At 57.8% G+C, this 57,671-nt stretch carries 56 protein-coding genes (1 of these 56 running past the window's edge); 14 read left to right on the top strand and 42 right to left on the bottom strand.

All coding sequences use genetic code 11. The features are described 5' to 3' along the window. The 3 genes from ACYVG7_RS21400 to bioH form a co-directional block, all read right to left on the bottom strand. On the bottom strand, positions 1–596 hold the 5' portion of the coding sequence (locus ACYVG7_RS21400) for a putative metalloprotease CJM1_0395 family protein (RefSeq protein WP_460885133.1). It extends 283 nt beyond the left edge of the window; the window shows 596 of its 879 coding nt (coding positions 1–596); it begins with the start codon at positions 594–596; the stop codon falls past the left edge of the window. Positions 597–662: 66 nt separating this feature from the next. Further along, on the bottom strand, positions 663–893 hold the full coding sequence (locus ACYVG7_RS21395) for a flagellar basal body rod C-terminal domain-containing protein (RefSeq protein WP_460885132.1): 231 nt from the start codon (positions 891–893) through the stop codon (positions 663–665). A gap of 28 nt (positions 894–921) precedes the next feature. Further along, a complete protein-coding gene (gene bioH / locus ACYVG7_RS21390; RefSeq protein WP_460885131.1) occupies positions 922–1,734 on the bottom strand; it encodes a pimeloyl-ACP methyl ester esterase BioH in 813 nt (270 codons plus the stop codon). A 305-nt stretch (positions 1,735–2,039) separates the two neighbouring features. Here bioH and ACYVG7_RS21385 point away from each other — a divergent pair, with 305 nt between their 5' ends. The 3 genes from ACYVG7_RS21385 (at position 2,040) to nfuA (ending at position 4,964) form a co-directional block, all read left to right on the top strand. Beyond that, a complete protein-coding gene (locus ACYVG7_RS21385; protein ID WP_460885130.1) occupies positions 2,040–3,500 on the top strand; it encodes an ammonium transporter in 1,461 nt (486 codons plus the stop codon). Between the two features lie 304 nt (positions 3,501–3,804). Next, entirely contained in the window at positions 3,805–4,317 is a 513-nt protein-coding gene (locus ACYVG7_RS21380) for a ComF family protein (RefSeq protein WP_460885129.1), read from the top strand. A 68-nt stretch (positions 4,318–4,385) separates the two neighbouring features. After that, a complete protein-coding gene (gene nfuA / locus ACYVG7_RS21375) occupies positions 4,386–4,964 on the top strand; it encodes a Fe-S biogenesis protein NfuA (protein WP_460885128.1) in 579 nt (192 codons plus the stop codon). Positions 4,965–5,013: 49 nt separating this feature from the next. On the opposite strand, the gene gpsA is transcribed toward nfuA, so the two are convergent. The 3 genes from gpsA to ACYVG7_RS21360 are packed head-to-tail and all read right to left on the bottom strand — an operon-like array spanning position 5,014 to position 6,978. After that, a complete protein-coding gene (gene gpsA, locus ACYVG7_RS21370) occupies positions 5,014–6,018 on the bottom strand; it encodes an NAD(P)H-dependent glycerol-3-phosphate dehydrogenase (protein ID WP_460885127.1) in 1,005 nt (334 codons plus the stop codon). Positions 6,019–6,022: 4 nt separating this feature from the next. After that, entirely contained in the window at positions 6,023–6,496 is a 474-nt protein-coding gene (gene secB / locus ACYVG7_RS21365) for a protein-export chaperone SecB (protein ID WP_460885126.1), read from the bottom strand. Between the two features lie 50 nt (positions 6,497–6,546). Next, positions 6,547–6,978: a rhodanese-like domain-containing protein gene (locus ACYVG7_RS21360; protein WP_460885125.1), complete on the bottom strand. Its 432-nt coding sequence runs from the start codon at positions 6,976–6,978 to the stop codon at positions 6,547–6,549. A gap of 222 nt (positions 6,979–7,200) precedes the next feature. Here ACYVG7_RS21360 and gpmM point away from each other — a divergent pair, with 222 nt between their 5' ends. Further along, positions 7,201–8,739, top strand: a complete 1,539-nt coding sequence (gpmM, locus tag ACYVG7_RS21355; RefSeq protein ID WP_460885124.1) for a 2,3-bisphosphoglycerate-independent phosphoglycerate mutase — start codon at positions 7,201–7,203, stop codon at positions 8,737–8,739. Positions 8,740–8,756: 17 nt separating this feature from the next. Continuing rightward, on the top strand, positions 8,757–9,995 hold the full coding sequence (gene envC / locus ACYVG7_RS21350; protein ID WP_460885123.1) for a murein hydrolase activator EnvC: 1,239 nt from the start codon (positions 8,757–8,759) through the stop codon (positions 9,993–9,995). A 1-nt stretch (position 9,996) separates the two neighbouring features. Here envC and ACYVG7_RS21345 read toward each other — a convergent pair whose 3' ends face one another. After that, on the bottom strand, positions 9,997–10,248 hold the full coding sequence (locus tag ACYVG7_RS21345; protein ID WP_460885122.1) for a YkgJ family cysteine cluster protein: 252 nt from the start codon (positions 10,246–10,248) through the stop codon (positions 9,997–9,999). Between the two features lie 201 nt (positions 10,249–10,449). Here ACYVG7_RS21345 and ACYVG7_RS21340 point away from each other — a divergent pair, with 201 nt between their 5' ends. Together ACYVG7_RS21340 and ACYVG7_RS21335 are read left to right on the top strand one after the other, a co-directional pair. Then, positions 10,450–10,842, top strand: coding sequence for an acetyl-CoA sensor PanZ family protein (locus ACYVG7_RS21340; RefSeq protein WP_460885121.1), 393 nt, complete (start codon positions 10,450–10,452; stop codon positions 10,840–10,842). A gap of 234 nt (positions 10,843–11,076) precedes the next feature. After that, positions 11,077–12,075, top strand: a complete 999-nt coding sequence (locus ACYVG7_RS21335) for a LacI family DNA-binding transcriptional regulator (protein WP_460885120.1) — start codon at positions 11,077–11,079, stop codon at positions 12,073–12,075. Between the two features lie 18 nt (positions 12,076–12,093). Here ACYVG7_RS21335 and ACYVG7_RS21330 read toward each other — a convergent pair whose 3' ends face one another. From ACYVG7_RS21330 to ACYVG7_RS21300, 7 genes are all read right to left on the bottom strand, one after another. After that, entirely contained in the window at positions 12,094–12,702 is a 609-nt protein-coding gene (locus tag ACYVG7_RS21330) for a dual specificity protein phosphatase family protein (protein WP_460885119.1), read from the bottom strand. After that, positions 12,699–13,532 (bottom strand): inositol monophosphatase family protein, encoded by an 834-nt coding sequence (locus tag ACYVG7_RS21325; protein ID WP_460885118.1) that lies wholly within the window; start codon positions 13,530–13,532, stop codon positions 12,699–12,701. Before ACYVG7_RS21325 ends, ACYVG7_RS21330 begins: the two co-directional genes overlap by 4 nt. Positions 13,533–13,578: 46 nt before the next feature. Beyond that, positions 13,579–14,682: an ABC transporter substrate-binding protein gene (locus ACYVG7_RS21320; RefSeq protein WP_460885117.1), complete on the bottom strand. Its 1,104-nt coding sequence runs from the start codon at positions 14,680–14,682 to the stop codon at positions 13,579–13,581. Between the two features lie 7 nt (positions 14,683–14,689). Further along, positions 14,690–15,841 carry an ABC transporter ATP-binding protein gene (locus ACYVG7_RS21315; protein ID WP_460885116.1) on the bottom strand — a complete coding sequence of 384 codons (1,152 nt, stop codon included), beginning with the start codon at positions 15,839–15,841 and terminating at the stop codon, positions 14,690–14,692. Continuing rightward, positions 15,841–17,667, bottom strand: a complete 1,827-nt coding sequence (locus tag ACYVG7_RS21310) for an ABC transporter permease (RefSeq protein ID WP_460885115.1) — start codon at positions 17,665–17,667, stop codon at positions 15,841–15,843. The genes ACYVG7_RS21315 and ACYVG7_RS21310 overlap by 1 nt, the downstream gene beginning before the upstream one ends. A gap of 445 nt (positions 17,668–18,112) precedes the next feature. Continuing rightward, positions 18,113–19,120 carry a class II fructose-bisphosphatase gene (gene glpX / locus ACYVG7_RS21305; protein WP_460885114.1) on the bottom strand — a complete coding sequence of 336 codons (1,008 nt, stop codon included), beginning with the start codon at positions 19,118–19,120 and terminating at the stop codon, positions 18,113–18,115. Next, on the bottom strand, positions 19,110–19,295 hold the full coding sequence (locus tag ACYVG7_RS21300) for a hypothetical protein (RefSeq protein WP_460885113.1): 186 nt from the start codon (positions 19,293–19,295) through the stop codon (positions 19,110–19,112). The genes glpX and ACYVG7_RS21300 overlap by 11 nt, the downstream gene beginning before the upstream one ends. A gap of 71 nt (positions 19,296–19,366) precedes the next feature. On the opposite strand from ACYVG7_RS21300, the gene ACYVG7_RS21295 reads away from it, so the two are divergent. Beyond that, positions 19,367–20,461, top strand: a complete 1,095-nt coding sequence (locus tag ACYVG7_RS21295; RefSeq protein ID WP_460885112.1) for a porin — start codon at positions 19,367–19,369, stop codon at positions 20,459–20,461. An 84-nt stretch (positions 20,462–20,545) separates the two neighbouring features. Here ACYVG7_RS21295 and can read toward each other — a convergent pair whose 3' ends face one another. Together can and pmbA are read right to left on the bottom strand one after the other, a co-directional pair. Continuing rightward, entirely contained in the window at positions 20,546–21,220 is a 675-nt protein-coding gene (can, locus tag ACYVG7_RS21290; RefSeq protein ID WP_460885111.1) for a carbonate dehydratase, read from the bottom strand. Between the two features lie 32 nt (positions 21,221–21,252). Beyond that, positions 21,253–22,596 (bottom strand): metalloprotease PmbA, encoded by a 1,344-nt coding sequence (gene pmbA, locus ACYVG7_RS21285; RefSeq protein WP_460885199.1) that lies wholly within the window; start codon positions 22,594–22,596, stop codon positions 21,253–21,255. Between the two features lie 105 nt (positions 22,597–22,701). Here pmbA and yjgA point away from each other — a divergent pair, with 105 nt between their 5' ends. Next, positions 22,702–23,232, top strand: a complete 531-nt coding sequence (gene yjgA / locus ACYVG7_RS21280) for a ribosome biogenesis factor YjgA (RefSeq protein WP_460885110.1) — start codon at positions 22,702–22,704, stop codon at positions 23,230–23,232. 87 nt (positions 23,233–23,319) lie between these two features. Here the strand turns inward: yjgA and tldD are convergent, their stop codons facing one another. The 26 genes from tldD to ACYVG7_RS21150 form a co-directional block, all read right to left on the bottom strand. Continuing rightward, positions 23,320–24,768: a metalloprotease TldD gene (gene tldD, locus ACYVG7_RS21275; RefSeq protein WP_460885109.1), complete on the bottom strand. Its 1,449-nt coding sequence runs from the start codon at positions 24,766–24,768 to the stop codon at positions 23,320–23,322. Then, complete coding sequence (locus ACYVG7_RS21270; protein ID WP_460885108.1) at positions 24,765–25,592, bottom strand: carbon-nitrogen hydrolase family protein; 828 nt, start codon at positions 25,590–25,592, stop codon at positions 24,765–24,767. Before ACYVG7_RS21270 ends, tldD begins: the two co-directional genes overlap by 4 nt. Next, entirely contained in the window at positions 25,589–29,461 is a 3,873-nt protein-coding gene (locus ACYVG7_RS21265) for a YhdP family protein (protein WP_460885107.1), read from the bottom strand. The genes ACYVG7_RS21270 and ACYVG7_RS21265 overlap by 4 nt, the downstream gene beginning before the upstream one ends. Then, entirely contained in the window at positions 29,462–30,931 is a 1,470-nt protein-coding gene (gene rng / locus ACYVG7_RS21260) for a ribonuclease G (protein ID WP_460885106.1), read from the bottom strand. Positions 30,932–30,950: 19 nt separating this feature from the next. Then, complete coding sequence (locus ACYVG7_RS21255) at positions 30,951–31,526, bottom strand: Maf family protein (protein ID WP_460885105.1); 576 nt, start codon at positions 31,524–31,526, stop codon at positions 30,951–30,953. Further along, positions 31,526–32,011: a rod shape-determining protein MreD gene (mreD, locus tag ACYVG7_RS21250; protein ID WP_460885104.1), complete on the bottom strand. Its 486-nt coding sequence runs from the start codon at positions 32,009–32,011 to the stop codon at positions 31,526–31,528. Before mreD ends, ACYVG7_RS21255 begins: the two co-directional genes overlap by 1 nt. Continuing rightward, positions 32,008–33,012: a rod shape-determining protein MreC gene (gene mreC, locus ACYVG7_RS21245; RefSeq protein ID WP_460885103.1), complete on the bottom strand. Its 1,005-nt coding sequence runs from the start codon at positions 33,010–33,012 to the stop codon at positions 32,008–32,010. Before mreC ends, mreD begins: the two co-directional genes overlap by 4 nt. A 45-nt stretch (positions 33,013–33,057) precedes the next feature. After that, positions 33,058–34,101 carry a rod shape-determining protein gene (locus ACYVG7_RS21240; RefSeq protein ID WP_460885102.1) on the bottom strand — a complete coding sequence of 348 codons (1,044 nt, stop codon included), beginning with the start codon at positions 34,099–34,101 and terminating at the stop codon, positions 33,058–33,060. 215 nt (positions 34,102–34,316) lie between these two features. After that, on the bottom strand, positions 34,317–36,419 hold the full coding sequence (locus ACYVG7_RS21235) for a DUF6701 domain-containing protein (protein ID WP_460885101.1): 2,103 nt from the start codon (positions 36,417–36,419) through the stop codon (positions 34,317–34,319). A gap of 1,571 nt (positions 36,420–37,990) precedes the next feature. Continuing rightward, on the bottom strand, positions 37,991–38,488 hold the full coding sequence (locus ACYVG7_RS21230) for an MSHA biogenesis protein MshP (protein ID WP_460885100.1): 498 nt from the start codon (positions 38,486–38,488) through the stop codon (positions 37,991–37,993). Then, the gene (locus ACYVG7_RS21225) at positions 38,478–39,257 is read right to left on the bottom strand and encodes a prepilin-type N-terminal cleavage/methylation domain-containing protein (RefSeq protein WP_460885198.1); all 780 of its coding nucleotides are present in this window, start codon (positions 39,255–39,257) and stop codon (positions 38,478–38,480) included. Before ACYVG7_RS21225 ends, ACYVG7_RS21230 begins: the two co-directional genes overlap by 11 nt. 38 nt (positions 39,258–39,295) lie before the next feature. Beyond that, complete coding sequence (locus ACYVG7_RS21220; RefSeq protein ID WP_460885099.1) at positions 39,296–39,892, bottom strand: prepilin-type N-terminal cleavage/methylation domain-containing protein; 597 nt, start codon at positions 39,890–39,892, stop codon at positions 39,296–39,298. Beyond that, on the bottom strand, positions 39,879–40,358 hold the full coding sequence (locus ACYVG7_RS21215; protein WP_460885098.1) for a prepilin-type N-terminal cleavage/methylation domain-containing protein: 480 nt from the start codon (positions 40,356–40,358) through the stop codon (positions 39,879–39,881). Before ACYVG7_RS21215 ends, ACYVG7_RS21220 begins: the two co-directional genes overlap by 14 nt. A gap of 100 nt (positions 40,359–40,458) precedes the next feature. Further along, positions 40,459–40,911 carry a type II secretion system protein gene (locus ACYVG7_RS21210; RefSeq protein WP_460885097.1) on the bottom strand — a complete coding sequence of 151 codons (453 nt, stop codon included), beginning with the start codon at positions 40,909–40,911 and terminating at the stop codon, positions 40,459–40,461. Positions 40,912–40,981: 70 nt separating this feature from the next. Then, positions 40,982–41,611: a prepilin-type N-terminal cleavage/methylation domain-containing protein gene (locus ACYVG7_RS21205; protein WP_460885096.1), complete on the bottom strand. Its 630-nt coding sequence runs from the start codon at positions 41,609–41,611 to the stop codon at positions 40,982–40,984. A 68-nt stretch (positions 41,612–41,679) separates the two neighbouring features. After that, positions 41,680–42,204 carry a hypothetical protein gene (locus ACYVG7_RS21200; protein ID WP_460885095.1) on the bottom strand — a complete coding sequence of 175 codons (525 nt, stop codon included), beginning with the start codon at positions 42,202–42,204 and terminating at the stop codon, positions 41,680–41,682. Continuing rightward, positions 42,204–43,424, bottom strand: a complete 1,221-nt coding sequence (locus ACYVG7_RS21195) for a type II secretion system F family protein (protein ID WP_460885094.1) — start codon at positions 43,422–43,424, stop codon at positions 42,204–42,206. Before ACYVG7_RS21195 ends, ACYVG7_RS21200 begins: the two co-directional genes overlap by 1 nt. Beyond that, positions 43,424–45,130 (bottom strand): GspE/PulE family protein, encoded by a 1,707-nt coding sequence (locus ACYVG7_RS21190; protein ID WP_460885093.1) that lies wholly within the window; start codon positions 45,128–45,130, stop codon positions 43,424–43,426. The genes ACYVG7_RS21195 and ACYVG7_RS21190 overlap by 1 nt, the downstream gene beginning before the upstream one ends. Positions 45,131–45,134: 4 nt before the next feature. Continuing rightward, positions 45,135–46,352: a tetratricopeptide repeat protein gene (locus ACYVG7_RS21185; RefSeq protein WP_460885092.1), complete on the bottom strand. Its 1,218-nt coding sequence runs from the start codon at positions 46,350–46,352 to the stop codon at positions 45,135–45,137. Next, complete coding sequence (locus ACYVG7_RS21180; protein ID WP_460885091.1) at positions 46,349–47,233, bottom strand: ExeA family protein; 885 nt, start codon at positions 47,231–47,233, stop codon at positions 46,349–46,351. Before ACYVG7_RS21180 ends, ACYVG7_RS21185 begins: the two co-directional genes overlap by 4 nt. Positions 47,234–47,237: 4 nt before the next feature. Next, positions 47,238–48,905: a pilus (MSHA type) biogenesis protein MshL gene (gene mshL / locus ACYVG7_RS21175; RefSeq protein WP_460885090.1), complete on the bottom strand. Its 1,668-nt coding sequence runs from the start codon at positions 48,903–48,905 to the stop codon at positions 47,238–47,240. Between the two features lie 5 nt (positions 48,906–48,910). Next, entirely contained in the window at positions 48,911–49,231 is a 321-nt protein-coding gene (locus ACYVG7_RS21170; RefSeq protein ID WP_460885089.1) for a SctD/MshK family protein, read from the bottom strand. After that, positions 49,224–49,865: an MSHA biogenesis protein MshJ gene (locus ACYVG7_RS21165; RefSeq protein WP_350235107.1), complete on the bottom strand. Its 642-nt coding sequence runs from the start codon at positions 49,863–49,865 to the stop codon at positions 49,224–49,226. Before ACYVG7_RS21165 ends, ACYVG7_RS21170 begins: the two co-directional genes overlap by 8 nt. Further along, positions 49,862–50,494 carry a PilN domain-containing protein gene (locus ACYVG7_RS21160; RefSeq protein WP_460885088.1) on the bottom strand — a complete coding sequence of 211 codons (633 nt, stop codon included), beginning with the start codon at positions 50,492–50,494 and terminating at the stop codon, positions 49,862–49,864. The genes ACYVG7_RS21165 and ACYVG7_RS21160 overlap by 4 nt, the downstream gene beginning before the upstream one ends. Then, positions 50,491–51,375 carry an MSHA biogenesis protein MshI gene (locus ACYVG7_RS21155; protein ID WP_460885087.1) on the bottom strand — a complete coding sequence of 295 codons (885 nt, stop codon included), beginning with the start codon at positions 51,373–51,375 and terminating at the stop codon, positions 50,491–50,493. The genes ACYVG7_RS21160 and ACYVG7_RS21155 overlap by 4 nt, the downstream gene beginning before the upstream one ends. A gap of 127 nt (positions 51,376–51,502) precedes the next feature. Continuing rightward, the gene (locus ACYVG7_RS21150; protein WP_460885086.1) at positions 51,503–53,404 is read right to left on the bottom strand and encodes an EAL domain-containing protein; all 1,902 of its coding nucleotides are present in this window, start codon (positions 53,402–53,404) and stop codon (positions 51,503–51,505) included. A 257-nt stretch (positions 53,405–53,661) separates the two neighbouring features. Here ACYVG7_RS21150 and ACYVG7_RS21145 point away from each other — a divergent pair, with 257 nt between their 5' ends. The 5 genes from ACYVG7_RS21145 to ACYVG7_RS21125 all read left to right on the top strand — a co-directional run bounded on the left by ACYVG7_RS21145 (position 53,662) and on the right by ACYVG7_RS21125 (position 57,633). Continuing rightward, positions 53,662–54,345: a CerR family C-terminal domain-containing protein gene (locus ACYVG7_RS21145; RefSeq protein ID WP_460885085.1), complete on the top strand. Its 684-nt coding sequence runs from the start codon at positions 53,662–53,664 to the stop codon at positions 54,343–54,345. After that, positions 54,327–55,283, top strand: coding sequence for an HlyD family secretion protein (locus tag ACYVG7_RS21140; RefSeq protein ID WP_460885084.1), 957 nt, complete (start codon positions 54,327–54,329; stop codon positions 55,281–55,283). Before ACYVG7_RS21145 ends, ACYVG7_RS21140 begins: the two co-directional genes overlap by 19 nt. Beyond that, positions 55,280–56,218 carry an ABC transporter ATP-binding protein gene (locus tag ACYVG7_RS21135; RefSeq protein ID WP_460885083.1) on the top strand — a complete coding sequence of 313 codons (939 nt, stop codon included), beginning with the start codon at positions 55,280–55,282 and terminating at the stop codon, positions 56,216–56,218. Before ACYVG7_RS21140 ends, ACYVG7_RS21135 begins: the two co-directional genes overlap by 4 nt. After that, complete coding sequence (locus ACYVG7_RS21130) at positions 56,215–57,351, top strand: ABC transporter permease (protein WP_460885082.1); 1,137 nt, start codon at positions 56,215–56,217, stop codon at positions 57,349–57,351. The genes ACYVG7_RS21135 and ACYVG7_RS21130 overlap by 4 nt, the downstream gene beginning before the upstream one ends. Positions 57,352–57,435: 84 nt before the next feature. Then, positions 57,436–57,633 carry a CHASE3 domain-containing protein gene (locus tag ACYVG7_RS21125; RefSeq protein WP_460885081.1) on the top strand — a complete coding sequence of 66 codons (198 nt, stop codon included), beginning with the start codon at positions 57,436–57,438 and terminating at the stop codon, positions 57,631–57,633. The last annotated feature ends 38 nt before the right edge of the window (positions 57,634–57,671 follow it).

Below are 57,671 nucleotides of genomic sequence, written 5' to 3'. Positions count from 1 at the left end.
GGGTCGACAGGGGCCAGAGCAGCAGCTTGAACCTGCTGCATCTTGCGAATCGTTGCTGCCGGATTTGCTTCTGCAGAGATATCGATCTGCACCTCGCCACCGGTAGCATAACGGCCACCATCGGGACCCGACTGCATGGTAAAGCTGGGAGCCGAGGCATACTGGCCGCCGACCGCCTGGTGGGCCTGCTCATGAGCCCGGACTTCGCGATCACGTTGTTTCAGCGAATCAACAATCAACTGTTCCGCTTGCTGTTGACGTTTGGTTTGCTCATCCCCGGAACTGGAGCGTCCACCGGATTGACCGCTCCCCTGGCCTTGGCCTTGCTGCCGACCTTGTTGTTCATCATTGACTGCCGCAACATCTTGTTGTGACGTCGAAGCTCGGCTACCGCTTTCCGGTTGATATGTGACTGGACGATTGTCGTTATTCCGTGCCCGATCTTTTTCACTACCGACCTGAGATTCTTTCGCATAAGCATCCCCGCGCTGAGCTGCGGGGATCAGCTCGCGTTGCTGGCTGTCACGGCGCGCGGCTTCAACAGCCGGTTGCAGCGCCAGAGGCACAAAATTGGGATAGCTGGGTGCTATATTCATCTCAAACTCGATTCATCTCAAATGAGTTCATCATCTCTTCGGGCCCGCGACCCGACACTCACATCGTCACACCCGAACATCGAGCAGGGTGCCCATCATCTCATCGGCGGCTTTGACCACCTTAACGGACGCCTGACCACTCTGTTCAGCAACCATTAAATTCACCAGCTCAGCGGTCGGGTTCACGGCTTCCGGTTGCGTTGCCAGTTGCGCCAGCTTGGAACTACTCTCATCCACCTGCTGTGTCGCCCGCTGCAGCCCGGTATAGCCTGCATTGAGAGCACTGTTAATTTGCATGTCTGCCTCCAAATACCACAACCACTGCCTAATTATTGGCCAAAACAGCGGTGGAAGAAAGGTCATTCCTCGGTTGCGCAGTAATGAATTCACTGACGACAGCCACGAACTCATTACTTTCAGTAATAAAGGGGGCATGAGCAGAGGCTCGAAAGAGATGGAACTTCACTCTAGGTGTCGACTGCGGCCAAACCTCCTGTACAGCTGCCGGAACCAGGGCATCGAGTCGCCCCAAAAGATGCAAAGCAGGTCGAGCCAGAATAGAGAGCTCAGCCCGGAGATCCAGTTCTTGCAGCAGACTCAAGCCCGTGCGCAACGCTTGGGGATGAGGAACGGGGCGAGATTGCAACCTTTCGCGCAAAATTCGAACATCATCGCGAGCCGAAGCACTGCCCAGCGCCTGAATCGCCAGAAAGCGCTCGATGGTTTTGTGGGTATCGGCCTGCAACTGGGCCGAGAAGCTGGTGAGCACCTCCGGTTTTACCCCTGGCCACTCTGGTTCTGCGACAAAACGGGGCGAACTGGCAACTGTGATCAGGCTCAGCACCCGTTCCGGATACAAGAACGCCAATCGGATGGCCAACATGCCCCCTAAGGACCAGCCGAGGAGATGAGCTCGCTCAGGTAGCGCTTTCAGCATCAAATCCAGCCAGCTCGATAGATCCGGATCTTCGATACCTAGATCAGCGCTATAGCCAAACCCAGGCAAGTCGATGATATGCAGCCGAAATTGTTTCGAGAGTTCGGTTTTGATGCCATCGAATACCGCACCATTCATGCCCCAGCCATGCAAGAGCACCAAGTCGGGCCCAGTTCCCAATCGTTCGACATAAAGTGTCATTTCTATTTTCTCTTTCCTGAACGGTGGACAAACAATAAGTTTTTACATTTTGCTAACGCACCAGTGTGATGCACCAAAATTAAGCAATACTGTGTAAGAATGCATCACAGCGGAGCGGGGCTGGCATGAATAGTGACAAAAAATCCGCTATCCGAGCTATTTACAGCACCATTTCACTGTTTTTCAGGTTGGCACGTTTCCTGCGATAGATGATTCAGGTTCGCGACATCCTGTCCAGCCACCGAGTTCAACAGAGTTTATCTGTACGAATACCAGGACACGATTCTTTCAGGGAGATACCTACAATGAAACGCTTATTTGCAATTCTGGCACTGGTAGGAGCCTTTGGCTTCACCAGTCCGGCATGGAGCGATGAAACCGCCCCGACTACCGAGGTTGCAACTGAAGTCGCTGCAGCGCCAGCCGCTGAAGCAGCTCCTGCTGCACCTGTGATTACTGTTAACAAAGGCGACAATGCCTGGTTGATGGTATCTGCTGCTTTCGTCATTCTGATGTCAGTTCCCGGTTTGGCTCTGTTTTATGGTGGCCTGGTTCGCACCAAAAACATGCTGTCGGTGCTGATGCAGGTATTCGCCGTCTTTGGGCTGGCGACTATTCTGTGGGTCAGTTATGGCTACAGTATTGCCTTCACTGAGGGGAGTGCCTTCTTCGGTAACTTTTCGAAGATATTCCTCAACGGGGTAACGCCTGACTCGATTGCGGCCACGTTCTCCAAGGGAGCGGGTGTTTCTGAGTTGATTTATGTGGTGTTCCAGGGCGCATTCGCAGCCATCACCTGCTGTTTGATCCTGGGCGCATTCGCCGAGCGAATTCGCTTCTCTGCCGTACTGATCTTCATGGTGCTGTGGTTCAGCTTCTCTTACCTGCCGATGGCACACATGGTGTGGTACTGGGCCGGTCCGGATGCCTATACCAGCGCCGAAGCTGCTGCCGCTGCGGGTAGCACTGCAGGCTGGTTGTTCCAGAAGGGAGCCTTGGATTTTGCAGGCGGTACTGTTGTGCATATCAACGCTGCTATTGCTGGCCTCGCGGGTGCCTACTTTGTTGGCAAGCGTGTCGGTTTTGGTCGCGAATCTATGGCACCGCACAGCCTGACCATGTCCATGATTGGCGCCTGTTTGCTGTGGGTAGGTTGGTTCGGCTTCAATGCCGGTTCTTCACTGGAAGCCAATGGCATCGCGGGGCTGGCTCTGGTCAACACCTGGGTAGCAACGGCAATGGCAACCTTCACCTGGCTGCTGGCTGAGTGGGGCCTGAAAGGTAAGCCTTCCTTGCTGGGTGCTATTTCTGGTGCAGTTGCAGGTCTGGTTGCGATTACCCCGGCATGTGGCTTCGTCGGTGTCCCTGGCGCCATGGTGATTGGTGGTGTCGCAGGTGTCATCTGCCTGTGGGGCGTGCATGGCCTGAAGCGTCTGTTGAATGTCGATGACTCTCTGGATGTCTTCGGTGTGCACGGTGTAGGCGGTATCATTGGTGCACTGCTCACCGGTGTCTTCGCTTCACCTGACCTGGGTGGTACCGGGGTGTGGGATTACGTGGCTAATGCCGTGACTCCTGACTACTCGATTGCTGCACAAGTTAAAATCCAGGCGATCGGTGTCGTCACTACCATCATCTGGTCTGGTGTGGTCTCCGTGGTTGCCTTCTTCATCGTCGACAAGCTGGTAGGTCTGCGTGTACCGGTGGAAGCTGAACGCGAAGGTCTGGATCTGACTTCTCATGGCGAGCGTGCTTACAACTACTAAGCACAGCTGGCAAATGGACAAGGGCGCCCTCGGGCGCCCTTTTTCATCATCTACACTGCTCAAATCTCTCCCCCAACCCGCCGCCGCTATCGCTATGTTGCTGCCTATCAACCGGATGCTTCAGGTATTACGCACCATTGGCACTCATCGCCTGTTACTGGGTGACTGTTTGTTGTGCCGACAATCTTCCCAGACACACCCGCTAATTTGCGATGAATGTCAGGCCGATTTACCGCGCATCCCATTTCCTTGCCCTTATTGCGCATTTCCGCTCGCTGAACCGGGCATCCGCTGCGGGGCCTGTTTGCAGCAGCCTCCCGCTTGGGATCGGCTGCGCGTTCTCGCCGACTATGAAACGCCTTACCGCCAATTGATCCATCGCCTGAAATACCAACGCCACCCTGAATGCGCAGTGCTATTGGCACGCTTGTTCAGTGCCAGTCTCGAGCAGGATGAACGACCGGAGGCATTGCTGCCGGTGCCGTTGCATTGGTGGCGACAGTGGCGACGGGGTTATAACCAAGCGGCAGAACTGGCCCATGCCATTGGTCGGATCCAACACATTCCCGTGGATAGCCACTGCTTGCAGCGCATACGCGCCACACCGGCTCAGGCGCGGCTGAACAAGCAGCAGCGACAAAAAAATTTGCGCGAGGCTTTTACTCTGCACCCAATATCCTATCGCCATGTCGCCGTGGTCGATGATGTGGTCACCACAGGAGCCACCGCCGAACAACTCACACTCCGACTCAAGGCCGCTGGCGTGGAGCGCGTCGAGATCTGGGCGATTTGTCGTACCCTTCGACATCGATCTTGAGGCTAGGCGAGCTCAAACAAGCAGAGTATGATAATTCCGAGCTATTTAGTCAGGATTAGAGGACTGCCATGATCAGCATTTCCGACGCCGCTCAGGCCCATTTCCGCAAACTGCTGGAAAAGCAGCCTGATGGCACCAATATTCGTGTTTTTGTAATGAATGCCGGCACGCCGAATGCCGAGTGCGGTGTTTCATACTGCCCACCCGATGCCGTAGAGCCCGAAGATCTGGTTTTGCCGTTTGCCGGTTTCGATGCGCTAGTCGACGCCCAGAGCGCTCCCTTTCTGGAAGAGGCGGCCATCGATTTTGTTTCCGACCAGATGGGTTCCCAACTGACGCTCAAGGCGCCAAATGCCAAGATGCGCAAGGTTGATGCCGATGCTCCCCTGATCGAGCGCATCGAGTACGTCATTCACACTCAGGTCAATCCATCCCTGGCTGGACACGGTGGCAAAGTGACGCTGCTGGAAATTACCAACGATGGCTATGCGATCCTGCAATTTGGCGGTGGCTGCAATGGCTGCTCCATGATCGATGTCACCCTGAAGGACGGCATCGAGAAGCAGTTTCTGGATCTGTTCCCCGGTGAGATCAAAGGTGTTCGCGATGCTACCGAACATAACCGGGGCGAGCACTCTTTTTACTGACATGCTGCAGTGATTGGATAAAACAAAGCCCCGCGAGCGGGGCTTTTGTCTATTCGTCTTTCTTGTCGCGACTGAGCAGCGCTAGCGCAGCCTCTTTCGGCGGCTTGTTCTGATACAGAATGGCAAAAATCTGTTCACAGATAGGCATCTCGATGCCCTGCCGCGCCGCCAGGATATGGACCTCGCGTGTATTGCGATATCCTTCCACCACCTGGCCGATCTCGTCCATGGCTTGTTCGATACTCTTCCCTGCACCCAAGGCCAGACCAAAACGGCGATTACGCGATTGATTGTCGGTGCAGGTGAGAACCAAGTCCCCTAGCCCGGCCATGCCCATAAAGGTTTTGGCATCGGCACCCAGGGCAACGCCCAAACGCTGCAACTCCACCAGGCCTCGGGTAATCAGGGCGGTGCGGGCATTGGCGCCAAATCCCAGACCATCTGAGAGTCCAGCGCCGATAGCAATCACGTTCTTCACCGCGCCGCCTAGTTGCAAGCCGATGAAATCCGGATTGGTATACACCCGAAACGACTTACCGCAATGCATCAGGTCGGACAGTTCGTCGGCAAAGGCATCATCGGTCGCCGCAACCGAAATCGCGGTTGGCAAGCCAGCGGCCAGTTCACGCGCAAAGGTAGGGCCAGAAATCACCGCCAGAGGCACTGCATCACCTAATGCTTCCCGGGCAACATCCCCCAACAGGCGGCCGCTATCCGGCTCCAACCCTTTGGTCGCCCAGGCGATGCGAGCATCGGCTGCGAGATGAGGCTTGGCTTGACGTAATACGTCGCCGAAGACATGACTGGGAACCACCACCAGCAAGGTCTTGCTTGCCTGAACGGCATACGCAAGATCTGCGGTCAACTCGAGCGTCGGCGGAAAAGGCACGTCCGGTAAAAATAGTTCATTGCAACGTGCCGCTTCAAGCATGGCGATATGCTCAGGCTCATGACCCCAGAGTAGGATCCTCAGCCCTTTACGCGCCAAAGAAATGGCAAGGGCGGTGCCATAAGACCCCGCCCCCAGGACAGATACCACAACATCCTGTGCCATATGCTTAATGGCTCGCAGCTGCTTCTTGTTCCGCTTCCAGCTTGGACATATGAGCGGCAAACAAAGCGTCAAAGTTGACCGGAGCCAGATTCAGCTGCGGGAATGACCCCTTGGTCACCAGAGCAGCGACTGCTTCACGGGCATACGGGAACAGAATGTTCGGGCAGTAGGAACCCAGGCAATGGGCCAGTTGCGGAGCATCCAGATTGGCAGCGGTGAAAATACCAGCCTGCTTCACTTCACACAGGAAAGCCACATCATCACCCAGGCTGCAGGTGACCGTCAGAGTCAGACATACTTCATAGATGTCTTCGGCCAGAACGGCAGTCTTGGTATCCATGTCCAGCTTGACGTCCGGCTGCCACTCTTTTTGGAAGATGGCCGGGGTGTTAGGCGCTTCGAAGGAAACATCCTTGATATAGACGCGTTGGATATGAAATTCAGGTTGCTTTACTTCGTTGCTTGCTGCTTCAGCCATTGACTTAATCCTTGTGAAAAATGAGTTCTGGATACAGAGCTATGAAATCATTAACGTTTTTTGGTTACTGGCAGGTTTTCGCCGCGCCAACTAGCCAGACCACCACGCAAGACAAACACTCGGGTAAAACCAGCTTTACTCAAGGCAGTCGCTGCAGCGGGGGCACGCATGCCGCTCTCGCACACCACAATAGTGGGGGCATCTTTATGCTTTTCAATCTGGGAGAGGTTATTTGCCTCGATCTGGGTGGTCAGAATGTTAACTGCGTCAACAATGTGTCCCTTGGCAAACTCGTCCTGGGTCCGGACATCGACAACTATGCCATTTTCCCGGTTGATCAGCAGTGTCGCCTCGCGATTACCGATCTGCTTGATAGGAGAGAGCAATGCGCGCACTGAGGTGTAGATCAGCGCTACAAACAAACCACACCAAGCCGCAACCAGCATGGGGTTTCTACCCACAAAATCGATATATTCTTGCATTTCGGGTCTAGTCCACTCGCTAAAAATAAAACCCCGGCAGTATACATGGGGGGCGATAGAATAGCAGCCTCACCGAGGGTAAAGCTGGGAGTCAGGTCGCAGCCTATTCAAGTCAAGTCATCATCAGGCAATGTGTGATCAGATGACTATTTCGGCAGATGTTGTAATATGGCTGCCCAGAAGCTTTACCCATTTCTGTCACTTCAAGAGAGGACTCCCTCAATGTCTATCGCCAAGAAGCCACTGGCACTGATCATCATGGATGGTTGGGGCTACAGCACCAAGAAAGAGTTCAATGCCGTCGCCGCCGCCAAGACCCCGAATCTCGACGCCTTGTGTGCCACCTATGCCAACACCCTGATCTCTGCCTCTGGTATGGATGTCGGTTTGCCAGATGGCCAGATGGGCAACTCCGAAGTGGGTCACGTCAACATTGGTGCCGGTCGTGTGGTGTACCAGGAACTGACTCGCGTCACCAAAGAGATCCGCGATGGTGATTTTTTCAACAATGAAGCTCTGTGCCGCGCCGTTGATGCCGCGACCAGCCAAGGCAAAGCCGTGCACATCATGGGCTTGCTGTCTGAAGGCGGCGTTCATAGCCATGAAGACCATATTGCCGCCATGGTTGAACTGGCTGCCAAGCGTGGTGCCGAGCAGATTTATCTGCACGCCTTCCTGGATGGCCGTGACGTAGCACCCCGTTGCGCCCAGGTCGCCATCGAGCGTTTCGACGCCCTGTTCGCCAAGCTGGGCAAGGGGCGCATCGCCTCTTTGGTCGGTCGCTACTATGCCATGGATCGTGACAATCGCTGGGAGCGCGTTCAGGAAGCCTATGACCTGATGACCGAAGGCAAGAGCGAGTTTGCCAACTTTGCCAGCGGTAGCGCTGCTCTGGCAGCAGCCTACGAACGTGGCGAGAACGATGAATTCGTCAAAGCCAGCGTTATCGGCAGCGAAGCGGCCACCCTGAATGATGGCGATGCCATGATTTTCATGAACTTCCGTGCTGACCGTGCCCGTGAAATCACCCGGACCTTCGTCGATGCCGACTTCTCCGGTTTCGTGCGTAACAAGCAGCCTAAACTGGCCGACTTCGTCATGTTGACCGAATATGCCGCTGACATCAAAACCTCCTGTGCCTATCCGCCAACGGCTCTGACCAACACCCTGGGTGAATGGCTGGCCAAGCACGACAAGACACAACTGCGCATTTCTGAAACCGAGAAATACGCTCATGTGACCTTCTTCTTCAACGGCGGTGAAGAAACCAGCTTCCCGGGTGAAGATCGCGAACTGATCCAGAGCCCCAAGGTTGCAACCTATGATCTGCAACCCGAAATGAGCTCCGGGGAAATGACTGACAAGCTGGTTGCTGCCATCAAGAGTGGCACCTATGACGTCATCATCTGTAACTATCCGAATGGCGACATGGTCGGCCACACCGGTATTTTTGATGCAGCCGTCAAGGCCTGTGAAGCGGTTGATACCGCGATTGGTCGTATCGTGGCAGCCCTGAAAGAAGTCGGTGGCGAATGTCTGATCACCGCCGACCATGGCAACGCCGAGCAAATGATGAACGAAGAGACAGGTCAAGCTCACACCGCCCATACCAGTCTGCCGGTTCCGCTGATCTACGTGGGCCGTAAAGCCGATGTCGTTGAAGGCGGCAAACTGTCGGATCTGGCGCCGACCATGCTGACACTGATGGGCATGGAAGTACCGCCGGAAATGACTGGCAAGCCCTTGATGATTCTGAAATAATCCGTGCCATGCGGGTAATGGATGATGTTATTAAGCTACTGACTCGCGTCGGCCTTCTGGCCGGCGCGTTGTTTTTGTCGCCGTCACTCCAGGCGGCCGATAATCCGGATCTGAACAAGGTCCGCGAACAGATCCAGAAAAAACAGCAAGAAATCAGCTCGCAAAAAAAAGACCTCGATCAGTTGCACCAGCAACTGCAAAAAGATGAGGCCGCAGTCACCGCATTAGCCAAGCGACTGCAGGGCTCACAAAGTAAACTCAAGACCACCCGCAAACAACTCGAGGCGCTGGCCGCTCAGGGCCGGGAGTTGACTGCGCAACTCAAGCGTCAGGAACGACTTCTCGCCGAACAACTCGACCATGCCTACCGCATGGGCAATAGCGATTATCTCAAACTACTACTGAATCAACAGGATCCGGTGGCCGTCGGCCGCGCCCTTGATTATTACGGCTATTTTAATCAGGCTCGTCTCGACGCCATAGCCGCCCTCAAGGAAACCCAGCTACGTCTAGCCCAGAATCGTCGGCAAACGACCCAAGCGAGCAACAAACTGACCTCGCTGGTTAAAGAGCAGCAGCAGGATCAGAGCAGCCTGCAACAAAAACAGCTGCAGCGCGAAGGTACAGTCAACGAAATCAAAAAATCCCTGGTCGATGATCAGCAACAACTGGCCAAACTGCGCGCTGCCGAACAGCGTATGCAGCGCAAAATTGAAGAAGCTCGCAAACGCCTGATCGCCGAACGCAAGCGCAAGAAAGCCGAAGCGGTTGCCCGCGCCCGCGCCAAGGCTCGAGAACAAGGGCGCTCCGAAGCCGCCGCCGAGGCACAGGCCTCCGCCGTCATCGCCCAAGGGGATCATAAAGGGCTGGGCAAGGAACGAGGTCATTTGCCATGGCCGTTGCAAGGTCCGCAAGTCCGCCGTTTTGGTGAGCATCGTAGCGGTGAAGTCACCTGGAAAGGCATTCTGATCGGTGGTAGTGAAGGTGCGCCAGTCAGCGCCATTGCCGATGGCGATGTGGTGTTTGCCGATTGGCTGGAAGGATTTGGCAACGTCCTGGTGATTGACCATGGCAGCGGCTATCTGAGCCTGTATGGCAATAATTCAGCGCTGCTCAAAACCAGTGGCGATACGGTCCGCCGTGGCGAATCCGTGGCTCGGGTCGGCAACAGTGGCGGTCAGCCCCAGACCGGCCTCTATTTTGAAATCCGCTGGCAAGGGAAACCGGTTAATCCCACCAGTTGGCTGGGTCGCTAACCTAACAAGTCTGCATCTCGAGTTCGCCAATCAACCACAACGCCTCATCCTGACTGCTTCCGCACACATCAACCATGGCCCGGAATCCCAGACAAACCGTTGGACGGCTACTCAAACCGAATAACAGACACAGGTTCTGCTCGTCGAGCTGGATACAACGAGCTCCCGCCGGCTTGCCATCTGGCATTCCCGGAATGGCAGAACTGATACTGGGAGCAATACAGCAGGCCCCGCAACCGAGACGACACTGCATGTCCAGACCTCTGATGAAAAGTGCGACCATTCTAGTGTCAATGACCGAGTGAGTCACAAACTATTCCCGCAACACAGCACTGAGCCTGCCGGAACACGTCGGCCGTGTTAAACTTGGGTTACCCCATGGAAAGGGCTCACACAGCCCCGATTTTCCGCGCGCCCCGACAGACAGGGCCAACCAAGCGGTCAAGGAGTCATCATGCGATTGACGGTACACCACAGCGCCGAGCTGCTGCCTTACTGGCTGGATAGCCTGAACAAACTACTCAGCGCCGATGCGCTGAATCGAGATAAATTACTGCATGCCGGTCAATGGCACGTTGCCACCTTCAATGATCGGGTCGTCGGTCTGGCAGTGACCCAGGATGAAGAGATCATCTACTTCGCCGTTCGCGACGCGACGCGACGCCGTGGTGTCGGCCAGTATCTGCTCAGCGAGACACTAAGCTGGATGCAGTCCCAAGGCTGTAGCCAAGCCATGCTCTCCACCCATGCCGCACGCCCGGAAGAGCACCATGCGTTATCAGCCTTCTTGCTGCACAACGGCTTTACTCGCAATGGCGAGCGCTACCTACTGACCCTCAATCACTAGGCCTCTTCGCCGGCATCAAGAACCCGAGACCCAGTCTTCATGCCACGCCCGACCAAGGCGTGGCATTTTTTCAACCGCATAACCGAAACATGCCGGTCAACGAGCCCAAGTCGTACGCCAAGCGTCGTCAACAGACAGCGGTGGATGTCGCCAGCTTGTCATATTTCTGTCCCGTGGTTGCTCTATACTGGCGTCGGCCATAATCTGTCGACTGCACAAGGAATCCTGCCCGTCATGAGCCTCTCCCCTTCGCCACTCGAGAAACGCTTTATCAGTGCCTTGCAGGTTGCGGAGTTGGCTGGCGTATCACGCTCGGCGGTGTCCCGGACCTTCACGGCCGGAGCCAGCGTGTCGCCTCGCACCCGGGCCAAGGTATTGGCAGCGGCCCAGCAGTTGGGATACCAGGTCAATCATCTGGCGCGCTGCCTGCACGATACCAGCCGTATCGTCAGTCTGATCACCACCGATATCAGCACACCGTTTCAAGCCAGTTTTCTCGATCAGCTGACACGAGCATTGCAACAAATCGACAAGGTGGCCATGGTGATCAATACCAAGGGCGATGCCTCAAGCGTCGCGGCTGCCCTGTCACAGACCCTGAGCTTCCGCGCCGAGGCATCCATCATTCTCTCAGGCCAACCGCAAAAAGAGCTGATCGACAAATGCCTGACCAATGGCCAGCGAGTCATCCTCGTCAACCGCGACTATGACCATCCTCACGCCGAGAATATCCGCATCGACAACGAGGGCACAGCGCGCTCTGCGCTGGCAATCCTGCAGCGCCAGGGGTGCCAACGGGTTGCTGTGGTAACCTCGGATGTTGGCTCAGTCGGATTGGAAGCTCGCGAACGTGGCTTTGTTGCGGCAGCACAGGCGGCAGGGCTGGAGATGGAAGTGCTGCGCTACGGCGATACCTCTTATGCGTCTGGAGTAACCATGGCCGCATCACTGCGCCAGATGCCCGATGGCGTGTTCTGCGTCACCGATCTACTGGCCTGCGGCTTTCTTGACGAGGTTCGCCGGCGGGGCATCCGGGTGCCGGAAGATCTGGTGCTAATCGGCTTTGACGACATAGAGCAGGCGCGCTGGCATGCTTACCAGCTGACCACATTCCGCCAACCCCAGCAGCAGATGGTGCAACACATCATAGCTCGGCTTCAGGCCTCCTTCGGAGCCTTTTCTAACGACTATACTTGTCCGCTCGAGCCCGTTTGGCGAGGCACCACCCGTTAGACACACAGTGGCTGGCGCTCAGGCCAAGCCCTCTCGGGCGAGCAGATCCAGCATGCGATTGGCCTTCTCGATCGCCTCGATCAGGCTCGGTTTTGGCGTTTCAAACCACTCCTCGGGCTGTAACTCACGCCGCTCGCGGATCTCGTCAATGGCGGCCTGCAGTGAGGAAAATCGCTCCGGCTGTTGTCGATGCAAATAGAGGGCTGCGATCGCCACCGAACGACTACGACCTGCCCGGCAGTGGATCAGCACATGGCCGCGCTCGCGGCTCGGATAGCTCGCCTTCTCGGGCAATTGCTGGCGAAAAGCGCCATCCAGTAGATAATAACCGGCCAGCGCCATGTGGTGGGGATTACCCGGGCCATCCACCAACCCCATCTTGTAACAACGAATCGCGCCGTGACCACCAGCCAGCTTCTCGCCCTCCAGCGGCAAATAGGGATCGCACACATAGTTGATGTCGAGATTGACGGCACAGTTGACGACAGCCGTGATGCCGTGAGCTCGCAACAAAGCCAGATCGCGCGCGGCTTCATCGCCGCCTAGATAGAGATGTTGCCCTTCAGGGCCGATAGCGTCAGCGATGCGATGCAGGGCCGCGCGAGGGTATTCAGGAACCGAACTCATACAGCTTTCCTTGTTAATTCAGGTTGTTCCAGGTTCAGGCCAGCAGCTGCGGCCATCATTTCGGCAAAGACAGGGACAGCTGCCAGCACGGCCCCCCCCAGAGGCCAATCGGCCTTCGCGGTGAGATCCGTGGTCACACCACCCGCTTCGCGTACCAATAGCAAGCCAGCGAGGCAATCCCAGGGGTTCATGTGCAATTCGATATAGCCATCGGTACGACCACAGGCAACATAAGCCAACGCCAGGGCCCCACAGGCCGAGCGGCGCACATTACTTCCCAGCGCTAGCAACTCACTGAGCGTCTGCAGATAGAGTGAAGTCGGGCGCCGCGCATTCCAGCCCAACTCCAGATTGGCAACGCTGAAGTCGGCCGTCGACGCCACCCGGAGCGGTATGCCATTAAGCGTCGCTCCCAATCCCTGACGCGCCACAAACAACTCATCGTGGATCGGGTCATAGATGATGCCAAAGCGGGTCTGCTGCTGACTGACAAATGCCACTACCACACAAAAATGGGGAATGCCGCGGGCGAAGTTGGCGGTGCCATCAATCGGGTCCACGACCCAGGTGTCATCGCCGATGCTACCGCCCTGCTCCTCCCCCAGCAGCGCATCATCCGGGAACTGGCGAATGATCGATTCGCGTAGCAATCGTTCGACGGCCAGATCCGTGGCCGTCAGGAAATCCTGCGGCCCCTTGTAGCCAATTTGTTCGGGCGTCATGGTCGCAAATGCCTGTCGGGCCAACTGACCCGCCTCGCGCACCATAGCGATCCCGGCCTCTAGGCGAGCCGAGAGCGCGTCCTCATAACGAATACAGCGTGATGTCATCAGGTACCACAGGCGCCGAAGCCTCAGCCAGCGCCCTCCTTTTCAGTTAGCGGGTAAAATTCAGACGCCAGATATCGGACCAGCGTTGGCGAGCATCGAAGTCCTGCGGTGCCGAGGTGGACTGATACTGCAACACCTGACCCCATACGGCATGGACCCCTGATGCCTCTTTGGCGTGGGGTGGAATCGTGCTATTCCCGGAGACTTTGCCATCAATGGTCTGATTCGCGATCCCCTCTTCGGTCATCAAGTAATGGATCAGTAGACGGGCCGAGTTCGGGCTCTTGGTCTTGGCCGAGATCAGACCAAAGGCAGGGGTTGAGAGTCCGACAAACGGCTGCATCGAGCCGCAGATCGCCATGCGCAACTTACCCTTGGCCACGTCACGATACTTGGCAGTAGAAATCAGCCCCATAAACGGCTCCTTCTGCCCCGGTGCACCAACAGCTTCACTGGCTGATCCATCGGAGTCAGTCGGCAGTGGACCATTCTTGGCAAATGCTTTGACCCAGGCCTCCGTTGCTGACCCTTGGGCGCGGTCGAACGGCTTACCATAATAAGCTTGGTAGGCCGTTGCCATCTGCTCGTCATAGTGATGTTCGATCTGGTTGAACCAGTCCAGATAGCTGGCCTTGGTGAGCGGATCCTGCAGCGTGATCTTGCGCTGCCACTTGGCATCCGTCAGTGCCCAGATGTTGTCCACCGGGCACTTAGCATAGGTCTCGTTGTTGTAGCTCCAGACCACGGGATCGCCATATACCACCAGCGGATCTCGGTTCGTCGCCGGGATCTGCCCCAGCAGATCGGGCGGTGTCCAGTTTTCGACCATGCCCAGAGGCATCATCTGCGCCAGAGCAGCAGTTGGATCGCCAGTCAGCACCACATCGCCGCGCACATTGCCAGCGCGGAACTCGCGGGTCATCTTCTCCAACTGGGCCGCGCCGTTGATCTTGACACCTTCGGCCTTCACGCCGTACTTCTGGCTGAATGCGGCAGCGGTATCAACAATTTTTCCCGAAGGAGCATAAATGGTGATCGGCGCTTCCTGACGCGCTGCGGTGATTAACGCCTGCAGGTCAAACGACTCGGCAGCAACGCTCTGGTGGGCAACCAGCAGGGTTGCCAGCAACACGGGAACATGGGGTCTCATCGCGGATTCACTCCTGATAACGGAACGGATTGTGGGCAAGGGTTTGGATAGTCTCTCCAGAAACCGGCAGTTCCCGACGCTCACCGTGGGAATCAAACAGGTGCAGATCGTCCGCGGCAATCGTCAAATTCAGAAGATCGCCTTCGCGGTATGCGGGGACATTCTGGGTATTCAGCAACAGGCGTTGGCCCGCAACGCTGACCTCGAGGATCCAGCTTCCCCCGGTGGGCAGCACGCTCTCGAGTCGGGCCTTGAGTTGCAAGGGCCGAGGTTCGTTTGCCGAGTTACCAGGGCCAACCTGAATGCGTTCCGGACGGATGCCGACGGCAGCAATTTGCGCCATATCGCCCCCCAGGCTACGCAAGTAGGGGAACAAGAGTTCGGTCACCAGAGAATGTTGAGCCAGCTCGATGATGTTGATTGGCGGTGTGCCGACAAATTCGGCCACGAAACGGTTAGCCGGACGAGCATAAATTTCGTGAGGGGTGCCGACCTGCTGCAACTCCCCGTCCTTCATCACGGCAATCCGTGTTGCTAGTGCCATCGCCTCCCATTGGTCATGGGTAACAAACAGCATGGTTGTCCCATACTGCTGATGGATCCGCTTAAGCTCGGTTCTCATCTCCAGGCGCAGACGAGCATCCAGATTCGACAAGGGTTCATCCAACAACAGGATCTGCGGATTCACCGCCAGAGTCCGGGCCAGAGCAACCCGTTGCTGCTGACCACCCGATAGCTGCGAGGGATAGCGATCGCGATAGACAGCAATGCCGAGGGTGGTCATGACCGACAGCAGGATCTGCTCGTGCTCCGCCCGAGGGATCTTGCGTAGCTTGAGGCCAAACTCGATGTTCTGCGCCACCGTCAGATGCGGCCACAGAGCATAGCTTTGGAACACCAGTCCCAGATTGCGCTTCTCGGCGGCGATGAAGCGACCGGCCTGTACCGAGTCAACGATGCGTTCACCGAGGCGGATTTCGCCGCTACTGGCATGCTCGAGTCCGGCGATCATCCGTAAAGTCGTGCTCTTGCCGCAACCGGACGGCCCGAGTAGACACATGAACTCCCCGGCGGCTATGGTCAGATCCAGCGCCTTGACCGCGAACTGGGCACCTTGGTCGTAACGCTTGCAGACATGGGAAAGTTGAATATTCGGCATCAGTTTCCGACTCCTTGTGCCAGATTGGTCCGGGTCAATTTTTGGGCCAGCAGGGTGCCCGTGAAAGCCAGCAGGCAAACCAGCAACACCACGGCATTCGCCGCTTGCAGATAGTTGTGATCAATGAGCCGCAGCGCATAGGTGGTCAGCACATCCGTCGAAGGAACCGCCAGCATCACAAACAGACTCAACCCATTGATACCCGAGATAAAAGGCAGCAGGATGCCCGTCACCAGAGCACCTTTCTGGATGGGCATGACAATACATAACAGCCGACGCCACCAGCCTGCACCCGCCATCTGCGCCGCCTCTTCCGGCTCCTTACCCAATTGCATCATGGACGAGATACCGGCGCGGGAGGCGTAGGGCATCTCGTCCGCGATCAATGCCAGTATCAGCAAGGTGACAGTGCCATATAGGGCTGGTAGAGGCCCTCGAGGCTCAGCAAACAGCGACAGATAGGCCGCCGCAAAGGCAATGCCGGGCACCAGATAGGGGAAGAAGGTCACTTGTCGCAACAGTAACGCCAGCCAGCCAAATGGCGTCCGCACCACCACATAACCGACCAACAGCCCGAGCACTCCAGCACTGATCGCTGCAACACCGACGATCCAGAGCGTATTCCAGGCCGCACGCCACAAGTTCGGGCTCAATAGCACGCCACTAGTCTCGGCGACCGAATCGAGGTGATCGCCTATCCAGAAGTCGAGGGTGAAATTCGCCACCGAGAAATCCCCCGGCACCCGCATCAGAGTCGACAGCAGCAAGACGCACAGAGGCAACAGCACCGAAACAATGAACACCCCGCTGACCAGCCCTAACGCGGGCCACTGCCAGCGACCAAGATCCTGCTGACGGAGCAAGCCGCTCTTGCCGCTCACAGTCACAAACTTGCGAGCCTCCTTGAGCAGAGTGGCATCCAGCAACAGGGACACCACGCCCAGCAGCATGATGGCGCAGGCCACCACGGCCGCCACTCCCGTTTGCCGTAGCTCTATGCTACGGAACAGCGAAGTCGACAGAACTGTGTAGTTGACCGGAAGCCCCAGTAGGTAAGAGACGCCAAATTCCCCCAGGACCTTGGCGAAGATCAGTACGCAGGCTGACAGAAGAGACGGCAACATCAGGGGCAACAGGATGCGCCACACCACCGTCAGGGAGTTGGCGCCCAGAATACGGGCCGAATCTTCCAGCTGCGCATCGAATCGGCGTAACGCGTTGCCAAATAACAGGATCACAAACGGGATATAGTTCAGCGTCAGGATCAGGATGATGGGTAGTTCACCATAGGCCAGCCAGTCTGGAGGCGACATCCCCATCGCCTCCAGCCAGCCTTGCTGACCGCCAACGCTCCGGTTACGAAACAAGGTGGTCCATGCCATGGCGAAGGTCCAGGCGGGTAGCATGTAGGGAACGATCAGGGCGGTGGCAAACCAGGCCCGCCCCCGGAGATTACTGCGCGTCACCAGCCAGGCCAGGAGGCTCCCCAACGTCAGCGACAACAGAATAACTCCTGAGGCCACCCGCAGGGTGTGCCAGAGCGGTTGCCAGAACATGGTATCGGCGACGGGTGAGTTCAGGGTGCGGAGCAGATAGTAAGCGGTCCAATCACCGGTCAATGCTCCGATACGACGTTCATCGCCAAACTGTACCTGGATCCCATCCAGCAGCAGGGAACCGACCGGGACGGCTATGACGTACAGAAACAACAGCGCCAGCAGTAGTCCGAACAGCGTGGTCGGAGACTGAGTCAATCCGTACCAGCGGTAACGCAGCATCAGTAGATGAGTGCGCCACGGCATGGGTCGGCAGGTCAGGGTATTCACGGTAAACAGCTCTCCTTGCTATTCGATTGCACAGCTGTGCAATGCCGAACATGCTAAGAGAACAATGTGACGAGGCCATGACATTCCCATGGCGATACCGCGATCTGGATCTATGACCGTGAATAAATGGCGAAGATCCTGGTTAGCCGACCGTCAAAACGAGTGACAGGCACCTATAAAAATGGCTGTTTACCCGTTATGTGTTGAGAGGTACGACTCAGGTGTGACTGGAGTCTGTACGAGCCGCAGACACGTCGTAAATACATCCGTGTAGACTCGATGGCGGCATCCCTGCCACCAACGGTCTGCTTTTCGTCCAGACTCCATTCATCTTGATTCACAACAGGTAACTGGGATAGAGCCTATAAAAATGCCGCTCATCGGTGATGAGCGGCATTCTCTACTCGATTCGGGGATGCCCCCGCGGCGATTCAGCAGGACAACATTAAAGAATGATATCGCGCAGCCGCTGATCCTTGCGATCCAGATAATGGGTGGAACTGATGCGGCGGATGGTCCGCGACTTGCCACGGATCAGCAGGGTTTCGGTGGTCGCCAGAGTACCGTCACTGGTAATCCCTTCCAGCAGGTCACCCTTGGTGATGCCGGTGACCGAAATGATGACGTTGTCGGTGCGCACCATATCTTCCAGCTTGAGCACCACTTCGGCTTCGACGCCCATCTTGGCGCAACGCGCCAGCTCATCGGCACCCAGGATGCGATTCTCTTCAGTATTCCCTTTCACCTTGTGGCGGGGTAGCAGCCGACCTTGCATGTCGCCATCCAGCGCCCGAACCACTGCGGCAGAAACCACACCCTCCGGAGCACCGCCGATGCAATACAGCATATCGACTTCATTATCTGGCAGGCAGGTCAGCACGGACGCGGCAACATCACCATCAGGAATGGCAAACACCCGCACCCCCATCTGTTGCATCTGGCGGATGGCCTCATCATGCCGAGGCTTGGCCAGGGTGATCACAGTGAGCCGGCTAATCGGTTTGTCCAGCGCAGCCGCCACGGCATGAATGTTGTCCACCAGCGGCTTATTCAAATCGATGGCGCCCTTGGCCTTGTAGCCGACGATCAGTTTTTCCATATACATATCAGGGGAGCACATGAAGCCCCCTTTGTCCGCCGCCGCCAATACCGCCACGGCATTGGCCTGGCCCATGGCCGTCATGCGGGTACCATCGATCGGGTCAACGGCGATATCCACGGCATCACCGCCGCAACCGACTTTTTCACCAATATAGAGCATCGGTGCCTCGTCGATCTCGCCTTCGCCGATCACGATCTCGCCATCGATTTCTACCTGGTTCAAGACCAGCCGCATCGCCTCGACGGCAGCACCATCGGCCACATTCTTGTCACCACGGCCAAGCCATTTGTAGCCTGCTAGGGCGGCTGCCTCTGTTACTCGGGAAAATTCGATCGCCAGTTCACGTCTCATAGCTGCATTTACCTGTGGATTGTCCGGGGGATTCGTCAAAACGGCGGCATTTTACCACCACAGAAAAACCTTTGCCTGCCGGAATCACCATATGACGCAGATCGTCAGGTCTTTCACGGTCACCACAAAGTTCCGCCAACATAAAAACTTCATCAATGAGTAACAAAACCGTCACGCCCGACTCCTAGCATGGCCCTCGTTGACCACCCTCGCAAAACAAAAATTGCCCGATACAAGGAATGATTGATGAAAAAGTTGACTGCTGTTGCTGTAGCCCTGCTGGCCGCCACTTCTGCCGCTCAGGCTGCCGATGTATACAAGAACGAACAGATGGCTCTGGACATGTATGGTCGTATCTACGCTGGTCAGTTCTTCGGCGAAAAGAAGAGCGGCACCGAAGACTACAGTGCCAAGGTGGGAGCCAACCAATTTATCCGCTTTGGCGTCAAGGCGGACAGCGCCATCACCGGCACCATGAAAGCTGTGGGCCAATATGAAGCCCAGTTCAATATCGGTGACAGCGAGAAGATCAACAACGTCTCTTGTGCCACCACCGAAGCTACCGATGGCGCTCACACCACCACCTGTACCGATGACAAGATCCGTACCCGTCTGGCATTCGCTGGTGTGAAGTCTGACAACTGGGGTCAAGTCACTTTCGGTCGTCAAAAAGGCGCGGTTTCTCAAGTCGCTGACTGGACCGACGTCGCGCTGGCTGACGGTTACGGTGCCGACGCTCTCGGCCATGGTGCTGACAAGTTCGGTACCGGTCGATCCTCGGATCTGCTGAAGTACTCCGGCACCTTCGGTGGCTTCAAGGGTGAAGCCTCTTACAAGTTTGATGGCAACACCACCGAAGAGAAAACCAGCTCTTCCGCCGATGCGGCTTACGGTGTCTCCGCCTCCTACACCCTGGCCAACGGTCTGGGCTTCGGTGCCGGTTACAACGTCGGTACTCGCGACAAGGCGGGTGAAAATGATGCCAAGCTGGCACTGGTTGGTGTGATGTTCGACAACAAGTCCATCTACGCTGCACTGAACTATGCCGATGGTACCGACTTCCTGGCCACAGGGACCGACCACACCGGTATCGAAGCAGCCCTGGGTTACAACTTCGCCAACGGTTTCGGTCTGATGGCCGTGTATGACAAGCAAGAATCCGAGACCACTGGCACCAAGACCGACACCGTCGATTACTACACCTTCGGTGCCCAGTACAAGTTCAACAAGTCACTGCGCGTCATCGGTGAATACCGCATGCAAGGTCTGGATGCCAAGAGCGACACCAAGGCCGAAGCAGTCGAAAATGACTACCAACTGGCTGCCCGTTACGACTTCTAAGTCGCAACCCTCGAGCCAATCAAAAGAGGCGCCTCACGGCGCCTCTTTTCATGCTGGGTCACAGAGCCATAGCCCCCAGATCTGCTAATCCTTGCCCTGCTCCTGATTGTGATACTGGGTGGCGATCTCCCGGGAGGAGCGATAGACATCCGGCACCTGATCGATGGCGCTCACCGTGACGCCGAGATCCCGCAACAAGCCATCCTGCAAGCCATAGATCCAGCCGTGTACCGCCAGCTCCTGACCACGCTTCCAGGCATTCTGTACAATCGTCGTGTAACAGACGTTGGCCACCTGTTCCAGCACGTTCAGTTCACACATGAAGTCTTGCTGCTCTTCCAGCGATCCCATGGCTTCCAGCTGCTCCTGATACTTGAAGCGGATATCTTTGATATTGCGCAGCCAGTTGTCGATCAAGCCCTGTTCGGCATTGCCCATGGCCGCAATCACACCGCCACAGCGGTAGTGACCACAGACGATGATGTGTTTGACCTTCAGCACATCAATCGCGTACTGGATCACCGACAAACAATTGAAGTCGGTATGGATCACCAGATTGGCCACGTTGCGATGCACAAACACATCGCCCGGCAGCAAGCCCAGCAGTTCATTGGCCGGTACCCGGCTATCGGAGCACCCGATCCAGAGATACTCAGGCGCCTGCTGAGCGCTGAGTTTCTCAAAGAAACGAGGGTCTTCCGCCTTGATCTTTTCTGCCCAGGTTCGGTTTTGGGCAAACAAATGATTCAACAGTTTCATCGATCGCTTCCTCTATTCGGGATCCTTGGCAACTAGTTGCCGGCAATCTTCATCTGCTCGAGCAGGATGGAGCCGGTGCGCAGACTGGAGCGGCTGTCCCAATCACGACCGACGGCCAGCATATTCCGGAACATATCCTTGAGATTACCGGCGATGGTGATCTCTTCCACCGGATAGGCAATTTCGCCATTCTCGACCCAGAAGCCAGCCGCACCGCGGGAATAATCACCGGTGACCACATTGACCCCCTGCCCCATCAACTCGGTGATAAGCAGGCCGGTTCCCATCTGCCGCAGCAATTCCTGCTGGCTCTGACCTTGGCCGGTCACCAACCAGTTGTGGATGCCGCCAGCATGACCGGTCGAAGCCATTCCCAGTTTGCGACCCGAGTAAGTGGTCAGCAGATAGGTCTGCAGACGGCCAGCATCGATGATCGCCTGATCCCGGGTCCGAACTCCTTCGGCATCAAAGGGGGCGCTGGCCAGACCGCAGGGCAGCAACGCCTGTTCGTCAATCCGCAACCAATCCGGGAAAATCTGCTGCCCCAAGGAGTCCAGCAAGAAGGAGGATTTGCGGTACAGGTTGCCGCCACCGATGGCGGACACCAGATGGCCAAAGAGCCCGGAAGCGGTATCGGCATTGAACAGCACCGGCAGGGTCGCAGTGCCTATCTTGCGCGCACCCAGGCGGGAAACGGTCCGCTCGACGGCTTCTTCGGCGATACGCTCCGGGGTCCACAGGTCATGGATGGCACGACAGGAGGAGTAGCCATAATCCCGTTGCATCTCGCCGTCTTGTTCGCCGATCAGCACACAGCTCAAGGAATGACGGGAGCCAGCATAGCCTTTGACGAAACCATGACTATTGCCATACACCTTGATGCCATGATGACTGCTGAATCCGGCACCATCGGACTGCTTGATTCGTGAATCCAACCCCAGCGCATGCAATTCACAGCGCCGCGCCAGTTCCAGGCCATAGTCCGGATCCGGCTCAATGGGGTGTAACAAGTCCAGATCGGGAACATCCCAGGCCAGCCATTCGGCATCCGCGAGTCCCGAGTAGGGGTCGGCAGCCGTGTGCCGGGAGATTTCCAGTGCCGCTTCCACGGCACTGCGCACCGCCAGTGGCCCCAGATCGGTGGTGGAAGAGGAACCTTTGCGACCATCCCGGTAGACAGCGATGCCCAGCGCGCCATCTTTATTGAATTCGATGCTCTCGACCTCGCCGCCTCGGGTATTCACCGAGAGGCCGGTCTGTTTGCTGATTGATACTTCGGCACTGTCGGCGCCCAGCTGCCGGGCAATGGCCAGCGCGTCAGCGACCACCGCCTCCAGCCGTGTCTGTTCCTGGCGTACTTGCTGCTGCAGATCCATAGTCATATTGTCTCATCTTCGTTAGCGGCCCAGCCTATCACAGCCCAGCAATCAACGGGAGAAGCTGGTAACATATTCAATATGTGAACTGGAAATAGAATCGCCATGCAGAATCAATTTGATGGAACCCACGATGACGAGTGGGAAGACGAAGGCCCAAGCAAGACCCAGATGAAGCGCGACTCGGAGGCACTGCAAGCCTTGGGCGAGGAGCTGGTCAATCTGAAACCGACCGAGTTGGTCAAGGTTCCGCTCGATGAATCGTTGCAGGAAGCCATCGCCTTGGCCCACCGCCTCAAGGGGAAACGGGAAGCCTGGCGTCGCCATATGCAGTTTATCGGCCGCCTGATGCGTAGCCGTGACACCACCGAAATCGAACAAGCGCTGGAGGTGATCCGTAGCCGCCATGTCATCGGCAATGCGCGCATGCACAAGCTGGAGCAGCTGCGCGAGCGCCTGATCGAGCAAGGCGATGACGCCATCAACGAACTGCTGGGCAAGTTCCACGAGCTGGATCGACAGAAGCTGCGCCAGCTGGTGCGCCAGGCCAAAAAAGAGCGCCTGGATAACAAGCCGCCTGCCGCATACCGCGAGCTGTTCCAGTATCTGCGCAGCGAGCTCGAAGCCATTATCTAAAGGGCTTCAGCATCAAGCGATGCAATGCAAAAAGGGCGGATTCTATCCGCCCTTTTTGCTGGGTTATCCGCATACCGGAACTGAAGGTTACCGGGTGCCGCCGACCGTCATCAGGTCCAGCTTCAGGGTCGGTTGCCCAACGCCTACCGGCACGCTCTGCCCCTCCTTGCCACAGACGCCGACGCCGGCATCCAGCGCCAGATCCCGTCCCACCATGGAGACTTGCTGCATGGCTTCCGGTCCGTTACCGATCAGAGTCGTGCCCTTGAGCGGCGCGGTGATCTTGCCATCCTCGATCAGATAGGCTTCCGAGGCCGAGAACACAAATTTGCCCGAGGTGATATCCACCTGACCGCCACCAAAATTGGGGGCATAGATGCCCTTCTTCACCGAGGCGATGATCTCGGCCGGATCGTACTGGCCCGCCAGCATGTAGGTATTGGTCATCCGCGGCATCGGCAGATGAGCATAGGATTCGCGACGGCCATTGCCGGTCGGCGCCACACCCATCAGGCGGGCATTCATCTTGTCCTGGATGTAGCCCTTGAGGATGCCGTTCTCAATCAGCACATTGTATTGACCGGGAGTGCCTTCATCATCGATGCTGACCGAGCCGCGACGTCCCGGCAGAGTGCCATCATCGACAATGGTACAGTGCTCGGAAGCCACCCGCTGGCCAATCTTACCGGCAAACGCCGAGGAGCCCTTGCGGTTGAAATCCCCTTCCAGACCGTGACCGACCGCCTCATGCAACAAGACACCCGGCCAACCCGGCCCCAACACCACCGGCATGGTCCCCGCCGGAGCATCGACCGCTTCGATATTGACCAGCGCCTGCCGCACCGCCTCGCGGACATAACCCAGAGCCCGCATCTCGCCGGCAACCGGATCGAAGAAGTAGTCATAACCGAAGCGGCCACCACCACCTGAACTGCCCCGTTCCCGACGGCCATTGCGCTCCACCAGCACGCTACAATTCAGGCGCACCAGGGGGCGGATATCGGCACTCAGAGTGCCATCCGTCGCCGCTACCAGCACCTCTTCATAGACACCAGACAAGGAGGCGATTACCTGAGTAACTGCCGGATCCAGAGTCCGGGCAAAACGATCCATTTGCTCCAGCAGACTGATTTTTTGCTGTTTATCCAGAGTCCCCAGCGGATCAATCGGCGCATACAAGGCAGGCACATTCCCCGGCTGCCAGATTTTGATGTCGCCATCGCCACCGCTGTGGGCAATACCACGAGCAGCGATCACCGCCTGGCTCAGGGCATGAATACTGATTTCATCGGAGTAGGCAAAACCGGTTTTCTCGCCACTGATGGCCCGGACACCCACCCCCTGATCGATGTTGTAGCTACCGTCCTTGACGATGCCATCTTCCAGCACCCAGGATTCGTGATAACTGCTCTGGAAATAGAGATCGCCGAAGTCGACCTTATGGCTCATCAGCTGGCGCAACATACGCGCCAGCATGGCTTCATCCAGTTCGTGGGGTAACAACAGGCGCTCGGAAACTTGTTTCAACAACATCACTCGGGTTCTCTCCATCCATCACGCAACCGGGTATGGGCCAACACCGGCATATCGCCACGGATCTTGTTCAGAAATTGAAGATCCAGCTCGGCCTGGATCACGCCGCTCTCATGTCCGGCTTCCGCCAGCACCTGACCCCAAGGGTCGATAATCACCGAATGCCCCCACGTCTGGCGACCACCGCCATGAACCCCACACTGATTGGCAGCCAGCACATAGCACTGGTTTTCAATGGCCCGGGCACGAAGCAAGGCCAGCCAATGGGCCTGACCGGTTACATAGGTAAAAGCTGCGGGCACCAGCAGAATATCGGCACCTGCCACGCGCAACTGGCGATACAGTTCGGGAAAGCGCACATCGTAGCAGATGGAGAGCCCGAGGCCACCAAAAGGTGACGCCACCACTTGCCATCTCTCACCAGGGGCGAAACTGGCGGATTCCCGGTACTGACCATGTCCATCCGCCACATCCACATCGAACAGATGCAACTTGTGATAGTGGCCCTGCAAGGTTCCGTCCGGCGCATAGACCAGCGAACTGGTATGCAGCCGGGTCTCACCGACGACGCGGGTCGGCAGGGAACCGGCCACCAGCCAGATCCCCCATTGTCGGGCCCAATCCGCCAACTGCTGCTGAATGGGTCCTTCACCCAGCGGTTCTGCTATCTGCTGGTACTCCGCCGTCGTTCCTAGGCAGGCAAAATTTTCCGGCAACAACACCAGACAGGGACGCTCGCTCGGCAGCTGCGCCAGCAGGTCGGCTATCTGTTGCCGGTTGAGTAACCAATCGGCCTGAGCATTGAGTTGGATTGCCACTAGCTTCATCGGGACAACGCCTTCCTGTAATCTGCCGGGATGCTCTGCAACTGCCCATGCTCCCGACCGATCTCGGTCACCTGAGGAGAGGCCAGCGGACCTTCCAGATGAAAGCTGATGCGGGTGATGCCATCGATCACCGGGGAAAGCAAGGTGGAAGCCGCCAGAACATAGATACCCGTCACTGGCGTCACGGCAAAGGCGGTGGCCAGCGACACCCCGTTGGTAAAGTGCGGGGTAAAGGTGAATTGATAATCCAACTTTTTGCCGACCAGATCCAGCTTGCCACGCCCGGCAATATCACCGGCATCGCCCAGCAAGGCGAAATCCTCGTTGTGCACGACCCCCTGCCGGATGCTGCCGGTGGCCGTGATCGACTTGAAGAAGAAGCCTTTTTCAAAGGCGTCGCCAAAATCCAGGCTCAGGCGGCGCATCAAACTATTCAGCGACAACATGGAGAGCAGGCGGGTACTGGTGGAATCCAGCTTACGCAATAACCCCTCCCCGGTTTCCAGCTTAAAGCTGCCGTTCATACTCGGCTTATGGGGCTGAGACACGGGCCCTTGCCAGCTCACGTCCAGCTCTGCCGTTGCGGGCGTGCCACCAAAGCCCGCGCCGTAATTCCAATCCTTGGTCATCTGCTCCAGGCTGCTGGCCTTTAATGTCAGATGCAGGTCGCTCTGCCCCGCCGGTGGCTTGAGCCGCCAGCTCCCTCGCCCCTGCACGCTATGGCCACCATTCTTCAAGGAGAAGGCAGGCAATAGATACGCATCCGGTGCCCGGCGCCCCTCAACACGCACATCCCCCAGCAGGGCATGATCCAGCTGGCAACGCTGGCAGTGGAAATCCAGATCCGGCCAAAGGGCCATCTGGCTACGCTGCTCGGCCAGCGAGGGGATTGGCGGTATCACCTCAGACGGCTCCTCCTTCTGGGCGGTTTTCTCCTCGGCATTCGAAGCAGACTCATCCGGGTTATAGTCCGGATTGCGCCAGTGCAGATACGCCAGCTCGACGCTCAACGGCTGCTCCGGCCGCCAACGCACCTCGCCCGAGAGCTGATTGGCCAACACGTTGCCCTGAACCCCCTGCTCATCCCGGGTCATCTGCAGGCTGAACTTATCCCAGGGTTGGGATGCCAGGGTCAGCTGCTGACCCTGAACCTGGGCGCTCTGTGTCGGCGGCAACCAGCTACCGGCATGATTCAAGGTGGCACCATCCACCGGCTGTCCCAACTGTTGCCACCACGCCTGCCAGGCATCGGCATCCAACTGCTCGAATTTCAAATCCAGACTCACAGGTGCCGGCGGGGTCAGGGTATCGAGCGTCGATTGGTTGCTGATCCAGAAACGACTGAACTGATGTTTCAGGTGATCCAGTTGTCCCACAAACTGCAGGCCATTTTGCCAGTCAGCGCGCAATGTCGAGGCGCTCTGGCTGCCGCGCGCCGTAACCCGTAGCGGTAGCGATTGGTTGGCGCTCTTGGTGTAGGGAGCGGGCCAGGTCAACGCCAGTCCTTTGAGGTCACTCTGCCATTGCGCCTGATAGTCATAGCGACTATCCGGATGCAGCTGCAATGCAACCGAACCTTGCCACTGCGTCTGGCCCTTGAAGGTCCGTTGCCAGCCCGCCGACAGACCTTGCGCCCGGGCTTGACTCCAGCGCCCCTGCACCCCTAGTTGCACCTGGTAGCTGGTATCCTGCAGTGCGCCCTGATAATCGATGCGCATGGGTTGTCCCCAAAGCTCGGCCTGCAAACCGTTAAAGCGGGTTTCCGCCTCGGTAAAGAACAGTTCGCCATCTAACTGGGTTAGCGCCAGCTCCAGTGGCACCACCTTCAGTGCATTACCCGCGAATTGCACATGCCCGAGCACCTGGACCGGATCGCCATCCACCGGGATCACCAGTTGCAGATCGCCGGTCAGCGGTTTGCTCAGTTGTAACTGTTGTAATGCCGCACCCACCGAATCCTTGACCCCGGACTGCTGCAGATAGGCGCTAACCGCCTTGGCCTCGCCCTGAATATCGGCATTGATATGGAGCCGGCTATGGGGCTCCAGAGTCGGAAACCAGGCATGAATATGATCCGTGCGGGCGTCCCCCAGACGCGCCGCGTTACTGCGCATCTCTAGGGTGTCGTTCTGAAACAGGAGATCCAGCGACATCTCCTTCAGCGGCAGCCAGGCGGGATCAAACTGAAAGGTGGTGTGGCGCAGCGGCACCCAAGCCTGAAAGATACCGCTCCCCTGGTGATAGGGGAACTCGGCCAGGGGGCCATCCCACAGCACTGTGGCCCCTTGCGCTTTACCGCCTTGCAAGGCGGCCCGCAGGTAATCGGTGAGCCCCTGGCCCATCGCCAGCCGAGGGTAATAGCGCCAAGCCTGGGATGCATCGTCCAGATCAACCTGAGTCAAGAGCGCCAGATAGGGGGTGGCCGAGTGAGGAAGCTCGAGGCGGAAATCGGTATCGGCTTGCAACGCCGGAGTCACCAGATGCAGTTGTTGACCCGAGACTTGCCAGCCTTCTGCCGTCTGCTGCCACTGCAGTTGGCCATTCAGGCTGGTCAATGGAATATCCGCCGGAAAGTAGGGGCCAACCTGAACCGATTGGGCGCCGAGCTGTACATCCACCCGCCCGCCTTGTGCATCCAGCGTAAAAGCGCCGTTGACATCTCGTAGGCCGGGAACCATCTCCCAGCGCTGCCAGCCCAATGCCTGCAAGTGCCCGGATAATTGCCATTCACCATCCTGCTCCCGGCGCTCGAAGGCCAGCTGTTGCAGGGTACCGGTCGGCTTCATGCTGCTCAGGGCTTCCCCAGCGACACTGCGTTCACCCGCCAATAATGCCAGCACCGGCGTGATGGCTGGGAGGCTGACGGGATCGATCCGGCCACTCAGGATACCCGCTTGGGAATCCAGCTGCATGCGCCAGGGACCCCAGTCGGCACCATCCCCCTGCACCTGCAGGTCATGACTGGCCAACTGCCACCCCTGGCCCAAGCGCTGCCACTGCACCAAGCCACCACGCAAGCCAATCTGATGGCGGCGGTTGCCCTGTTGCCACTGCAGTTGATTATCCGCCAGCTTCAGCAGCCCCAACTGCCAGTCATTGGCTTGCCGCTCCAGCCAGAACTCGAAGCCCAGTTGACCACTCAAGTTGGCATGCTGGGCATCGCCGCCTGCGGCAACCTGGCGCTGACTGTTACTGGCCAGATAGAGCTGGCCATTGAGGGCTGCAGGGGTATCGGCGGGACCACGAAAATCGGCGATCAGGCGGATCTGGTGTGTCAGGCCATTGTGTTGAAATACCAGCTCGCCATCGCCACGATGCCGCGTCCCCTGGTTCTGCCAACGCAGGCGACTGATATTCAATGACCCCAAATCGCCGAGCGAGGAACGCACCACCAGATGACTATCGCGCAACTCAAATTGCTTGAGCCCGCCCAGCAACAGGCGACTCAGGGGCTGCCAGTCATGGGCCGAGCTCGCGCTCTCACCCTGGGCGCTCAACAGGCGCCGGGGCAGGATCATCTCCACGCCCTGGAATTGCAGCTCGCCAATCACCCACTGCTGCTGGCTGAGGCTCTGCCACAGATCCAGTTGCAGGGTGGCTTCCGCGACGGTTAGCTGCCATGGCTCATCGCGTTTCTGTCGCAACTCGAGCCCCTGCAGGGTGATCGCCGGACCAAAGTCGGTCCACCGCGCACCTAAACTGGCAACCTGGCTGCTCAGAGCCGGATCGGCCACCAGCCAATCGAGCAACGCCTGACGTTGCGCCTGCAACCAGGGCACCCCGAAGCGCGCGCCGCTGACCAGCAAGGCGAGCAGTAACAGCAACAGGGCGGCCAGGCGCCAGGTATGGAACAGGGTGCGCCGCAGCACTTACATCATCACCACATCAAATTGTTCCTGACTGTAGAGCGGCTCCGCATGCACCTTGACTTGCTTGCCGATGAACACTTCCAGCTCCGCCAGACTATGGGACTCTTCGACATGCAAGGCTTCCGCTACCTGTAAGGCGGCATAGACCACAAACTGATCGGCATCGTAGGCGCGATTCACGCGCAGGATCTCGCGCAGGATTTCGTAACAGACCGACTCCACGGTCTTGACCCGGCCCCGCCCCTTGCACTCGGGACATTCGGAGCAGAGTACATGCTCCAGGCTCTCGCGGGTGCGTTTGCGGGTCATCTCCACGAGTCCCAGATGGGAGAAACCGTTCACGCCGGTCTTGGCTCGATCCCGGGACAGCGCCTGCTCCAGGCTCTGCAGCACCCGCCGCCGGTGATCCTCGGATTGCATGTCGATGAAATCGATGATGATGATGCCGCCGAGATTGCGCAGCCGCAGTTGCCGGGCAATCGCCGCCGTGGCCTCGACATTGGTGTTGAAGATGGTCTCTTCCAGATTGCGATGGCCAACAAAGGCACCGGTATTGATGTCGATGGTGGTCATCGCCTCGGTCTGATCGATGATGAGGTAGCCACCGGACTTCAGCTCGACCTTGCGCTCTAGCGCCCGCTGGATTTCATTTTCCACATCGTAGAGATCGAAGATCGGCGAGTCGCCGGAGTAGTACTCCAGTTTATTCACCATCTCGGGAACAAACTCTTCGGTGAAGAGCTTCAACTGCTCGAACGTCTGGCGGGAGTCGACGCGGATCTTGTCCAGCTCGGTGCCGACAAAATCGCGCAGGATGCGGAAAGCCAGGCTCAGATCCTCATACAACATGCTGCAGGGTTTGTTGCGCAAGCGGCGCTCCAGCACCTTGCTCCACAGCCGTTTGAGAAACTGGGTATCTTGCTCCAACTCCCGCTCACCCACCCCTTCGGCGGCGGTACGGACGATAAAGCCGCCCAGATGATCCACCTGCCGGGAGACAATATTTTTTAGTCGTTCCCGTTCGGTTTCACTCTCGATGCGTTGCGAAACCCCGACATGGGAACTGCCGGGCATGAAGACCAGATAACGGGAGGGCAGCGTGATATCCGTGGTCAGACGAGCGCCCTTGGTACTGATAGGATCTTTGACCACCTGGACCATGATGTCCTGGCCCTGGCGTACCAGCTCGGCAATGTTACCGACCTGAAAGTGTTCCTTCTCCCGTACATCGACGCATTCGGTATGAGGCACTATGTCCGAGGCGTGCAAAAAGGCGGCCTTCTCCATGCCGATATCGACAAACGCCGCCTGCATGCCGGGCAGCACCCGACTGATCTTGCCTTTGTAGATATTGCCCACCTGCCCGCGCTTGGCCTGACGTTCAATATGCACCTCTTGCAGAATACCGTGCTCGACCAGGGCAACCCGAGTCTCCGACGGCGTCACGTTTACCAGAAGTTCGGTTGACACTTTGGGTCTCCTTGCCTGCTTATAGGTATTGTTGTAGCAGCAGATCAGTTTCCAACAACGGCAAGCCCACCACGGCGGTGTAACTGCCTTCGATGCGACTGACAAATTTCCCTGCCAGACCCTGAATGCCATAAGAACCCGCCTTATCGGCCGGCTCCCCAGTGTGCCAGTATTCGGTGATCTCTTTGGCAGATAATACCCGGAACGTGACCTCAGTGGTCACCAAGGTGACGGAAACTCCCGTCGCGCCTGCAACCGCGACCGCCGTCATGACCTGATGCTGACGCCCGGAAAGCGCCGTCAGCATGCGTTCGGCATCTTGTTGATCACGGGGTTTTTCCAGCACCTGCTCATCCAGCACCACTATGGTATCGGCGCCCAGCACCGGTAAACGCCCACCGCAGCTGTGCCAACCGGCCAGCGCCTTGGCCTGGGCCAGTCGTCGGGCATAGTCGGCCGCGCTTTCGGCCGGCGACTTTTCTTCCGGCACATCGAGGATCAGCACATCGAATGGATATCCCAGCTGCGCCAGCAACTCACGCCGCCGGGGAGAGGCCGAGGCCAGATAGAGACGGGGAGCAGAGGCAGGAGTCATCAGCGGATACGGAATTTACGGCGCAATTTGCGCAAGGAAAGAAAGGTCCATGGCCAGAGCAAGGTGGTACTTAATGAGGCCCAGAACAGCCGGTAGTTGAGTGACGCCATACCAAACAAATGTTCCGCCCAAAACACCGACAACTGCCCCAGCAGACTGATGCAGCCGATGACCATCGCCTGCTGCCAGACTGAGAAGTTGCGGATCTTCTGGAATTGCATCGCCGCCACATAGGCCATGATGGCCATCGACAACGCCCGCACCCCGAGCGTGGAGCCCAGCAGGATATCCAGCAGCAAGCCTGCCACCCAAGCAGTGCCGATATTGACGCGATGGGGTAAGGCGATCACCCAGTAGAGCACCACCAGTGCCACCCAATCCGGACGATAGGTATCCAGCAACGCCGGCATCGGCAAGATCGACAGCAGCAGCGCCAGCAAGATCGTCAGATAGATAGAGCCAATGCCATGTCCAGTCAGATTCATTGGATTACTGCGCCTCCATGGGCAGGCTGGGGCGACGAACGCGGAGTCGTTCTGGCAGCGCCAGGTCCGGCCTTACGAGTCGATGGGACGGCATTCGGCTTGGTCACGGCTTGCCCTGTGGTGGCAGCCGCTGCGCTGGCCGCGGGCGGCAATACAGCGGCCGCCGAAGCGGCATCACTGATCGGCGCCGGCCACAACAGCAACAGATAACGCAAGCGATCCAGCGCGGCGAGTGGCTCCGCCTTTACCTCGGCAAAGGGCTTGCCCTCTTCGTAGGAGAAGCGGGTGATCTTGGCCACCGGATACCCCATCGGAAAACGCCCGCCCAGACCGGAGGTCACCAGCAGATCCCCCTGCTGCAGATCGGCACTGCGCGGAATATTCTTCAAGTTCAGCTCATCCAGACTGCCCGAACCACTGGCAATGGCGCGGATATCATTACGCATGACTCGTACCGGTAAGGCATGACTCAAGTCGGTGATCAGCAAAACCCGGCTGGTAGTCTTGGCCACACTGACCACCTGACCCACCACCCCCTGGTCGTTAACCACGGGTTGTCCTTCATACACACCGTTGCGTTCGCCCCGGTCGATGATCACCTTGTGCACGAAGGGATCCGAATCGACCGCCAGGATCTCGGCCACCATCTTGCGGGAGTCCGCCTGAATCGGCGATCCCAGCAAACCACGCAGCCGTTCGTTCTCCTGGGTCAGCTGATTCAGACGCAACAAATCACTGCGCAGCAGAAACAGTTGCTCCTCCAGCTTCTGGTTGGACTCCTGAAGCTGGCTGCGCGACTGTAACTGCTCGTTGACCCCATCGGCTAATTGCCGCGGCGTATTCGCCAGATAGATCAGCGGGCTGACCACCGAATCCATATAGATGCGCACGCCATTGAACAAATGGAAACGGGCATCGGCCACTATGCCCGCTACCGAGAGCAGCACAGCCAGAAAGAGTCGGAGTTGCAGGGAGAGGCCCCGGCCAAAAATTGGATTCATGCTGTCCGTCATACGAAACCGGCCCGCAAGGGGCCGGCTTCAAGATTATTCGTAGTGGAACAGATCGCCGCCGTGCATGCCGATGAGCTCGAGGGCTCGGCCACCACCGCGGGCCACGCAGGTCAGTGGATCTTCCGCCACCACCACAGGGATGCCGGTCTCTTCCATCAGCAGACGGTCCAGATCCCGCAACAGAGCACCACCACCAGTCAGCACCATGCCACGCTCGGAGATATCGGAAGCCAGTTCGGGCGGCGATTGCTCCAGCGCCACCATGACGGCACTGACGATCCCGGTCAACGGCTCTTGCAGCGCTTCGAGGATTTCGTTGGAGTTCAGGGTAAAGCTGCGCGGTACCCCTTCGGCCAGGTTACGGCCACGCACTTCAATCTCGCGCACTTCATCGCCCGGATAGGCGGAGCCGATCTCGTGCTTGATGCGCTCGGCCGTGGCTTCACCAATCAGGCTACCGTAATTGCGGCGCACATAACTGATGATGGCTTCATCGAACTTGTCACCACCGATGCGCACGGAAGAGGAGTAAACCACACCGTTCAGGGAGATGATGGCCACTTCGGTGGTACCACCGCCGATATCCACCACCATGGAGCCGGTCGCTTCAGAGACCGGCAGACCGGCGCCAATGGCTGCGGCCATCGGCTCGTCGATCAGATAGACTTCACGCGCCCCGGCACCTTGGGCCGATTCCTTGATGGCACGGCGTTCAACCTGGGTGGAGCCACAGGGTACGCAAACCAGCACACGCGGACTCGGACGCAGGAAGTTGTTGTCATGCACCTGCTTAATGAAGTGCTGCAGCATCTTTTCGGTGACGTAGAAATCGGCGATCACCCCGTCCTTCATCGGACGAATGGCGGCGATATTGCCTGGAGTACGACCCAGCATCAGTTTGGCCGCATGGCCAACCGCCGCCACAGACTTGGCGTTACCGCCACGTTCCTGACGAATGGCAACCACAGACGGCTCATTCAGCACTATGCCTTTGCCTTTAACGTAGATCAGCGTGTTGGCAGTACCCAAATCGATCGACAGATCGTTGGAAAACAAGCCTCTGAGATTCTTGAACATGGTAGCGGGGGATCCTGGAAGTTGAGACTGGGTAAAAACCGGCTAACTTTACCAACCCGGGGGGCATTGGGCAAGTAAACATCCGGCCGGAGGACTGTGGTGGTGCATAAATGATGGAACCATCAAAAATGTCGGGCCAGTGCTGCGCACTGGCCCGAATGATGGTCGATAGAGTCCGATTAAGATCCGCGTGAGATCCGAATCAGAGCCCTGAATTAATTCAGGACTTCACGTCGGTAGATCACCCGATCGCTGCTACGCCATTGATTGAAGAATGCCCAGCCCCCCATATCCGACACGGTCGTGACGCCATCCCCATTCCAGTCAAAGCTCAACCAGCTCGGTTGCTTGGGTTGTTTGCTCAGATCCAGCTGGTAGTTGACCCGATCGCTGATCCCCGGGGCAGAAAAATGCAGCCAGATATAACCGGCCTGGGCCGTGGCGCTGGTGGGTTGCCCTGTCGGCGTATCACGGCTGGTAGCCAGCGCTAACCGCGAGGTGGCGCTGTTATCAATCAGCGTCAGTTGCGCCTCATTGGAGTCATAACTGCGATCAAACACAAAGCCGCCACTGGCCTGTAAGTCGAGCTGGGTACAGGCATCCTCGACATTGCGTTGCCAACCACTACCGGTATAGATCTCCATCATCAAGGGCAAGGCCAGGGCGCTATCCACGGCGGCGCGTCCCGAACTCACGCTCAGGCGACCATGACGCAGATCCTGGGTGGAGATCCGCACAGCGCTACACGAGCCGCCACAACTGCCGCTGGTGAGAACATTCATATCCCGGTTCAGTAGCGGTATATCGTCCGGATCATCCACGCTGACTCCAATCGCCAGTTGGCTAGAGGGGCCATCGGGCGGCGTATTCCGGGCAAACGAGACCGCATAGTTATCGGGGGTAGTGAACAGTCCGGCCTGCCAGCTTAATCCGCTAAGACCACTCAGTCGTGAACTCAATGACACCCCGTTGTCGCCATTTTCGGCCACCAACGACATCAACCCCAGAGCAAACTCATCGTGATAATTCCGCGTCGTCCCCCCATTGCTATTACGAGCCGTCACGGTAAAGCTGGTCGGCATGGGCTGGCCCATATAGCTGAAGCTGCCACAGCCGGCGGTCACATGGCCATTACTGAGGGCAAAGTCATAAGGGGTAAAGCGCCCAACGGATGCGCTACTGGCCGGAGGAATGGTATAGCCGATGTAACCATTGATCGGCGGGGTGGCCGTCATCTTGAATACTCCCACCTCGCTGACAGACTGATCGACACTGTTGCGGCCATCGGCGGCAGGCGCATGGTCATAGCTGGCTTTGCCTACCGTTGCATTGGTGCCGGGGTTGGGTGCCACCAATGTGCTTCCCAAGGCAATATTGTTAAGAGCAAAGTTGGGGGTTGCGATATTGCCCGCACAGATATCGGCATCATTAGCTGACGCCCATCCCACCGCCTGGATCTGCAGGGGGAAGGTCTCCCCTGCCTTTTTAAATACCGAACAGTTGGCATAGTTGCTCTGACACTGACCACCGGAGGTGGTAATGCAGAGCCCGACCGGGCGGGCGACAAACTGATCACTACCATTCATCACCAGGCCGCTCTCATCGCCAGAGCCATCATAACGGGCATCCAGTTGCACTTGGCCGGCATCGGGATAATTGACGCTGATGCTCGACTGCCCCTGCGCATCGAACTGGAGCGAAACGGATGTCGCACTCGCCTGGCTGGTGCCGAGCACATTGCTGTTAAGCATCACTTGGCTGTTATAAGGATTAGCGCTCGGGTTGATGTAGCCACTCCAGAACTTGATGATCTTGGCTTGACTGGCGAACCCAGGTACACACTGTTGGGTCGTGTCGCTCTTCTTGACCGCCTTGATCGCCACCGTCTGTGGCTGGTTGGAGTAGGTATCCGGCACATCAAACACAAAACCACTATCAGCAAAGGTCAGGGTGCAGTTGGCTTCACTCAGGGCACTGCTTCCTGCCCGGCAAAGTGTCTTGCTCAAGGGCTTGGTTGACGGTGTTGAACTGGTGACGCCAATGGTGGTGCTGCCTGCTGTGGTCTTACGCAAATAGACCTTGGTCGAGCCTCCCGTAAAGGTAACGCTACTCCCAACTGTCCAAACCCCATCAGGCAGACTTGACGGGCTCAGCACCGCTGTGACTGTATCCGTGACCAGCGCCGAGCAGCTGGCATTGGCGCAGGCGCGGATGGTCATTTCCTCTGGATTACAGGTCAACGCCTGTCCTGAGTGGTCAAACTCGAAATGGTCAATCTGTTTACCAACCGGATTGGAGGTGATGGCGCAAATACGCACATTATCCAACTCGTGAATATTATGCGATCCACCGGTTGAGCCAGTAAAAGATAGATAAAAGTTGGCCGGAAGAGCGGCTTGGTCTGTTTGCCCGATAGCATTAAATGTTGGTATCAGAGTGATATAACCAGAACCAGTATTGCGCTGGATGGTCACCAATGCCTGCCCCGAAGTACGCGAATCAACTGTCAAACGGTAACGATGAACAGGGTTTGGATAGCTGGAACCACTATCAATCGTTGGATTTAGTGTGTCAGTTCCAAACAAGTAGCGATATTTCGAATATCCGGATCCAGAACCACGAATCGACACAGTATTAGCTTTCCTTTTTTGGTTGTTATCTCCACCCTCAGCTCTGAAATTACCAAACTCATCAATGCCAACCCCAAGCCAGCCACCAGCAAAACCGGGGGCATTGGTCTTATAACCATATCCCAAAGGCCCTCCCGAACTGCCGGGTTGCGGAGTCACAGTGGCATCGGAGAGCACCATGGCAATACCATCGGCCCCATTGCCTCCATAAGCCGCTTGGTCAAATTCGATGGTCACCAGATTATTAGCCGCCGGGAATAAGCGTTGATAAGTAACCGATGTCGCTTGATTCGTCTTGTTCTCAGTCAGTTGCAACCGCCCACCGATAATACTTGGGATAAAGGTGCCGCCACTCGTGGCAGCGGCCCAATTCGCGCTTAGCGGGGTCTGGCTAAAGTCATCGGTAATGCATCCCAATATAGGAGGAAATACGATGGGGACGTCCGTAATAAACGAATCGTAAACTTCTATATGTCTAGCTGTAGCTCGCCCATAGACTTTCGCTTGATTGCGAAGAATAAACCTATCATTCGCATAAAAATAACCATTATGAGTCCCGCCCAATAATTCAATATTACTGTAACCAACAACGACCAAGCGACCCGTGTTATCTTCATTCAATGTTGCTTGATTCTTCACAGACAAATAATTCTTTACAAATACTCGTGTTGTCCCCGACTCACTGAGTAATAATTTGCGACCATCCAAATCAAGATTTTCTATCCAATAATCGCCAGGTGCCAAATATAAAACAGCCTGCCCATTCCGGACTAATAAGTTTTTGATTTTATAGGTACTGTTAACCGAGCTGAATTTTAAAGTGGCGTTATCTACCATAATATTGTTGTAATCCGTCACACCATCAGCCCCCAGAGTGACAAAAGCACCATCAGAGATGGTTGGAGGTGATAACGTAGAGTTATTTTCTGGGAATGGATCAAGCGTCAACTCTGGAATTTGCGAGTTTTGGCCATTGGTCGTGCATGCCACCACAGCACCACTGCTATTCACACAGCTGCCATTATTGCTCTGTGTATTTATCTTGCAGATATTCAGAGTCGGACTATTCCCACCCTTAATGAGCGAGCTATTTGTTATATTCAGCGTCGAGGCATTGGCCGAATTGCAGTTGGAACTCATGTTATCGGTATGGCCCTGAATGACCGTTGGAAATACAGTGTCGTAATCAATTGTCATGGCGCCGATAGGCTGACTAATCAGACACAGAGTTGACAGTAAGCTGACACTCCAAAAACGCATCATTGTAGACTCCCCCCATCAAACGCTTCGGCTTGTATCGTCCGGCTGACGGTAAAATCTGGATTATTATCGCCACTGGCGGCCAGGGAGCCACCACCATCACAGCGCCCGGTACTGGCGAGCCGGTAGCTGGTCACGGCCCCGCTAGTCACCGACAAGGAAGTACAGACAATCGCGGCGGAACAACCCCGTAAGCCATCGCTGCTGAAACTCAGGCTGCTGGACACCTTATCGCAGCCGGTTTTGCCATTGGCATCCGCCGTCGCGGCCTGCCAGACCCCGTTCGGATAGAGCTGATAGAGCCCCTGCTCCACGCCACTCTGCGCGGCCATCAATGCTCGGACGCCCAGGACTTCTACCGTCACCTTTTCACCACTATCCAGCAGCAAACGCCCCAGCGCCGCGGCCAGCAAACCAACAATAACGATGACAAACAGCGCCACCATGATGGCGCTGCCTCGCTGTGAATAACCGGCGGACATTCGCTCAGGGCACATTGTTCACCTCCACCTGATGGCTAAACAGCACGGTTTCACTGCGCTGGGTGAAGCTCAAATTCAGGCTTACCTCACCGCTGCGATTGAAGGCTTGGGGATCCTGAAAAAAACGAGCGCTGGTCAGATGCTCCGCCATCAGAGCGCTACTGCTGCTACTGCTCGCCAGCACAGTTGCTTGCCGTACTAGTTGATTCTGGCTATTCCGGCAAAACGACACCTGCTCGCGGGCGAAGAAAATACGCTGTCCCGGTGAGGGGGCAGCAAAAACCGCGGAGGTTCCGGGCGGGATCGGGGTCAGGCTGGCGGTCAGCAGATCCGCATCACCATCGACCGCCACAGGTACGCTGGCCACTTGCGCCACGCAGACTCCGGCACTGCATCCATAGGGAGGTGTGGTACTCAAACCCACCGGATAGACAATGGCATAATCCCCCGCCTTGATACTGCCACTAAAAGGCACAAGGAAGGTCACAGTGCTGGTCGAGGTCGTCGGCAATGATATATAGCGACTCACAGCTGCCAGTGGCCAAAAACTGATGCACTGCTGATCGGGGCTCACCACCAGGGTTCCCGGCACCGCATCGCGCAACTCTCGATTCAGGCGCTCGACGCCGAAACGCACATCGCTCATCAGCTGTTCCCGGGCACTGGCATCGGCATATAACTGGGTGCTGCTGCCGATAAACTGACTGCTGAAAGTCACCATCACGCCGAGCAGCAGAATCACCACCACCAGTTCAATCAGTGTAAAACCACGGGATCGCCCCATCGCTAATTCAATCAGGGTAAAGCCGCGAGGTTGCTGCATCAGTAGTTCCCCCGTAGCAGCGCAAACGGCAACTGACTACCATCCGGCAGCTGCACCGTCACCGTAATAAGTTTGACCGTGCTGCACCCAGTGGCACTACAACCGGGACCCGGTGTGACGACAATCTGCACCCGATAGTTGGGGTAATCATTCTGCGTCGCCACGCTGTTGTCGGTGAAATAGCTGGCCGCAACCCAGGAGCTGTCGCTGCAGGAGGTCAGATCTTGGCTGCAGATCGCCGGGGTATGATAGTCATCCACATCGTTAAACAGATACGGCTTGGTCTCGCCCGGATCAGGCCCATAGCCGGTCGGCAAGGTGCAGGTCGCATAGGTAATGCCGTTGACGGTTTCCCCACAGCGCCAATGGCTGCCGTTATGATCCGAGTTCTGATCGAAGGAGCGAGCACTGATATCATTCAGCAACCGCTGGGCCAGTTGTGCCGCCCGCACCTGCTGCACCGGCTCGGTGCTCTCCGCCGACTGGTTGATGAGCAGCCCCAGCATGCCCCCCAGGGCGATGGCAATCAGCACTATTCCCATCACCAGCTCGATCAGGGTAAAGCCCGCACCACGCAATCCGTTAATCGAGCGCATATACATATCCCTGGGCATTGATCTGCACCTTAGCCGTCTCGCCGCCATCACTGATACTCAACTGGCAGCCACTGGCGCAAGCGCCGAGCGGGCGCCCCATGCGATCGAAGCGCACACTCCAACCTGCGGTCGCCGCCAACGTCAGCCCACTGCTCAGGGTGACAATTCGGCCACGACTGATCTGGGCCGCACTCCAACTGCTGATAGCGGGTGGTGCCCCACAGGGCATCATGCTGATATGGCCGAAGCGGCCGCTCTCCCCCTGCCACCAGCTGCAGCGATCCGCCGGCTCATTCATATTGTGCATCTGCACCAGTCGCAAGCGAGCTACCAGCTCATCGCGCGCGGTTTGCACCTCAAAGCCACCTTTGCCCAGCCATTTTGGCAAGGCAAAGGTCGCCAGGATGCCCAGCAGCAGGATCACCACCACCAGCTCAATCAGGGTAAAGCCATCCGGTTTTTTCATACCGCCCTTATCATCCAGACTATGGAGTAGCCTAAATAAAACGGGGTGCGGCTTACCGCCTGCACCCCGTTACATAATCAGATCACCAGATTTAACCGACTTAGCAGCCCTTATCGTTGACTCTGATTGTTGGGCGAGAACGAGAGGTTCTCGGTGTCTTATAATATGTCACATTACAAGCCGCTGAAGTTCCGGATCCCAGATCGGCAGGCCAAATGGCCCAATTGCCTGTAGGACTGGCTCCTGAGGCCCAATCGCCCGTAGATACATCGATCGCAGCACCGATACCATCATTTGTCGCTGTCGGGTAGCCGAATTTAGTTTTGATACCGTCCGTGTCAGCAGCAGAAGATGTTTCCAAGCCCTTAATTACGGCCTTGGAATAAACGATGGAGGCAGAGCTTTCCATGGCCGCCTTGACACCATCCAACGTTGATTTACGAGCATCACTCTGTAAATTCAAAAACTTAGGCGCGGCTGTGATCGCCAGAATACCCAGAATCACGATGACAATAACCAATTCGATCAGAGTAAAACCTGCACTACGCTTCATAACAATTTCCTTTAAGGTCTCGGTTTAAGTTGATATCTGTTTACGTCACGTTACGGATTTCGATGTGTCTTTAATCATTGATATAGGTAACGACCTGCCCTGAGGCCGGGCGATAGCTGAAACTCTTGAACTTATTGGTCTGGTTGTTCGGATCCTCGTAACCACCGCTACTGGTCTTGTTCAGCGCATTGACCAGATAGTAACGACATACCGCATCATTACCCGAACCATCCACGGAGACATAGTACTTCAAATCATTCTTGCTAGTCTCCACCGAATTAAAATCGTTGGTCGCCTTGGGTGGATTCTGCAGCAGGCCATTCCAGATGTACAGACAGCGCTCCGAGGTCAGGCTGCCCGGAGTGACATCCACCGAACCACTGGAACTGGTATCGATCGGGTAGCCCGGTGAAATCAATCCAGCTTCCACTTCCGCATCGGTCGGCGTGGTCAGGTAGAAGCGATTGCCATCATACAGAATGGTATTGATGCCCCCCTCTTTGCTACGCCCCTTGGCCTCCCATTGGGCACGGACCAGCAACACCCCGGTGGCAAAACCGCCGGAGACACCTTCCACGCTGGCATTTTTCGCCTCTTCGGTGACATCCAGAAAGCGCGGCAGAGCCGTGACGGCAAGAATGCCCAGCACCACGATGACAATCACCAGTTCGATCAATGAAAAGCCGGTTTGCTGTTTCATGCTTATATTCCCTTTTTCCCAATAAGTTATAGGGTTAAATGCTGAACAAGTAAATACCCAGTGAACACTCAGCCACCGCGCGTCGTCACAGAACCATCGGCGAAGCGATACGAAAACCCAGCTTCGCCGATTCGAAATTCACAGCCGGGGCTGGTGATCAGCGGCGATACCACCACCGGCTCACCATCCAGCATCAGCGGCACCGACAGCAGTTGCAACCAGAGCTGTCGACACGCCAAGCCCGGCGCCTGGCCTGGCTCCGATCCCTGTGGCCACCCGCTAGCACTCATCACATAACGGGCACTGAGTGATGCAACAGCGGCAGATGGATTGTCTTGCGCCAGTGAATAGACGCGCCCCGTTTCATGGATCAGGGCAGGCCGATTCTGGCTTAACCACAAGCCATGTACCAAGGCAGCCCGTTCAGCAAAGAGAGCGGCCAGAGCCCGCATCGAGGTGATTTGGGCTTGATAACGCTGGCTTTGATACTGACTGACCAGACCCCACATCAGCAGCAAAACGATGCCAATCGCCAACCAGAAGCGAAACAGGCCCAGTAGTTGCTGATTGGCTTCACTCTGCTGGGACACCATTAATGGCCCCGAACCGCACGCATCATGTCCCACATAGGGGTGAAGATCCCCAGGGCCAGGATCAGCACCATACAGGCCACTACGACTAACAATATGGGCTCGATCCGTGCGGTCAAAGTCCGCAGATCATAATCGACTTCCCGCTCGTAAAACTCGGCCGCCTCCTGCATCAACTCATCCACCTGCCCCGTCTCTTCACCGACCGCAAACATCTGCATCACCAGAGGTGTAAAGAGCCTACTGGCTGCCGCCGTGCGCATCAGACTCTCACCCCGCTCGACTCCAGCCCGCATCTCGCGGATGCGATCCCCGACGAAGGTGTTGTCGACGGCCTCGGCCACCATGCTCAGGGCATGGTTCAGCGGCACACCAGCACGCAGCATCATGGCAAAACTACGGGCAAATCGGGCCAGCAAGGAGCGGTTGATGATGCTGCCCACCAGCGGAATATGGAGCTGCCAATGACTCCACTTCAGTTTCCCCGCTGGGGTCTTGACCCACTCCAGCCAGCCGATAGTCGCTGCCACCCCCGCCAACAGCAGCAACCACCACCATTGCACAAAGAAGTGCGAGGTCGCCAACAGGATGCGGGTGGCCAGCGGTAATTCGACCCCGAACTTGGCAAACATATTGGCAAAGGTCGGGATGACAAAAATATTCAGAATAAACATAGCCGCGACGATAAAACCCAGCACCAGCATGGGATAGCGCAGGGCTGTCTTGATGCGTTTACGGGTCTCGAGCTCGAGAGCGAAATAGTTGGACAGCTGCAGGAACGACTCTTCGAGCTGACCGGTATTTTCACCGACCCCCACGATGGCAATAAACAGGGTATTGAACACCTTGGGGTGCCCCTGCATGGCGGCGGATAAGGGGCGACCGTTGCCCAATTCAGTCTCCAGTGCCTGCAGGGCTCGCCGCAATGGCTTGCTATGGGCCGCTTCGCTCAAGCCATGAATGGCGCGCATGATGGGAATGCCCGCCTTGGTCAGGGCGTACATCTGGCGAGTGAAAATCACCAGCTCCTCCAGCCCGATTGGACTCTCTAGCAGATCGCGCCAGTCGATGCCCTTGCGCGGAGCACGACCAGCGCGCAAGCCGGTCGGCATTATGCCGCGGCGCATCAATTGCTCTGCGGCGGCCAGTTCGCTGGCCGCTTCGAGCTGACCACTCACCGCCTGGCCTTTGGCATCCCGTCCCTGATAGGCAAAGAATGGCATCAGCTCACCACCTCGGCCAGACGTAACACCTCATCGACTGTGGTGATCCCCTGGGTGGCGTATTCAAAAGCCATGTCCACCAGCGGCCGGTATTCCACATGCTCGCGCGCCGCGCGGGCAAAGGCCTCCGGATCACCCCGGCGCAAAGCGTCCATCATCGGCAGATCCAGCTCCAGCAATTCAAACACCCCGATCCGGCCCGCATAACCGGTGAAGTTACAGCTCTGACAACCCCGCCCACGCTGGAACTGCTGCTGGTGTACGCCCTCGCCAAACAGGTTAACCAGCCAGATCCGATCACCCGCATCGACCTCATGCACTTCATGGCAATAACGGCAAATGCGTCGCACCAGTCGTTGGGCCACGATGGCACGTAGGGCACTAGCCACCAGATAGCCCTGGGCCCCCATATCCATCAACCGCAGGGCGCTGGAGATGGCATCATTGGTATGCAGCGTGGTCAGTACCAGGTGACCGGTCATGGCACCGCGCAAACCGATCTCCACGGTTTCCTGGTCGCGCATTTCCCCGACCAGCAGGATATCCGGATCCTGACGCAGGGTAGCCCGCAGCACATTGGAAAAATCGAGGCCGATCTTCGGATTGACCTGGACCTGGTTGATGCGCGGTAAACGGTATTCCACCGGATCTTCGACCGTGATGATCTTGTTGCCCGGTTGATTGAGTTCGGACAAGGCGCCATACAGGGTCGTGGTCTTGCCGCTCCCGGTTGGCCCGGTGACAACGATCATGCCATGGGGGCGGCGCAGCTGACGCCGGAAACGCTGCAAGATCTGCTCCGGCATCCCGGTATCGTGCAGGGAGAGCAGACCCGCCGATTGATCCAGCAGACGCATGACCACAGACTCACCGTGTTGCACCGGCATGGTGGAGATCCGCACATCGATCTCGTGCCCCCGGACCCGCATATTGAAGCGGCCATCTTGCGGCAGGCGCTTCTCGGAGATATCCAGACCGGCCACCAACTTCAGACGCAGTACCAGCGCCGGCGCGATCCGCACCTCGTTCAACACGCTTTCATGCAGCACACCATCGATGCGCTGGCGAATGCGCAACACCTTCTCATCCGGCTCGATATGGATATCCGAGGCATGGACCTGGACCGCATCTTCGAACACAGATCGCAGCAGCTTGACCACGGTCGCTTCGCTCTCGTTACCGGCGGTATCGGCCATGCCCAGATCAAAACCTGTGGCCTGATACTCTTCCTGCAGCTGTTCGGCGAAACTCTCGATTTCCTTGGTCCGGCGGTAGAGCTGATCGAAATACTGCAGTAACTGAGTCTCCCGGGCGACCGCCAGCTTCAATTCACGCGGGCTCAGCATAGCGGCCAGCGCATCCAATGCCGCCAGATCGGCCGGGTCTGACATCACCACAGTGACCTCATCCCCACTCTGATTCACCGCCAGCGCTCGATAACGACGGGCATGCACTTCAGGGATCAGTTGCACAGCCTGGGTCTGGATGCTCAGCTTGGAGAGATCGAAAAACGGGACATTCAGCTGTTGGGCGAGAAACTTGAGCAGTTGTTCTTCACCGATGAAGCCCAGATCCACCAAGGTGGTCCCCAGCTTGCGCCCAGTTTGACGCTGCTGCTGCAGCGCCATCTGTAACTGATCATCGGAGATGATGCTTTCGGCCACCAGGAGGTCACCCAGTCGCATCTTCAGTCGTGGTTGCGCCATGGTCTTACTCCAGTTGTTCGATCCGCTGTTGCACAAATTGCCGGGAGCCGGCGCTCAGCGGTAAGCTCAATGCTTTGCGGTACGCATCCAGCGCCGCCAGTGGCCGCCCCTGTTTATCCAACGCAATGCCGAGTCCCAACCACCAACGCGGCTCGGTTGGCTGTGCCACCGTTAACTGCTGATAGCTGCTGGCGGCCACGCCCGGTTGCGACAGCTCTTGAGCCAGCGCGGCACGCGTGGCGTAATAATCCAGATTTGCACTCACCGGCGGCTCCCAGCCGCTCAGGCTCTGCAAGGCTGCCGCCTTATTCCCGGTCGTTAACGCCAACCGGGCCTGCATCAGACGAAAATCGGCGCGGCTCGGCGCCAGGCGAATGCCTTCATCCAACAGCTGTTGCGCTTCGGGGATGCGGCCATCGCCATACAGCAGTCCGGCCAACCGTTCGCGGATCTCGTGATCCAGCGGATCATTGGCCAGCACTCGAGAGAAGGAGTCCCGCGCCACATCCAGTTGTCCTTTCGTCAGGGCTTGCAGCCCCTTGCGTCGATCCAGAGCCGCCTCTTGTTGCGGGCTCAGATGCTCCTCAGCGATCTCCAGCGAACCTTGCGGTTCCGCCGGGTACTCATCGGTCATGGTTGTGGTGCTGTCATCGGCCTGCAGCGCCGCCTCGGTCAGCTGGGGCCCTTCATCCGGGCCCAGAAGGGTTTCTTCCAGCCCATTCTCCTGACTCGCTGACGCCCCAGGAGCCGGAGCTCGAGTCTCCTGCGCCGGCAACGAAGTTTCAGTCACGGACGCAACGCCAGCCACAGATGCAACTTGGTGCTGCGGGCTCACTGCGACGGCGGCAGAGGCAACCGCAGTAGTCGCCGGTTGAACGACCGGGGCCGCGGTTTGTTGTGCCGATGTCACAGCAACCGTCGGGGCCACAGGTTGAGCAGTCACCACAGCGTGCGATGGCGCCGACTCAACGGCATTTGCCACCGGAGTTGCCACAACCGGACTGGCGACGGCAACCTCGGCGGTCGGAGCCGGAACACTCGCCGGTTGATCCAGCCACAGATGCCAGACCCCATAAGCCAATGCCGGAACGCACAACAGTGCCAGCAGCCAGGCGATCAACACCAGACGCCAACGGGAAGGCTGGGGTGGCTGATAGCGGCCGAACAAGGTTTGTCCTTCACGCTGCTCCAGATCTTTGAGCATGGTATTGATGACGCTCATAACGCTCCTCGCAACAACCAGGCCGAGATGAGACCGACCAACATCCAACCACTCCACCACCACAGATTGACGGGCAGGGTTGCATCCTCGGTATCGCGGATCGCCGCCTTGACATGGCGCGGCCGGATCTGGGATAGCCCCTGGCCATAGGCCACCATCAAACTCTTGTGTGCCAGAATATTGATCAGCCGCGGGATGCCGCGACTGGCGCGCCACAGCAGCCGTACTGCTGAGGGGGCAAACAGAGGGGCGCTCCGATAGCCAGAAGCCATCAGTCGATACTCCAGATAGGCCCGGGTTTCATCGCGCAGCAAGGGGCGTAAGCGATAGGAAAAAGTGATGCGTTGCCGCAACTGCCGCAACTGATCGGCCTGCAGACGCACATCCAGTTCTGGTTGGCCAAACAACACCACCTGCAACAGCTTGCTGGATTCAGTTTCCAGATTGCCGAACAGACGAATGGCTTCCAGACTGGCGTCCGGCAAGGCCTGGGCCTCATCCAACAGCACCACCACGCCTCGCCCTTCGCGCTTGAGCTCCACCAGGCGACGATGAATGGCATCCGTCACCGCCAGCGCCCCGCCCTCGGCGGTGACTCCCAATTCCAGCGCCAGCGCCTGGCGCAATTCGTCGGGAGCCAGATAGGGATTGGGCAGATAGGCCACCTGTTGGGTCGGCGACAATTCCCCCATCAGCTTGCGCAGCAGCAGAGTTTTACCGGTTCCCACCTCACCGGTCACCTTGATGAATCCTTCGCCGCTGGCCAGTGCGATCCGCAACACCTGCAGCGCCTCTTCATGGGGCGGTAAACCGTAATAAAGACCGGTATTCGGGGTCAGGCTGAATGGCGGCTCCTGCAGGCCGAAATGGGCTTGATACACGGCTTCAGCGCCCCTCCGGATACCATTTGTCCAGCAATTCGCTGGAACGCTGCAGCTCGCGCTGCCAGGTATCGCCTTCGATCACTTGTGGCTTGAGCATGATGACCAGTTCAGTCTTGTAGGTGCTATCCGCGCGATTGGTGAAGGCCTCACCCACCCAGGGAATATCGCCAATCCAAGGCACCTTGCTCACCTTTTGTTCCTTGTTGATGCGCATCAGACCGCCGATGACGATCACATCGCCGGATTTAGCCTGCACCACGGTATCCGACTCGCGGATATTGCTGTACGCCATGGGCAGATTGTAGGTCGTGGTCGTCCCGGAGCTGCTGGTCGAGCCCAGATCAATGGTCTTGGTCTGCTCCGTCACATCGATCACCGAAGGGTGGATATGCATCAGCACATTACCCTGCTCATCGATCTGCGGCATCACATCCAGCGCGACCCCGGAGAAGAAGGGAGTGAGCTCGATATTCGGAGTCACAATGGCATCGGTGGAAGTGGCCACAGTGCTGCTGGAGATGCCGGTGACAAAGTACTCGTCACTGCCGACCTTGATCACCGCCTTCTGATTATTGGTTGCCGTAACCCGAGGGCTGGACAAGGTATTCACATCGCCTTGGGTCTTCAGCAGGTTGACTACGACCTCAAAGTTGCCATCCGAGAACTGCATCCCGGCGCCCCCCCCGAGCAGGGTTGCCACCGAGTTGGTCACGGCCGGCAGACCGACCAGCGAACCGGCATTGGTTACCCCCTGCCCCTGATCCCATTGCGCACTGAGATTATTCCATTGAATCCCCTGCTGATAGCCTTCACTCAGCCGCACTTCCATGATTTTGGTTTCCAGGATCACCTGCCGTTTGAGCTGGCGCTCAGACTGACCCAGAAACTCGCGCACTGCCTTGAGGTCATCCGCCATGCCGCGCACCGTCACCAAACCCGCCTGGGGGTTGAGAATGACGGCTCGCCCCTGGCCACTGCCGACCAGATGCTGGAGCGCGGTTTCCAGATCCTTCCAAAAATTGCTCTGGCTACCCGTCTCGATCACGGTGCCATTGTTGCTACTGCTGTTGGAATTACTGGAGTTGTTGTTACTACTACTGTTATCGGAACTGGAGCTGCTGCCGGTCGAGGTAGAGTTATTGTTGTTGGACTGATCGGTTACGCCACCGGAGGTAATGCTGGTACGGGAGAGTCCCTGCCGCGTCAGCATCAGATAATTCACCGGAAAGCTCTCGGATCTGAGCCCGGCCGGATAGATGTGGTAGACGGTGCCGGTTCGACGAATGTCATAGCCGTACATATCCGCCACCGTATCCAGCACCTCTGGCAGCGTGACCTCACGCAGATCCAGGTTGATCCGTCCCTCGACCCCGGGATGCACCGCCACGCTGTAACGACCATCCTTCATCAAGGAGGCGAAAAACTCGGCCGCATCGACATCTTTGGCCGCGACCCGGAAACGCCGCTCATTGACATAAGCGCTGGCCACCGGCTGGATGGGGCTCTTCGGTAACAGTTCAGCCTGCACCGAGTCCGGCACGGTCAGAGCACCGGCCTGCTGCTTGGCTTGCTTCAATGCCTCTTTGGACTCGGCAGGATCGGGGTGCTGATAGGTTACACAACCGCCCAACAGCAAGGCCAGAGCAACCAGAGAGAACGAAAATGGCATCTTGTTCATTGAATTTTGACCTTGCTTGAATAAAGAGGAAGCGTATGACGTTGGCCATTGCGCTCCAGAACCACGCCATCCTGACGGATATCCGCCACTCGGTAACCAGCAACGATTTGCCCCAAACGATAACTCTCGCCATCCAGAATGGCCTGCCGGGGACCCCGCCCCAGCAGCAACCCTTGCAGGCGAGGCAATGCCTCGACATGTTGCGCCGCTTGGCCCTGTACCGAGCCGGTCAGCGGCTGGGTCGGATCCTGTAGCGTATCGACAGCCGCCTGCGCGAGCGAACAGGGCAGCATCAGCATCAACCACCATTTAGCCACGAATAAACTCCTTGCTGCTACTCAGGGTGTAGAGCTCCAGCTCGATACTGGCCTGTGGGTACTGCTCAACCTGATAATTCAGACGGCGCCAGTAAAAGTGTTCCGGTAACCCTTCGAGGGCACGCAGATATTGAAAGATATCGAAGTAGCTGCCTTGCAGGCGTAACTGGATGCCATGCTGAAACAGCAGGTTCTGCTCGGGATCATCCAGCAACGGCTTGGGTGGCAGCGAAGTCAGTGAGATCAGTCGCAGACGACCCGAACTGGCCAGCATCTGCTCCAGCAACCCCGGCATCCGCTCCGCCGGGATCAGATCCAGCGTCTGATCCTTGAGTTGTGCATCCAACTCGACCAGCTGTTGTGTCAATTTAAGTTGTTGTTCCCGCACCGGCTGGTTGGGATCCAGCAGGAGAGCCTGCTGGCGACTCTGATTCTCCAATTGCAACTGGGCTATGGTCGTCGCCAGCTCCTGACTCCGCGCAATTTGGCTCTGGTAAGCCAGCCACGTCGGCTCCAGCAGCAGGCTATAGGCCGGCATCAGGAGCAGGGCGGCGCCGGCGAGCAAGATCAACCAGCGTTCACGAAGACTCATCGCCACTACGCGGGCTGAAAGTTGTTGCCACTGCTGCTTCATGACTTATTGCCTCCCTTACCGGTATTGGCCGCCGCAGTCGGGCTGGCAGGCTGCGGGCTGCTCAGGCGAAACGAGAGTTGCCCCTGGGCATCGCGGGAGATCTGCAACTCGGAAAACTCCTTGCCGGTCAGGGACTCAGCCTCGGTAAAGCGATTGACCCAGGCCGGCACATCCTGGCTACTAGCCGCCAAGCCAGCGAGCTCGACTCGCCCCTCATCCAACTGAATATGCTGCAAGGCAATACCCGGACTGCGGATACGAGCCAGATCATTGAGCAACACCGCAAAGCCACTGCTCTTGAGCATGGCGCGAGCCGACAGGCTATGGAGCAGCAGTTGCTTGATCTGCACCTGATGCTGCAGCTGTTTATTTTGTCGATGCAGCTCCGCATCCGGCTTATGGCGGGCTTGCTCGGCCACCAGCCGTTCCCCCTCCACTCGCAGGGCATTGAGTGCCAGCTCCTGTTGCTGATTGGCCGCCTGTTGTCCGGCATGCAGTTGCTTCAATCCCAGAGCAGAGCCTGCAATCAACAGCAACAGCAACAGCCAACAGCCCACCATCTGCGGCAGCGTTGCCCACTGCCGACGAGGGCGAAATTCATCGCCATATAGATTGATACGGATCTTCATGGCGAGACCTCCGCCTGCAGTAATCCGTAGAGCGGCAAGTATTCGATTCCGGCGACAATCGCCGGATTAGCCAGCGCACTGACCGGCATGGAAAAATTCCCCGCCAGATGGCGCACCAGCCCTCCCAGATCCGGGGCTGCGATCGCCACATGGAGGTGAGCAGCCTCAGGTAACTTCAGTTGTGCGACCAGATAATCCAGCGAGCGTTGAATTTCCAGCGACAGGTTATCCAGCAGATCGGGGTTGAGATTTCCCACTGCATGTTCTGCCAACTGGGAAAAACCGCGTAATTGGCGACTGAAGCAGAGCTGGCCACGATAGACTGCCAGTACCGCCACATCCTGGCCGGGTACCTGGTACAACAGCAGTTGCATCTGCTCTTTGTGTCCCAGCAGATCGGCCAACCCCAGCTCCTCGGTGGTCACGGATTGCAGGGACGCCACCGCATTGACGCCCTGGGCAATCAACTGCATCCGGCTTTTCGGCACGCAAACCACCGCCAGACGAGGACGCGCCGCCGGATTGGTCGGCAAATCGTAATAATCAAAGCTCAGCTGCAGCACCGACTCATTGACGAAGTCTTTGACTGCCCATGGCAAGGCTCCCGTCAATTCTTCCTCCGGGACATCGGGTCGTTCAATCTGGACTTGCTGGAATAATGAGGCTGGCAGCACCCCATGAATCGGGCTGCCTCCGAGTTGCGTCCGGGTCAGCAGGCTCTGCACCGCCCGCGGCCAATCCGCCTGACCAGTGCAAGCTTCCTGTTCAAACAGCGGCTCTGGTTGTCCGCGCACCAGCAGGATGCGTTCTTGGCCAAAACCAAGCGCTACCGCGGGCCGACTCCCCTCGCGCTGAAACCACGTGCTGATTGTGCGGATCAAAACAGAAAGCCCTCACTTATCAATTAGATGACCATCATAGGCCATCGTTGGTTAAATCTGAACCCTAGTGCGACTTTTCACCACAGATTGCGCTGCCGAGTATTTGCAGGGTGCAATAAAGCTCCATTTAAGCCTGATTTTGCCCATCAAACCAGTGCCCTTGACCTGCGACCACCCCCAACGATTGGAGAACACGCCACTCGGCCTCGCTCTCGACCCCGACCGCGATCACCTGGGTCTGGCTGTTGGCACAACCGCCAACCAGAGAGCGTACCGCCATCTGGTTCAGCGGTCTGTGCTGGATGTCGCGGACCAGACTGGGGTGGATCTTCAAAAAGCTCAATTCAAACTCCTTGATGTAGTGAATACTCACCACATCCTGGCCAGCATGGTCCACCGATAACCGACATCCCAGCAGTCGCAACTCCCGCAGCGGCGTTCGCAACGCCTCCTGATAACGACCAACATGAGCCTCGTTCAACTCCACCACCAGCATGGCGGAGCGGCGTCGCCCGAGCCGCAACAGCGCCATCCACAACCATTGCCGATACTCGGGATCCAGCAAGCTTAACGGATGCAAGTTCAACGCCAGTGGAACGCCCTCTTCACGAGGCAACAATAACAGGGCTAATTGGCTCATTTGACGATCAAATGGCAGCTGCATGCCCACTTTTTCCACCATGGCGACAAACCCGGCGGCCGGTAACAGCTTGCCCTTGCCATCGGGCAAACGCGCCAGCATCTCATGGAGTTGCGGAACCAGGGGTTTGCCGCTGTAGGCACTCTGCAAGCGGTAGGTGAGTTGCTGGCGACTAAACTGCCGCTCCAGCAAGGTTCGCCAGCGCACAGTCCCCTTGTCCGAGGCATCGACCCGCAGCGGTTTGTCGTACAGGAAGTAACCGCTCTCCTGCTGCAGACGGGCTCCACGCAACGCCAGCTCCGCCTCTTCCTCGACCTGCACAATCAGCTCACCGGGTTGATAGCAGACGGCACCGATATACAGGGCGCGATCCGCATCGACATAATCCGGCCAGCTCAGATGCTGCAGGCGTTTGAGCAGTTGATCGGCGGCGGTGAGCGTCTCTTGCTTCGACAACCCCGGCAGCAGGATCGCCAGCACATTGCCGGCATAGCGCCCCTGAATGGCCCCGTTATAACGCTGCAGAAAATGGCCGACCAAGGCGCTGCACTCTTGCAACCCTTCGATCGCCCGCTCCTCCCCGTCGTGCCGCATCACGGCATCCAACGCATCGACTTCCAGCAGCAAGACAGAGCCGACGCTGTAGTCGGCATCACTCATCGCCGCTTCCAGGCGATTATCAAAGAAGATGCGATTGCCAACGCCCAGCTGTTTATCGATGAACACGTTGCGACGGATGAAGGTGTCGAACCGGCTGCGCTCCTTCTTGGCATCGGCCAGCTCAGTTTGCAGGAAGGTGAGCGCCTGACTGACGCTGACCGGCCACTCGTGGGCCACCTCGTGACGTAACTTGCCCGGATCGCCACTGAGAATATGCTGGCCGCGTCGTGCCAACAGCTCCACCCCCTTGAGTTGCCGCCGTAACCAAAGCAGTGCCAACCAGAGACCCAGACTGATAATGCCCAATCCGGTCGCCAGACTGGCCAGGGGAGCATAGAGCCGATCCAGCTGGCTGAAGCTGGAGGCCACCCAAAAATCCATATGCAAGGTCGGGAAGCGCTTGCCCGCCAGATGGACCTCTTCCAGGCGATGGCGCTGCTGATCCAGAGTGGGCTCCTGATACTCGAACAACAAGCCATCATCCAGAGTGACCGTCAGCCCCTTCACATCGTTGGCACGCAGCAGCGGCGGCAACCAGCCTTGCAGACGCGGTGCGTCTGGCTGTGACAGCACCTCCTCCTCGAAGATATCGACCACGGCGCGCAGTTCATCGCGCTGAAAACGCTCGGTCAAGCCATGAAAGCCCATCCCCGCCGCCGTCAGCACCAATAACACGGTGCCAATGACGCACAGGCACAGAAGCGCCACTATCTGATTGGTCAATCGCATCGGTCATCCCTAACCTGGATCCATTCCTGGGCCATTCTATCAGCGGTAGCGCCAGAGTTCAGTGACATCGCATCGGCAGAGCCGATACCGTGGCAGAAACTCTGCATCGACTGCCGCCGCGCCAGTGGATCCGCCTCGGAGTATGCTTTAGCCCCAACAGGATCACCCCTGGCCGCTCAATTTTTGCTCACTGGGTTGTTTGTGGAAAATATTTTTCATAAACTCTTTTCATAACTCATTGCCCCGGCAACACCCCCATGTTTGATCGCCCTCTGGTCCCCAACAAGAACAGCAATGGTGAAGAGAGTCGCCAGGCCCTGTTGCAAGCCGCCACCGACGAGTTTCTGGCCATGGGGTTTCAAGCCGCCCGGGTCCAGACCATCACCCGCAATGCCGGGCTGGGTCTTTCTGCCATCAACTACCACTTTGGCAGCAAGGAGGGGCTCTATCAGGCGGTGCTCAGCCAGCATGCCGAACTGGCCATTGCCCGCCAGCCGCTGCAGGGGCCGCCAGACCTCCCTCCCCAGGCGCAACTGCGATGGCTCGTCAGCGCCCTGTTGCACCGGATGGTGGATCCGGAAAATCCCAGCCGGATCGGCCCCTTGCTGCTGCGCGAAATGATGACACCCACCGCCGCTTTCGAGCTGATGTTTACCCGCTTTGCCTCCACCCAGTTTCAACTCGGCCTGGAGGTACTGACGCGGCTGCTAGGCCCCCGGGTGCCGGCGCCCTTGGTGACCATGAGTCTGTACAGTCTGTTTGGCCAGTGCATTTTCTACATGACAGCGCGACCCATGATTGCCCGCCTGACTCCGGAGCGCACCCTGGACGAGGCCGGATTGCAGCAGATTGCCGACCATATCACCGAATTCAGCTGGGCCGGTTTGCAGGCCCTGCGTCAGCATCATGAGGAGTCCAGCTCATGCGCCCCGCAATCCTGATCCTACCCATCCTGATAGTACTGCTCGGCGGCTGCGACGCCGAAAATGGCCGCCTGCCTGGTTATGTCGAGGGCGAATATGTGCGCGTCGCGGCACCCTCGGGCGGGCGCCTGCAAGCCTTGCCGGTACAAGAGGGGGATCGGCTCGCCGCCGGAGCCTTACTCTTCAGCCTGGAGTCCGATCCGGAGCAGGCCGCCGTTCAGGCCGCCAGCGCGCGGCTGCAACAGAGCCAGGCGCAATTGGCCGATCTGGATAAAGGCCAGCGCCGGGATGAGCTGGCGGTGCTCGAAGCCCAACTGGCCGCCACCCGCGCCAGCGAAACCTTGGCCCACCGTGACCTGCTGCGGCAACAACAGCTGGCCCGGCAGGGCGTGGTCAGCGTGGCAACCCTGGATAGTTATCGTGCCCGCTGGCAGCTGGAACAGGGTAATCGACAGGCGCTGGATGCCCAGTTGCGCGTCGCGCGGCTGGCCGCCCGGGACGATCAGCGTCAGGCGGCGCAACAAGCGGTCGCCGCCGCGCAAGCGGAGCTGGATCAGCAACGCTGGCAACTGCAGCAGAAACAACAACGCAGCCAGCAAAGCGCCCGGGTGGAGCAGATCCTCTATCGCCCGGGCGAATGGGTCCCGGCCGGAGCTCCGGTACTCAGCCTGCTGCCGGAGCACGGCGTCAAGGCACGCTTCTATCTACCGGAAGCCAGCCGCCCGCAACTGCAGGTTGGCCAAACGGTCACCCTGTATTGCGATGGCTGCAAACAGCCGATCCCGGCCCGGGTCAGCTATATCGCCAATCAGGTCGAGTTCACCCCCCCGGTGATCTACAGCCAGGAGAACCGGGCCCGGCTGGTATTCCTGGTGGAGGCTCGCCCCGACCCGGACCACCCCGGGCTCTTGCATCCGGGCCAACCGCTGGAAGTGGCGATCGGAGAACAACCATGAGCGAAGCCGCGGTCATCGACGTCCAGGGGCTGACCAAACGCTATGGCGAGCGAACCGTGGTCAATGATCTCTCCATGCAGGTGCAACGGGGCGAGATCTACGGTTTTCTCGGTCCCAATGGCAGCGGCAAGACCACCTCGATCCGCATGATGTGCGGTCTGCTGACCCCGGATGCCGGTTCAGGCCGCACCCTGGGCCATGACATAGTGCGGGACAGCGCCGCCATCAAGGCGCAGGTTGGCTATATGACCCAACGGTTCGGCCTCTACGAGGATCTGAGCCTGCGCGAGAATCTGGAGTTCGTGGCTCGTATCTACGGCATGGACCGCATCCCGCAGCGAGTCAGCCAGACCCTGGAGCGGCTCGGGCTGGCAGCGCGGCAGAAGCAGCTGGCGGGCAGTCTCTCCGGCGGCTGGAAACAGCGTCTGGCCCTGGCGGCCTGCATGTTGCACCAACCCCGCTTGCTATTGCTGGATGAGCCGACGGCGGGTGTCGACCCCAAGGCCCGCCGCGACTTCTGGGAGGAGATCCATAATCTGGCCGCCGAGGGCATGACGGTGCTGGTTTCGACCCACTATATGGATGAAGCGGAACGCTGCCACCGCCTGGGCTACATCGCCTATGGTCGTCTGCTGGCCAGCGGGACACCCCACGAATTAGTAGCCAACAGCGGCCTGCACACCTGGCAGGTCAGTGGTGCCACCCAACCGCTGTTTGCTGCCCTCAACGGTCAGCCGGGGGTTGAGCTCATCACCCGTTTCGGCAACACCCTGCACCTGAGTGGCCGGGATCCGGCTCTGCTGGCCCAGGCCATAGCACCCTGGCAACAACAGCCGGATACCCAGTGGCAGTCCATACCGCCCCAACTGGAAGACCTGTTTATCCAGCTGATGCAGAGCGCCAGCGATAACTTTACCCAGGCAGGCACATCATGAACATTCGCTTCAGCGCTCAGCGCCTGTTGGCAATGATCCATAAGGAGTTTATCCAGCTGCGGCGGGATCGGCTGACCTTCGCCATGATGGTTGGCATCCCCTTGTTGCAACTGACGCTGTTCGGCTTTGCCATCAATGGCGACCCCAAGCACCTGCCGACCCTGGTGGTGGTGCAGGACGAGAGTCCCTTCAGCCGCTCTTTGGTGTCGGCACTGCGGCTCTCCGATTACTTTGCCATCGACAGTACCGAGCTGGGGTCGGCGCAAGCCAGCCAGCGGCTGGCGCGCGGGCAGACCCAGTTTGTCATCACCATACCGCCCGATTTTTCCCGCGCCCTGCAACGGGGGCAGAAACCCACCCTGCTGCTGGAGGCGGATGCCACCGATCCCAGCGCCACCGCCAATGCCATCAATGCCATGCAGTTGCTGAGTCAAACCGCTCTGCAGCACGATCTGCAAGGGCCGCTGGCCAGCCTGGCCGCGACGCCCGCCCCCTTCGAGCTGCGCATCCATCGCCGCTACAATCCGGAAGGCATCACCCAGTACAACACGGTTCCCGGGCTGATGGGGGTCATACTCACCATGACCATGATCATGATGACGGCCCTCGGCATCACCCGCGAGGTGGAGCGCGGCACCATGGAGAACCTGCTGGCGACCCCGATCCGCCCGCTGGAGGTGATGATCGGCAAGATAGCGCCCTATCTGCTGATTGGCCTGCTGCAGGTGACCATTATCCTGTGTGCCACCTACTGGCTCTTCAGCGTACCCTTCGTCGGCAGCCTGCTCCTGCTGTTACTGATCATCATGCTGTTCATCGCCGCCAATCTGGTGGTCGGCATCACCATCTCCAGCCAGGCCCACAACCAGACCCAGGCCATGCAGATGACCTTCTTCTTTTTCCTGCCCTCCATCATCCTCTCCGGTTTCATGTTCCCGTTTCGCGGCATGCCGCAGTGGGCGCAGTGGATTGGCGAACTGCTGCCCATCACCCACTTCATCCGCATCACCCGCGGCATCATGCTGCGCGGCAACGGTTTTAGCGATATCTGGCCGGATCTCTGGCCGCTATTGCTGTTCACCGGGGTGATGATGCTGATCGGTCTCAGCCGCTTCCGAAAAACCTTGGACTGAGCGCAAAATCTACGCGGGATCCCCATCTGATGGCCACGGCAGAACTATGCTCAATGGGTCCATCACTTCGTGTAGGGAAACACCATGTCATTTTTTCTGAATCTGCCGATTGGCAAAAAACTGCTCGCCACCTTTAGTCTGATGGCGCTGGTCGTGCTGGTGCTGGGGCTGTTCAGCATCAAACAGCTGGATCTGGTTAACTTCAGCAGCACCGTCATCGTCGAGAAGCATCTGCCCCGGGCGTTGTTGCTCAAATCAGGGAACTATCCCGCAGTTTGGTGATCTGATCTCTTAGGTTCACCACCGGGAGCGCCAGATGG

The sequence above is a fragment of the Pseudaeromonas pectinilytica genome (assembly GCF_054780855.1).
This window is presented reverse-complemented; position numbering and strand designations above follow the sequence as displayed.

Excerpts from the sequence above, each read along its gene's own strand:
- ACYVG7_RS21395 (WP_460885132.1), bottom strand. The coding sequence starts at position 893 with ATGCAAATTAACAGTGCTCTCAATGCAGGCTATACCGGGCTGCAGCGG.
- bioH (WP_460885131.1), bottom strand. The coding sequence starts at position 1,734 with ATGACACTTTATGTCGAACGATTGGGAACTGGGCCCGACTTGGTGCTC.
- ACYVG7_RS21385 (WP_460885130.1), top strand. The coding sequence starts at position 2,040 with ATGAAACGCTTATTTGCAATTCTGGCACTGGTAGGAGCCTTTGGCTTC.
- nfuA (WP_460885128.1), top strand. The coding sequence starts at position 4,386 with ATGATCAGCATTTCCGACGCCGCTCAGGCCCATTTCCGCAAACTGCTG.
- gpsA (WP_460885127.1), bottom strand. The coding sequence starts at position 6,018 with ATGGCACAGGATGTTGTGGTATCTGTCCTGGGGGCGGGGTCTTATGGC.
- secB (WP_460885126.1), bottom strand. The coding sequence starts at position 6,496 with ATGGCTGAAGCAGCAAGCAACGAAGTAAAGCAACCTGAATTTCATATC.
- ACYVG7_RS21360 (WP_460885125.1), bottom strand. The coding sequence starts at position 6,978 with ATGCAAGAATATATCGATTTTGTGGGTAGAAACCCCATGCTGGTTGCG.
- gpmM (WP_460885124.1), top strand. The coding sequence starts at position 7,201 with ATGTCTATCGCCAAGAAGCCACTGGCACTGATCATCATGGATGGTTGG.
- envC (WP_460885123.1), top strand. The coding sequence starts at position 8,757 with ATGGATGATGTTATTAAGCTACTGACTCGCGTCGGCCTTCTGGCCGGC.
- ACYVG7_RS21345 (WP_460885122.1), bottom strand. The coding sequence starts at position 10,248 with ATGCAGTGTCGTCTCGGTTGCGGGGCCTGCTGTATTGCTCCCAGTATC.
- ACYVG7_RS21340 (WP_460885121.1), top strand. The coding sequence starts at position 10,450 with ATGCGATTGACGGTACACCACAGCGCCGAGCTGCTGCCTTACTGGCTG.
- ACYVG7_RS21335 (WP_460885120.1), top strand. The coding sequence starts at position 11,077 with ATGAGCCTCTCCCCTTCGCCACTCGAGAAACGCTTTATCAGTGCCTTG.
- ACYVG7_RS21330 (WP_460885119.1), bottom strand. The coding sequence starts at position 12,702 with ATGAGTTCGGTTCCTGAATACCCTCGCGCGGCCCTGCATCGCATCGCT.
- ACYVG7_RS21325 (WP_460885118.1), bottom strand. The coding sequence starts at position 13,532 with ATGACATCACGCTGTATTCGTTATGAGGACGCGCTCTCGGCTCGCCTA.
- ACYVG7_RS21320 (WP_460885117.1), bottom strand. The coding sequence starts at position 14,682 with ATGAGACCCCATGTTCCCGTGTTGCTGGCAACCCTGCTGGTTGCCCAC.
- ACYVG7_RS21315 (WP_460885116.1), bottom strand. The coding sequence starts at position 15,841 with ATGCCGAATATTCAACTTTCCCATGTCTGCAAGCGTTACGACCAAGGT.
- glpX (WP_460885114.1), bottom strand. The coding sequence starts at position 19,120 with ATGAGACGTGAACTGGCGATCGAATTTTCCCGAGTAACAGAGGCAGCC.
- ACYVG7_RS21295 (WP_460885112.1), top strand. The coding sequence starts at position 19,367 with ATGAAAAAGTTGACTGCTGTTGCTGTAGCCCTGCTGGCCGCCACTTCT.
- can (WP_460885111.1), bottom strand. The coding sequence starts at position 21,220 with ATGAAACTGTTGAATCATTTGTTTGCCCAAAACCGAACCTGGGCAGAA.
- pmbA (WP_460885199.1), bottom strand. The coding sequence starts at position 22,596 with ATGGATCTGCAGCAGCAAGTACGCCAGGAACAGACACGGCTGGAGGCG.
- yjgA (WP_460885110.1), top strand. The coding sequence starts at position 22,702 with ATGCAGAATCAATTTGATGGAACCCACGATGACGAGTGGGAAGACGAA.
- ACYVG7_RS21270 (WP_460885108.1), bottom strand. The coding sequence starts at position 25,592 with ATGAAGCTAGTGGCAATCCAACTCAATGCTCAGGCCGATTGGTTACTC.
- ACYVG7_RS21255 (WP_460885105.1), bottom strand. The coding sequence starts at position 31,526 with ATGACTCCTGCCTCTGCTCCCCGTCTCTATCTGGCCTCGGCCTCTCCC.
- mreD (WP_460885104.1), bottom strand. The coding sequence starts at position 32,011 with ATGAATCTGACTGGACATGGCATTGGCTCTATCTATCTGACGATCTTG.
- mreC (WP_460885103.1), bottom strand. The coding sequence starts at position 33,012 with ATGAATCCAATTTTTGGCCGGGGCCTCTCCCTGCAACTCCGACTCTTT.
- ACYVG7_RS21240 (WP_460885102.1), bottom strand. The coding sequence starts at position 34,101 with ATGTTCAAGAATCTCAGAGGCTTGTTTTCCAACGATCTGTCGATCGAT.
- ACYVG7_RS21230 (WP_460885100.1), bottom strand. The coding sequence starts at position 38,488 with ATGTGCCCTGAGCGAATGTCCGCCGGTTATTCACAGCGAGGCAGCGCC.
- ACYVG7_RS21225 (WP_460885198.1), bottom strand. The coding sequence starts at position 39,257 with ATGGGGCGATCCCGTGGTTTTACACTGATTGAACTGGTGGTGGTGATT.
- ACYVG7_RS21220 (WP_460885099.1), bottom strand. The coding sequence starts at position 39,892 with ATGCGCTCGATTAACGGATTGCGTGGTGCGGGCTTTACCCTGATCGAG.
- ACYVG7_RS21215 (WP_460885098.1), bottom strand. The coding sequence starts at position 40,358 with ATGAAAAAACCGGATGGCTTTACCCTGATTGAGCTGGTGGTGGTGATC.
- ACYVG7_RS21210 (WP_460885097.1), bottom strand. The coding sequence starts at position 40,911 with ATGAAGCGTAGTGCAGGTTTTACTCTGATCGAATTGGTTATTGTCATC.
- ACYVG7_RS21205 (WP_460885096.1), bottom strand. The coding sequence starts at position 41,611 with ATGAAACAGCAAACCGGCTTTTCATTGATCGAACTGGTGATTGTCATC.
- ACYVG7_RS21200 (WP_460885095.1), bottom strand. The coding sequence starts at position 42,204 with ATGGTGTCCCAGCAGAGTGAAGCCAATCAGCAACTACTGGGCCTGTTT.
- ACYVG7_RS21195 (WP_460885094.1), bottom strand. The coding sequence starts at position 43,424 with ATGCCATTCTTTGCCTATCAGGGACGGGATGCCAAAGGCCAGGCGGTG.
- ACYVG7_RS21190 (WP_460885093.1), bottom strand. The coding sequence starts at position 45,130 with ATGGCGCAACCACGACTGAAGATGCGACTGGGTGACCTCCTGGTGGCC.
- ACYVG7_RS21185 (WP_460885092.1), bottom strand. The coding sequence starts at position 46,352 with ATGAGCGTCATCAATACCATGCTCAAAGATCTGGAGCAGCGTGAAGGA.
- mshL (WP_460885090.1), bottom strand. The coding sequence starts at position 48,905 with ATGCCATTTTCGTTCTCTCTGGTTGCTCTGGCCTTGCTGTTGGGCGGT.
- ACYVG7_RS21165 (WP_350235107.1), bottom strand. The coding sequence starts at position 49,865 with ATGAAGCAGCAGTGGCAACAACTTTCAGCCCGCGTAGTGGCGATGAGT.
- ACYVG7_RS21160 (WP_460885088.1), bottom strand. The coding sequence starts at position 50,494 with ATGAAGATCCGTATCAATCTATATGGCGATGAATTTCGCCCTCGTCGG.
- ACYVG7_RS21150 (WP_460885086.1), bottom strand. The coding sequence starts at position 53,404 with ATGCGATTGACCAATCAGATAGTGGCGCTTCTGTGCCTGTGCGTCATT.
- ACYVG7_RS21145 (WP_460885085.1), top strand. The coding sequence starts at position 53,662 with ATGTTTGATCGCCCTCTGGTCCCCAACAAGAACAGCAATGGTGAAGAG.
- ACYVG7_RS21140 (WP_460885084.1), top strand. The coding sequence starts at position 54,327 with ATGCGCCCCGCAATCCTGATCCTACCCATCCTGATAGTACTGCTCGGC.
- ACYVG7_RS21135 (WP_460885083.1), top strand. The coding sequence starts at position 55,280 with ATGAGCGAAGCCGCGGTCATCGACGTCCAGGGGCTGACCAAACGCTAT.
- ACYVG7_RS21130 (WP_460885082.1), top strand. The coding sequence starts at position 56,215 with ATGAACATTCGCTTCAGCGCTCAGCGCCTGTTGGCAATGATCCATAAG.
- ACYVG7_RS21125 (WP_460885081.1), top strand. The coding sequence starts at position 57,436 with ATGTCATTTTTTCTGAATCTGCCGATTGGCAAAAAACTGCTCGCCACC.